This window comes from Natrinema salsiterrestre (genome assembly GCF_029502005.1).
GTDB lineage: Archaea > Halobacteriota > Halobacteria > Halobacteriales > Natrialbaceae > Natrinema > Natrinema salsiterrestre.
Genome location: NZ_JAMQOT010000001.1, coordinates 956,009 through 1,012,173, shown reverse-complemented (window position 1 = coordinate 1,012,173; position 56,165 = coordinate 956,009). Strand labels below are relative to the sequence as shown.

Genomic DNA, 56,165 nt, shown 5'->3' with positions numbered 1-56,165 from the left:
GGTTCGAACGGTACGAGGAACGGGCCGCGATCGTCGACCGGCCCCGTTCGGCGCTCGAGTCGGTCGCGTTCGGGAAGACCGCGCTCGTGGGGACCGGTCGACCCGACGGGCAGCCGGAGCAGGTCCCGTTCGGCGGCCGCGAGCGGGCCCTGTTTTACGACGTGACCGTCGACGACACGAACAAACTCGAGACGGCCCACGTCGACGAGCGGGTCGGCCCCTCGTTCCTCCTCGAGACCGGCGACGAGGCACGCGTCCGCGTCGACGCGTCCGAACTTCGGCTGGACCTCTCGGCGGATCGCCAGTGGTCGACGGAGATCGCCAGTCACGAGCCCATCGCCGACGATCTCGCCGCGTTCGCCGAAATGAAGGGGGTGCCCTCGCAGGGGCTGGAACGCGATCGACGGTTCGCCTACGAGTACCTCGCGCCCGGCGACGAGGTGTTCGTCTACGGTCGCGCGGTGCCGGACGACGCCCGGGCCGCGAGCGACGAGAAGCGCGTGCTCGTGACGGCACAGGAAGACGGCGGCGGTGTGGTCTCCGATAAATCGCCGGAGACGCTGCTCGCCGAGCGGCGGCGGGTTCTGCTCGAGAGCGTCTCGCTTGGCGTGCTCGAGGGCGTCGTCGGCCTCGCGGCGTTCCTCTGGCTGACCGGGATCGCGCAGTACCTGCTTGGTGCCTGACCTACGACCACTCCTCGGCGGCGACGAATCGGAGACCGCCGACGATCCCTTTCACGAACCAGGCCGTGAACACCCCGAGCGCGACGCTCAGTAACAGGAGCCCGATAGCGACGCCGTCGGAGAGATCCGGGCCGAAAATCCGGTCGTGGACGGACACGGTGACGAACAACCAGCAGAACGCGGAGCCGAGATAGAGAACGGCGTTCGCCCAGAACGTGACGGCCCGATAGATCTCGTGTGCTGATTCCGGGAGATCTCGAGCGGACCCGGTACCGGGACGCGGGAGGCGATCGACGACGGGCCCCGACAGTGCGACGAACTCGATCACCGCGATGACGGCGAACCCGATCGGTGCCAGGAGATAGTCCACCCACGTCCGGCGATCGCCGTCCGCTTCGGGACCGCTCGCGTCGGACTCGGCACGCGTTCGGACGGTCCAGTCGCCGGGGGCCGGCGGCTTCGGATACGTCGCGTCGTCCGTGAGCGCGTTCCGGCAGTCCTCGCAGTAGGTCGTCGGTGCTGAATCCAGCTGACGGCGGGTCTCTCCGGGTGCGACGACACACGGCCGATCCTCGCGGCGCGTATGCAGGTACGTCCGCAGTCCGAGCATCGTGCCGACGACGGAGCGAGCCTCTTTGGCCAGCCGCTCGCGCTCGAGAGCGGTCGGTTCGCGGCCCTCGAGCAGTCGAGCCGTCGAGACGACACCGACCCTATCGAACTCGCCCGCGACGCCGAACAGCGCGGTCTGGTCGCGGCTCATTTTGATCCGCTCGTCGGTGACGCCGACGGCCAGGTCCGCGTCCGGCGTTTCGCCTCGGAGGTACTCGAGGAACCCCCGCCCGACGTGGGCGTTCGAATCGGTTCGGGGAGGCGCTCCGATCGAATCCCGAATCGGAACCGGAAATTCGAACGTCTCGCGGAGCGCTTTGGCGACTTCCTCACACGCCGCCGGCGACGGATCGCCGACCGGTATCACCACGGTACGAGGTGTGTTGCCGTGGGGAAAGACGGTCATTATATTCGCAACTGAGAGGTGACGAGAAATACATTTCGGTGTCCGTCGGCTTCAGTCAGGAACGGACGGACTCGCTGCGTTCGCGTGGTCTCCGTCCGGACTCCCCCTCGATCGGTCTGAAAACCGAGGTGTAGGGCCCCCTCTTCTCGAGACCGTGGCGACGTCCGCTCACGACAGCCGCCGCGACATTCGTTGAAACGTTTATGATGGTTCCCACGAACGATATGGTATATCATGACAGGGGCTGGGCGGTGGTACGACTACGTCATCGTCGGCGCGGGGCCGGCGGGCTGTGTGCTCGCGAACCGACTCTCTGCCGACGCCGACACCGAGGTGCTGTTGCTCGAGGCCGGAGAGCCCGACGAGCAGCGCGAAATCGGGATTCCGGCGGCGTTCTCGGAGCTGTTCCAATCGGCAGTCGACTGGAACTATCACACCGAACCGCAGTCGGAACTCCGCGACCGGGAGCTCTATTGGCCCCGCGGGAAGACTCTCGGCGGCTCGAGTTCGATCAACGCGATGATCTACGTTCGGGGACAGGCCGAGGACTACGACCATTGGGCGGAGCTGGGCAACGAGGGATGGGGGTACGAGGACGTGCTGCCGTATTTCAAGCGAGCCGAGCACAACGAACGCGGCGCCTCGGAGTACCACGGAACGGGCGGGCCGCGGAACGTGGCCGATCCCCGGTCACCGAACGGGCTCAGCGAGGCGTTCGTCGAGGCCGGGCAGGCAACAGGGCTGCCACACAACGGTGATTTCAACGTCGGCGATCAGGCGGGCGTCGGACTCTATCAGGTGACACAGGAGGACGGCCGTCGACACAGTGCCGCCGACGCGTACCTGAAGCCGGTGCTGGACCGCCCGAATCTGACTGCGGTGACGGGGGCGCGGGTGACGCGGGTCCGGTTCGACGGACGGGAGGCCGTCGGCGTCGAGTACGCGCGCGACGATGCCGACGGCAGTCCCGCGACCGTCGACGCGGCCGAGGACGTCGTCCTCTCGGCCGGCGCGATCAACTCCCCGCAGTTGCTCCTCCTCTCCGGCGTCGGCCCGGCCGACCACCTCGCCGAACACGACATCGACGTCGTCGAGGACCTCCCCGGCGTCGGCCGAAACCTGCAGGACCACCTGCAGGCCGGCGTCGGCTACGAGTGCGAGAAATCGATCACCCTCGCCGACGCAGAATCGATCTGGAACCTCCTCAAATTCCTGCTGCTGAAGAAGGGGCCGCTGACGTCGAACGTCGGCGAGGCCGGCGGGTTCGCGACCGTCTCCGAGGACGCCGACACACCAGACATTCAGTTCCACTTCGCCCCGTCGCACTTCGTCGAACACGGACTCGAGAACCCCGACGGGCACGGGTTCTCGCTCAACGCGCTCCGACTGCGGCCCGAGAGCCGCGGTCGGATCACGCTCGCCTCCGCGGACCCCTTCGACGACCCGGCCATCGATCCCCAGTATCTGACCGAGGGCGAGGACCTCGAGGTGCTGCTCGAGGGCGTCAAACTGGTCCGCGAGATCCTGCGGTCCGAGCCGTTCGACGAGTACCGCGGCGAGGAGATACTGCCGGGGTCGGACGTCCGGAGCGACGACGAACTGATCGAGTACATCCGCGAGTACGCCGAGACGCTGTACCACCCCGTCGGCACCTGCAAGATGGGCGACGACGAGATGGCCGTCGTCGACGATCGGCTGCGAGTCCGGGGACTCGAGGGGCTTCGCGTGATCGACGCCTCGGTGATGCCGACGATCACGAGCGGCAACACGGACGCGCCGACGACGATGATCGCGGAGAAGGCGGCCGACTTCATCCGAGACGAGGCCTGATCGGTCGGACCGGGCTGTCCCGAAGCTGATACACGAGTACCTATTTGACCGATCGCGACAAACGAGGTCGGTGAGCCGAATTCCGGCTCGATACACCATGAACGTCGACGAATTCGTCAGCACGAACGAACCCGAGGCGGGCGGTGACACGTTTCAACTCGAGAACGGCAAACTGCTGGACGTCGCCCTCGACGGGTCCGTGATCGCGAAGGCCGGATCGATGATCGCCTACGACGGAGACATCTCGTTCGAGGGGAAGTCCTCCGCCGAGGGCGGGATCACGGGATTCCTCAAGGAGAAAGCGACGGGAGAAGGGACGCCCGTGATGGAGGCGACCGGGAGCGGCCACCTCTATCTCGCCGATCAGGAGAAGAAGATCCAGATCCTCGATCTCGACGCGGACCAGTCGATTTCGGTCAACGGCACCGACGTACTCGCCTTCGAGTCGTCAGTCGACTACGAGATTCGAACCGTCGAGAGCATCGCGGGCTTCTCGGCCGGCGGCATGACGAACGTCTTCCTCGAGGGCCCCGGCAGCGTCGCGATCACGACCCACGGCGAGCCGCTGGTCTTGCGGCCGCCGGTCAGGACCGATCCCGGTGCGACCGTCGCCTGGAGCGGGACGACGCCCGGAAGCCACGTGGATCGCGCCTTCTCGAACATGATCGGCCAGTCTTCCGAGGAAACCTACCAGCTCGAATTCACGGGCTCGGAGGGATTCGTGGTCGTTCAGCCCTACGAAGAGCGCGCTCCGCAGCAGTAGCAGGCAGCATCGTCTCACGTCCGGGAGGTCGATGGGTATGCGTTCCTGGACGATTCCATGAGACGACGAGCGCCCGGCTCGATATCGGCCACGGTCGCACTGACACTCCCCAGAGTCGCCGTCGTGGGGGCCACCGGCCTCCTCCCTTGGCTCGCGGCAGTCGGTGGGCTCGAGTCTCAGGCACCGGCCGTCGTCCGCACGCTGTCCACGTTCTGGACCGTAATTCTGACCGGACTCGCCGTTCTCGGGTCGGCGTTCCTGCTCGCGTGGGCGGCTGCTTGCGACGTTCTGGGCGTTCCTCGTCCCGCTCGGGGGCGGGATCGACATGCTCGGGATAGTGTTATTCGTCAGCCGCCGCGCGTTCGGTCGGCTGGTTCGGCGGACGGCGGGGACGATCGGCGACGCGATGTCGACCGGTGGCGAGCGACCCCACAGCGCCGACGACTGAACGGACCGGTCACGAACCTACATTTCCGTCGCCGGTATACGTCATAGAGCGATGGTCTCTCTCGGCTCGGTCGCTCTCGAAGCCGCACTCACTCCCGCGCTCGCGGTCGCCCTCGCGCTCGTTCACCTCTTCGCCGACCGCCTCGGAGTCGGCGGCCGGATTCCCCGTAGCGGGTGGCTGTCCGCCGCCGGCGGCGTCTCGGTCGCGTACGTGTTCGTCCACCTCCTCCCCGAGATCGGGGCGGCCGCCGCGACGCTCGAGGGCTACGGGACGGCGACGATCGCCGCCGAACACCACGGCTATCTGATCGCGCTCTTCGGATTCGTCGTCTACTACGGCCTCGAACAACTCGTTCGCCGGACCAACGGCCGGTCGAGGCGAAACGACGACGCAGCCGGCAGCGGCGTCTTCTGGATCCACGTCGGATCGTTCGCGGCCTACAACGCGATAATCGGCTACCTCCTGTGGGACCGCGAACTCGGTAGCGTGCTCCCCTTTTTCGTCACGATGGCGTTGCACCTTCTCGTCACGGACGACAGTCTTCGGGCACACCACGGCTCGGCGTATCACCGCCGCGCTCGCTGGCTGCTGTCCGCGGCGGTGATCGCCGGATTCGCCGGCGGATACGTCCTCGAGGACGCCGAACTCCTCCTCGCCGTGTTCGTGCCCTTCCTGGCCGGCGGGATCGTTCTGAACGTGATCAAGGAGGAACTGCCCGCGGATCGGGAGAGCCGGTTCTGGGCGTTCGCCGCCGGAACGGCCGGCTACGCTCTCCTCTTGCTGTTCGTCTAACGGAATTCGTCGAACGGGAGCGTTTTACCGTTTCACCGCAATCCTCCGGTATGAAACTCCGACGCCCGCGCCGTCCGCGCGACTTTCGGCTCGCGGACTCGGCCCAGCAGACCGTCGGCGGGTTCCTGCTCGCGGGTCCGTTCGTGGTTACGGAGGAGGTCTGGGTGCTCGCAGGGAACATGCACATCTCGCAGGCGCTCGTGATCGTCGCGATCGTCTTCTCGATCGGCTACGCGGCGCTGTACAAGGCGGACACGACCCGCGACCTCGACGACGAACAGGAGGTGGCTGGCGTTCCGCTCCGTTTCATTTCGCTGATGGTCGTCACGTTCGGCTCGGTGTCCGTGCTCGCCCTCCTCTTCGGTGCCCCCGGAACGTTCCTCCCGGACGCCGTGGCCGATTGTGGCCCCGAAGCTCTGTTCGGGTCCTCCGGCCCCTTCTTCGAGCGCGTCGCGACTTCCTGTGAGCGCGCCGTGACCTCGTTCAAAGCCGTGACCGTGGGGTCGGTCTTCAGCGTCGTCGGTGCGGCGACGGCCGACAGCATCTTCGCGAAATAACGCGGGGTCGGCTTCGGTCTCGAGGGACCGACTCGAGGCTACCGGGACGATTCGGCGGCTTTCGCGGCGACTACAGGTGCGAGTCGTCGTACGACTCCTCGGATCGCTCCGCGTGTGCGTTGCCGCAGTCACTGCACTCGAGACGGTCCATCTCCGCCATCGAGACGTCGAGGGAGCCGCAGTTCGCGCAGTAGAAGCCGTACTGCTCCGCGCGGTCCTCGTCCTCGTAGGTGACGAAAAACGACGCTGCGGTGCCGGATTCTTCTTCCTCGCGGGCGACGTACACCGTCTTCCCGTCGTCGCTCGTCGCCGTCAGCTGGCCGTCCGTCGTCTCGGTTTCGGGGAACTCCGCCGAGTCCGCGTCCTCGTCGTCCGCCGAGTCCGCGTTGGACTCCGCGGGGAGATCCACGTCGACGTCAGAATCCGTGTAAACGTATTTCACGAGCGACTCGCCGGCGACCTCGATGCGACGGTCGCCGTCGTGCTCGAGGCCGAACCGTTCGACGAACTGGTGGCCCTCGGTGTTGGCCTCGAGGACGGTGACGCAGACGTGTTCGGCACCGCGATCGCGGAGCGTCTCCGTCGCGGTCTCGTACAGCTCCGTCCCGATCCCTTGCCCTCGGTGTTCCGGGTCGACGAACAGCCAGTTCACCTCGCCCCGTCCGTCCTCGAGTCGCCCTTCGACGAATCCCGTGATGGTCGCGCCCTCGATGTCCTCGCCGCTCTCGGCGACGTGAAGCAGGGTGTCCTCGTCGTCTCTCTTCTCGTCGACGGAGTCGTCCCCGAACTGGTCGTCGGTGATCCCGTCGATCTGTCCCGGACTGAGCCTGAACGAGGTCGTCATCGAGCTGTCGACGACCTCCCGAATCCGCGCCGCCTCGTCCGCTTTCGGCTCCCGAATCTCCATACCGGACACTCGGTAGCGATCCGGATAAGATGGCTGCCGGCGGGAACATGGACGGCTCCAGCAGACGTCCCTGCGGTCCCCGAGTCGGGGGTCGGAAAACTGACCGCTCGTCCGCCGGCAGTCGACCTACTCCTCGCCGCTTCCGGTGACGACCACCGGTCGGTCGGAGCTGAGAATGATCCCCTGGGCGACGCTTCCGAAGATCGCTTTCCCCACGGGCGAGCGCTTCCGGCCGCCGAGAACGATCGAGTCGACGTCGTAGGCGTCCGCTTCCGAGAGAATGTCGTCTTCGGTGTCGCCGCTGTCCTCGAGGATCGTCACCTCGACGCCGGCTTCCTCGAGGGCCTCCTGTGCGCGGCGGACGGAGCCGATCCGCGAGGCCGATTTGAATTTCTCGAACTCCTGGGGCAGGTCGTCGCTGTTCTCGGTGAAGACGAACAGGATGTAGGCCTCGACCGCTTCCTCGGCGTTCGGAAGCGATGTCACGTAGTCGACCTGTGCCAGCGCACGATCTTCGTTGGTATCGACGGGTATCAACACGCGGTGCATAGCGGGGCGTTCGGATGGGGAGACAATAAAACCGCGTCCGCGTATCGTCGTTCTGACGGTCTGTTGACGTTCTCGACGGCGGTGCGAGACGGATCGAGCCGGGCGCGCTCACTCCTCGGCGATTCCCTCGCGCTCTCGCAGGGAGCGACGGCGAATCTTGCCCGTCGTCGTCGTCGGCACCGTCTCGACGAACTCGAGTTGGTGCGGGTACTCGTACTCCGCCAGTCGGTCCCGAACCAGGTCGCGAATCTCCGTGCGAAGCGTGTCGGGGTCGTAGTCGTCGACGGCGGGTTTGACGAACGCCTTGATCGCCTCGCCGCGGGTGTCATCCGGAACCCCGACGACGCCGACCTGCTCGACGGCCTCGTGGACGAGGATCACGTCCTCGACCTCCATCGGGCCGACGCGGTAGCCGCTGGTGAGGATGACGTCGTCGGCTCGAGAGACGAACCAGACGTAACCGTCGTCGTCGCGCTCGACGAGGTCGTCGGTCAGGAACCATCCGTCTTCGGTCCGCTTGCTCGCCGTCTTCTCCGGCAGGCCGTGGTACTCGTCGAAGAAGACGCGGCGATCGCCCGGCCGAACAGCGAGTTCGCCGACCTCGCCGCGCTCGAGTCGCTCGTGCGTGTCGGGGTCGAGGACGGCGATCTCGTAGCCGGGGAGGGGCTTGCCCATGCTGCCCGGCTGCGTGTCGAACCACCTCGACGAGTTTCCGACGACGAGGTTGAGCTCCGTCTGGCCGTAGAACTCGTTGATCGCGACGTCGTCGAACGTCGACTCGACCCAGTCGACGACCTCCGAGGTGAGCGGTTCGCCGGCCGAGGCGAACGTCTCGAGCGAGAGGTCGAACCGGCCCTCGGGATCGTCGAGACCCATCAGCATCCGGAGGGCGGTCGGGGGCATGAAGGCCCCGGTCACGTCGTGACGCTCGAGCAGCTCGTAGATCGCTTCGGGGTCGAACCCGTCGCGAGGCCAGCCGACGACGGTACAGCCGTGGTGCCACGCGGCGAAGAGGGTCCCGCCGAGCGCCGCGCCCCACGCCCAGTCCGCCGGCGTCCACACGGTGGCTTCGCCCGCCGCGAGCCCCTGATCGAAGTAGTTGTACGCCGCGGCCGCCCGCCCGAGCCAGAGCGCGTGGCTGTGTCGGACCCCCTTCGGCGGTCCCGTCGACCCGCTCGTGTACATGATCGCCGTCGGCGTCGCCGGCGTGGCGTCGTAGACTTCGATCCCCGGCTCGTGGGTCGCGAGGAGATCGTCGAAGGCGTGTGCATCGCCCGCGACTGAATCGCCGTCGCCGAGTTCGATCACGTGCTCGAGCGCCGGACAGTCGTCGCGGATCTCGTCGACGGTCTCGCGAACGCTCGGGTCGACGACGACCGCCTTCGCCTCGCTGTCCGCGAGGCGGTACCGGAGGGCGTCGCGACCGAAGAGGACGGTAAGCGGCACGGAGACCGCGCCCAGCTTCCAGTTCGCGAGGTGTGTAAGCGGGTTCTGTGGTTTCTGCGGGACCACGACGCCGACGCGGTCTCCCGCCTCGATTCCGAGGTCCGCGAGCGCGGCGGCGAGGCGATCGGACCGTTCGTCGAGATCGTCGAAGGAGTAGGTCTCGAGACCGGACTCGGGATCCTCGTATCGAAGCGCCGTTCGACTCGCGTCGTCGTGTTTCCGGAGGAAGTCGACGGCGGGATTGTACTCGTCGGGGAGATCCCACGCGAACTCCGCGCGGGCCGTCTCGTAGTCGTCGTACGTCGGCATTACCGTCCAGGTCATACGGGCACCTACCGGAGCCAGTGCATAGCGTTTTTCGACATCCGCGAAAACCGTGAGCGCGTTCGATTCGTGCGCCGGGAGTCGCGCCCGATCAGTCCTCCTCGGTCTCTTCGGCTTCTTCGCCCTCCTCGCCGCCGCCCCCGTCTGTACTATTCTCGCTCTCGCTCTCACCCTCGACCTCGACCTCCGCTTCGACTTCGATGGTCAGGCCGCCGGCCTCGAGTTCGCCCTCGAACTCGCGTTCGTCTCCGACCTCGATCTCGAGTTCGTTCGAGTCCACTTCGACTTCGACCTCCACGTCGACGGTGACGTCGTGATCGTCCATACTCGTCCTTCGATCGGCTCCCCTAAAGGGATACCGCGCGCTCTCGAAACCCGAGCGTCGACCCTCCGATCCCGTTCGAACGAACTCGGTCCGGAACGTATTTTTAGGTTGGCCGAAAAGAAGCGGGTATGACTGATCCCGTCCGAGTAACGCTCGAAGGAGCGGACGAATCGGCGGCCGTTCGCATCTACGACGACGAGGGGGACGTCTCGACCGACGACGCGACGTTCCGATTCAGCATCGGTGGCGGACGGGAGGGGGACTCGAGCGGCGACGAGACCGACGGAAGCGCCGACGATGGAGACGCACCCTCGGACGGGGACCCCCGCTACATCGCGCCGCTAGCTGACGTTCCGACGAACGGCACGCTCCGGTGTGAGGCCCGCCGCGATCGCCGCGGGACGGAACTGATCCTCCGACGAGAGGGAACGGACGTGTTCGCGTGGCGGAACTCGTGCCCCCACAAGCCGGAGGTCCGACTCGACCCCGGCTCCGGTGCGATCGTCCGCGACGACCGACTGGTGTGTCACGAGCACGGCGCGCGCTTCGAGTGCGGTGACGGCGTCTGTACGGCAGGGCCGTGCCGCGGGGACGCACTCGAGTCGATCGCCGTGACAGTTCGCGACGGAACCGTCTACCTCACCGACGAGCGGTTCGACTCGTGCCGCCGGTTGGACGACCCGACCGACCGATGAGCACCGCGGACCGGTTCAGCCGTTCCGGGAGTCGCCGACCCGTCGGAGCACGCCACCGTCACTCCCGAACGACAGTGTTCAAACGAACACTCTCTTCTCCGATAACCGCACGTCTCTTTTAGGAACCGATCCAACGAGTAGTATGTCGCCACCGATCGAGGACGCCATCACGATCTTGCTGATCGAACCCAATCCCGGTGACGTGCGTCTGTTCTCCGAATCGTTCGACGACGCGAACATCGCCTGTGAAATCCACACCGTCAGCGACGGCGCGGACGCGCTCGATTTCGCCCACCAGCGCGGCGACTATGCGGACAGTCCGCGTCCGGACTTGATCCTGCTCGACTTCCGACTGCCCGATATCGACGGGGCCGACGTCCTCTCCGAACTCAAGTCGGCAGCGGCGCTGCGGTCGATCCCGGTGATCGTGATGACGAGTTCGGCGTCGGAAGAAGACATCGCTCGATCGTACGACCTCCACGCGAACGCGTACGTTCAGAAGCCGGTCGAACCGGACGAATTCATCGAACTCGGCCGGTCGTTCGAGGACTTCTGGCTGACGTTCGTCCGCTTTCCGGGCGAGCAGCCCTGACGAACGATCGCTGGGGCCCGTTTCCACGATTCGCTACGACTCGAGGAACTCCGGTACCTCGTTGATCGACTCGAGGACCGCCCGCGCCCCCTCGCGCTCGTATTTCCGACGCCCCGCTTCGCCCGTCAATCCGCCGGTCAGCACGCCGATTCCGTGGTACTCCCGACCGGGATCGGCCTCGTTCGCGTTGACTGCCGTCCGAACGTCGTCCAACGTGTCGCCGACGAAGATGATCGACGCGGCGTCGAAGCGCTCCGCGAGCGTCGTCAGCGCGCGGGGATGGGGCTTCCCTTCCTCCCAATCGTCCATCGTGAAGCGGCGCTCGACCGGAACCGCGTCGTCGAGTCCCACCCGCTCGAGGGCGATCTCGGCCTCGGCTTCCGGTCGCCCGGTCAGGACGCCAACGTCGTACTCCGCGAGCAACCGTTCTCGCGTCTCGGACTCGAGCAACACCGGCTCGTCGTGGATGAACCCCCTCGTCTCGCGCTCGAGGTCGGGATCGCCCCCCTCGAGCCCGCGATAGAGTTCGTCGCCGAGGTACAGTTGCTGGAAGACGTCGCGGAGCCGCTCGCGATCCCAGCGGCCGGTCACGCGCTGGGTCGCCCGCGCGCCGATCGCCTCGCGAACGACGGTTTCGGCCGCCTCGAGACCGCCGCCCGCGGCGGCGATTCCGTCGGTGTAGGCCTCGAGGGACTCGCCGTACCCCTCCTCGGTCGCCAGCACGTAGAGCGCGGCGGCGTCCGTCAGCTCCCAGTCGTTGTTGAACCCGCCGGCGTCCTTGAACTCCTGAATGTCGTCTTTACGGATCGTCCGGTCGTAGACCGCCTCGACGGACTCGACGATCGCCCGCCGGTAGGAGTCGGCGACGTCGACGAGGACGCCGTCGATGTCCAGAACGACTGCATCTGCGTTCATACCCTGATAAACGGACGGGCAGGCATAAAGTGGACCGAATTCGATGGACGAGCGGATCGCGTTCAGATACCCACTGTGCCGACGACGGCGAACGCGACGATCCCGATTCCCACGGCATAGAGCAGGTCGGCCCACAGCCACGAGAGAATATTGACGACGTAAATGGCGACGACGACGGGGATTCCGACCAGGACGATCGGGGACCGCCGCCACTCCGACCGCGAACGAGTCCACAGCGTGTTCGCGTCGCCGAAACTCGGGAAGGCTCTCACGCCGACGGCGAGGCCGACCCAGCCGAGCCCGATTACCAGCGCGAGCGTCGTGGTCGAGGCGCTCCGGAGGACCTCGAGCAGCTCGAGCGGCGACGATCGACCATCGGCGGCCATCGTCGTGACCGCGGCGAGACCGAGAAAGGCGACGAACGAAATGACGGTGTTGACGAGAAACGGAGCGACGCTGATCACGAACGTCTCCCGATACCGTTCGGGTTGGCCGTGGCGGACGTACCCCGCCGGATTCCCGAGCCCGAAGTATTTGACCTCGACGACGGGAACGCCGACGAGATCGCAGGCCTGCTCGTGGGCGAATTCGTGAACGACGGTCCCGGGCGCGGCGGCGAGTTGAAACGGGATCGACAGCAGGTGGCCGACGCCGGCGAGCCACGCGAGTACGACGACCACGAATGCAACCACGAAGACGTAGTCGATTCCGACAGCCATCGCTTCTCGAAACGACTCACGATCTGATAACTCATTCGAACCGATCGGTCAGCGTCGTCGTGTCGACCGCGGTCCGGCCGTTACGGCGACTCGACCGCTCGAGCGACGTACAGCGTCCCCTCCTCGATCGTCGTCCGCTCGACCGGAACCGCCGGCTGGTCGCCGCCGAGGGTCGTAAACAGGAAGTCGGCGTCGGCGTCGCGAGCGACCGCGAGCGCCGGTCGGTGGAGTTCCGGCGGCAGGTTCCGCGCATAGATCGCGTCAGCGTCCGCGTAGATCGACGGCTCGGGGTCGACGACGTCGTCGCGGACGAACCCTATCGTGTCCGGAACGTCGCGGTCGTGAATATCGGTCGCGGTGACGCCGACTCCTCGCTCCGCGAGCGCTCGAGCGAGCTTGGTTCGGCGGCCGATCCCGATTTCGACCACTCGCTCGTACTCGAGAAGGTGATCGAGCAGCGACTCGAGATTCCGGCGAGAGTGGGCCACGGCGGGACGTTTATGCCACCCGCGGCCATAGCCCTTGCTATGCTCGTCGATATCGTGCCGGTCGGCAACGTCTCCGCCGAGGTCAAGCGGGCGGCCTCCGCCGCGTTGCGATCGGTCTACGACTGCGACGTGTCGGTCAACGACTCGCAGTCGGTCCCCAACGGCGCCTACGACTCCGACCGGAACCAGTACTCCGCGGAATCCTTCATCCAGCTCGCCGAGCGAGTTGGCCGCGGCGAGAAGAACATCGCGATCACCCCTCAGGACCTCTTCTACCGTCGCCGAAACTACGTCTTCGGCCTCGCCTACCTCGACGGCAGCGGCAGCGTCGTCTCGACTTACCGCCTCCAGACCTCGAGCGACGGCGGCTTCTCGAATCAGAGCGCCGCCGACATCTTCGAGGACCGCGTCCGCAAGGAGATCGTCCACGAGATCGGCCACACCTACGGGCTCGAGCACTGTGACAACAACCGCTGTGTCATGAACTTCTCGCCGACGGTCCGCGAGGTCGACATCAAGGAAGAGAACCTCTGTGGGAGCTGTCAGCGGCTGATCGGCTGACCGCTACGTACGGAGAGCAAATACCGGCGTCGAGTCGACCGACTTACGGTGCGTAGTAGTACTCGCCTTCGTCTTTCTGCTGGCGATCCAGCTGTGACTCGGGCTTGTTGATCCGCGGGCGCGAGGTGCGCTCGTCCCGGCGGAACGTGACCTCGAGGTTCGCGAGGAACTCGTTCATGCCGTCGCGCATCTCCTGTGGCTGGCCGGCGCGGCCGTGGACGGCGGGTTCGCCGTCGAAGACCATCAGCCGGTCTGCGAGCAGATCCATCATGTAGATGTCGTGGTCGATGACCATCACGGTGGCGTCCTGCTGTTCGGCGAAGCGCCGGATGGCCTTCGCGGCCTGGACCCGCTGTTCGACGTCGAGGTGGGCCGACGGCTCGTCGAGCAGGTAGAGATCCGCCGAATCGGAGAGGCAGGCCGCGATGGCGACCCGCTGGCGCTCCCCGCCGGAGAGATCGGAGAGGTTCTGCTCCATGATCCGCTCCAGCTGGAGGGGCTGAGCGATCTCGGTGTTCCAGTAGGACGACCCGAACTGGTCGGTGATCGACGAGAGGAAGGCGTCGACCCGCATGTGCTGGTCGATGGTGACGTACTGTGGTTTGTACGCGATGTCGAGGTCGAGATCCGTGTCTCCCTCGTCGGTCTCGAGGTTCCCGGTCAGCAGCTTGGCGAACGTCGACTTCCCGATCCCGTTGGGACCGACGACGCCCAGAACTTCGTTCTCCCGGATCGTGCCGCCCTCGACCTCGAGGCTGAACTCGCCGTCGCCGTAGCTCTTGGTGAGGTCCGGGTACTCGACGAGCGTATCGGCGCGGGTCACGCTCCGGGGCGCGTGCTCCTCGAACTCGATGGGGTTCGGCCGGATCCGCATGTTCTCGTTGTCGAGATAGCCCGAGAGGTACTCGTTGATCCCGTTGCGGACGGACTTGGGCGAGGTGATGACACCGTAGGCACCCGGCTCACCGTAGGCGACGTGGAGCGTGTCCGCGAGCAGGTCCAGGATCGCGAGGTCGTGTTCGACGACGAGGACCGACTTGTCCTCCTCCTCGGCGAGTTCGCGGATCAACCGCGCCGCGGTCACGCGCTGGCCGATGTCCAGATACGGCGTCACCTCGTCGAGGAAGTAGAAGTCCGTATCCCGGGCGAGCGTGGCCGCGATGGCGACCCGCTGGAGCTCCCCGCCGGAGAGGTCGTCGATCGACTGCTCCATGACGGGCCCGATCGAGAGCCGCTCGACCAGCTCGTCGAGGGCACCGCGCTCGTCGGTCCGCTCGAGCAGCTGCCGGGTGTTCCCGTCGAAGCTGTTCGGGATCTGGTCGACGTACTGGGGCTTGCGGGCGATCGTGATGTCCCCGTCGCGGACGTCCGCGATGTAGTCTTGTAGTTCGGTCCCGCGGTAGGCCTCGAGGACCTCGTCCCACCCCGGCTCCTCCTCGTGTCGGCCGAGGTTGGGCTCGAGTTCGCCGGCGAGGATGCGGACGGCGGTCGTCTTCCCGATCCCGTTGGGGCCGAGGATGCCGGTGACCTGTCCCTCCTGGGGCGCGGGGAGGCCGTACAGCGAGAAGGCGTTCTCACCGTAGCGGTGGACCGGCTCGTCCTGCAGTTCCTGCGGGAGGTTGATGATCTCGATGGCGTCGAAGGGACACTTCTCGACGCAGATACCGCAGGTCTCGCCCAGACAGATCTCCTCGGAGATGTGGATCTGTTCGGGCTGGCCCTCCGCTGCGTCCTCGCCGCGGAGCGTGATGCACTCCTTCCCCGTGCGGTTCGGCGGGCAGTAGTTCTTGCACTCGTAGCTACACCGGTCGGGTTGACACCGGTCTAAGTCTACGACCGCGATACTGTCGTCCGCCATGGTTAGCCCGTGTACTCCGACATGAGCAGGATGCCCCACGTCACGAACCACAGGGCGAAGGTCATGAACGCGATGAACAGGTAGTGTTTCGTCCCGAACTCGTCCTCGCCGTAGATCCCCGAGACGTTGATGAGGAGATACTGGACGAAGATCGCGCCGAAGACGAACGCGAGCGTCTGCGTGTTCTGGGCCGCTGCCTCGGATACCCCGACCCAGGCCGCGGAGGCCAGCGCCGCACCGACGCCCAGCAGCGCGGACAGCGCCGTCACGCTGACTGAGCGGATGTGCTCGCGCCGGTCACTGATCGATTCGGTCGACATGGGAAGGAATCCGGTGTCGGTGATAAAAAGGCGTTCGGGTTAGGCGCGTGCTCGCCCGGGGTCGAACCTGTGGTGACCGAGCGATTCGATGATGGTTTCGTCCGAGAAACTGACTGGTAATCCGTTTCCGTACTGCGACTGACGTCACGAGAGGCCCCTCGAGCGGGACGAGATCGGTACCGGAGAAGACCGCACGGTCGTGCGACCCCGCTCACTCGGTCACCCGCAGTTTTCGCTGATCTCGCCTTTGACCTGCGCGCCGGCTTCGAGCGTGACGCAGCCGTCGGCGGTGACGTCGCCCTTGACGACCGCGTCCTCTCGGAGCACGACGTCACCGCCGGCGATGACGTCGCCGTCGACCTCTCCTTTCGCTCCGACGGTCGCGTTTTCGCCGGCGTCGACGGTTCCCTTGATCGTGCTTTTCTCCCCCGTCGTGACACTTCCGTCGCGAGACGTGACGTCGTTCTTGACGCTGCTTTCGAGACCGGTCGTTACGTCGCCGCCCGCGTCGATCGTGTCGACGCTCTCGACGCTTCCGCCGAGGTCGACTTCGCCGTCCACGTCGACCGCGCCGTCGATCTTGCTGCTGTCCTCTGCGATCAGGTCGCCGCCCGCATCGATGCCGCCGGACGTCTCCTCCGCCTCGAGGATCACGTCACCGTCGGTCGTGACGTCTTCGCCGCCGGACGGGAACACCGGGACCGAGACGGTTACCTTGTCGAGCCGCCCCTTCGACCCGTACAGCGAGATCGTCACGTCCTCCCCTTCGACGGAGACCGGGTCGCCCGCACCGGTCTGGAAGCCGTAGATCCCGACCGCCACCGTCTCGCCGGCACCGACTTTCTCGTTCCCCTGCAGGTCGTACTCCCCGTCGCCGATCCGGACGACACCGGCTTTGGTCTCCGCGCCGCCGAACTCGACGGGTGGCGGGTTTCCGTTGCCGTCGTTTTCGACTTCAATCGCCTCCGCCGTCGTTTCGTCCACGCTGATCCCGTGAATCTTGGCCCGATCGCTACCGACGTTCTCGAGGCCGAACTCGAGTTCGTCGGTATCGGCCCCGAGCCCCGGATTCCGCACCTCGAAGTTCGCGTTGCTTCCCTTTCCCGTACAGCTGTAGTCGACCGCGGTGGTGTAGCTGTCCTCTCGCACTTCCAGCGTCGATCCGACGGCGTTCGCGTTTACGGTCACCGTCGCCGTGCCGTCACCGCCGCCGTCACAGGTCACCTCCAGTCCAGTAGTGTCTCCCGACGAGAGCGCCGTCGCGAACCCGCTGCTGACCGCCAGTGCACCGTTCGGGTCGTCGATCGTCACGTCCGTCTCGAGCGGATCGTACGCCTGATTCGCGTTGTTCGTGATTTCGACGATGACGGCATCGTTCTTTTTATCGGGCGTCTCGCCCGTCGTCTCGATTCCCACGAGGGCGTTCGCATCGCTCGCGGTTTCGGCGGATACGCCCCTGTCCGCCGCGATCGTGGTGAACCCGAAGACGGGCCCGGCCATCGCGACGGCGCCGAGCGCGACGAACACGAATCCGAGCTTGACGACCGTGTTCATGATTACGGTGGCCGCTCCATCTCGCCGAGTCGCATCCGTCGATTCTGTACCACGTGGACGACCGCCGAGACGGCGAACAGCGCGAACACCAGCGTCGCCCAGCCGAGCTCCGGGACCGCCTCGGTCGGGACGATCTCGAGCCACAGCCCGGCCATCACGACCGATCCGACTGCGGCCAGCCCCAGATAGTAGGTCCCCCACGGAATCGAGTCCGCCGGCACGACGTCGAGGTAGACGTCCAGTTCCGCGGCCTCGTCGGTGAGCTCGATCGTTCGATCGTCGAACTCGATCATGTCCGCGCGCTCGAGCGTCGGAAGATGCGTCTGCTGGAGCGACGTGTACACTCGCTTTCGCTCGGCCGACGTGATCGCCGCCACCTCCTTGTCGAGTTCCCAGGCGGCGACGTGTTCGGCGAGCTCGCCCAGCGTCACGGGGTCGTCCTCGCGCTTGCAGTAGTGGATCGCGTAACGGCGACGCTGATTGCTCAAGAGGTCGAAAATTTCGCCTTCCCGTGACTGGTCGTCGCTACCCGGCGTCTCGACGGTAGTCGGCTCGCTCTCGCTGGTTGTCGCCATCCCCCTGTCAGTACGAATGACTGGTCTACTGATGCATAACGCTTGTTGCCGAACACTGGTAGGAGCGGACTGCCGGAGCGGTCGCAGGTACTCGCTGATATTCCGTTCGATCGCGGTACCGATGAAGTAACGGTTCGATGGGTTTCAGCGGCCGGAGTTCGATCCGGCCGAGCCGCCGTCGGATACTCGTAACGCCGCGCGCCGGAGGCGGATCAGTTAACCTCGACGACGTCTACGTCGATGTCGATATCCGAATCGCTTCCCGCTGGGCCGCCCCCCGAACGACTCGCCTCGCCGGGACCGACGTCGGGTTCGCCGTCGTCGTCGATGCTCCCGTCTCCGGGGGCCGGACCGACGCCGGGACCGTGCGAGGCTCCGGGCCCGTGTTCGGCCGGCTCGATGGTGATCGGTGCGGAATCTTCCGTATCCTCGCTCCGAACGCTGACCTCGGCGGTCCCGTTGTCTTCCGAGTCCGTCTGCCAGACGAGATCGATGGTTTCCTCGTCGGTCTCCCCGAGTTCGCTCGAGAGGGTCACCGTTTCCGTGTCCACCGTCCGCCCGTCGGGGTCCTCGAGGGCGATCGTCTGTTCGACGTCCGTTTCCTCCCTGTTCTCGTACAGGCTCGTGACCGTGACCTCGACCGTGGCGGCTTCGCCGGCGGTCACGTTCTCGACGTCGTCGATGGTGACTTGGAAGGCGCCCTCGGCGGCGAGCTCCCAGGCGAATCGGGGGTACTCATCGGGAATCGCAACCCAGGGACCGCCATCCTCCTCGTAGTCCAGTTCGCCGAGGTTGCCGCTCTCCGTGACCTCGAGCCCTTGCATTTCGTCGGTGGTCCGTTCGTTGACGTGGATTTCGTCCCCGATGACGTGTTCGCCGAACGGGGACGAGTGATGGTACCTGTTGTAGTAGACGCTATCGGCGAATTCGTCGTTGGTGTCGTCACCGCGACCGAAGATCGCACCACCCGTGTTCCGATCGGTGTGAGAGGTTCTGTCCATCCGACCCAGGTAGTATTCGATCTCCGGCTGGGTCATCGTCAACTCGATATCTCCTTCGGCCCAGTACATCTGCTTGTTTTCGCTGGCATAGTCGGAGGTCCAGCCGACGATGCCGCCGACGGCGAACGGCCCCTCAACGTCGGCCTGCGAGTACACAGTCGATACTTTGGTATTATACCCGGTCGATCCGACGATGCCGCCGATGCCCATGTTCTTGGCACCCCAGGGATGGCTCACCCCGTGGGTTGCTCTGGCCGGGATTCCGCCGCTGACCGTCGCTTCCGAGACCAGCCGGTTGTCCAGATCGGCGTTGTGTGAGGAACCGACGATTCCACCGACTTCCTGATGTTCGGCCGTGACGTCGCCGCTCACACGGACGTTCTCGATCGTGCCGCCGGCTGCACCGACCAGCCCGCCGGTGACCTGTCGTCCGTGGACCGAAACGTTCTCGAGTCGCAGGTTGTGAATTTTCGATCCTTCGCCGATACCTCTCCACGTTTCGTGGAAATACGAGTTGATGGCAAACAGCCCGACGAAGTCCTCGTCCGGGCGGTCGATGTGAAGCCCTTCGATCGCGTTCCCGTTGCCGTCGAAGTTACCCGAGAATTCCCGTTCCCCTCTCTCCTGATCGCCAATCGGTTCGAAGCCGGCACCGTCGTTCCAGTATTCGGTCCCCTGGGCGTCGATGTCATCGACGAGCTCGTAATTCGCATCGAGGTCGTCATCGATGCACTGGAGCTGGTCGACGGTGCTGACCTCGTACGGATCGTCGCTGGTTCCGCTCCCCGCGTAGCGAACCGCACTACAGTCGGGCCCATCCCGTTCGACCACGACGACTTCCTCCGTCTCGTCGTCGTCGGTCCGGACGGTGACGCGGTCCGTGATCGCGTTCCCGTCCGTCTCGTACTCGAGTTCGACGGTCTCGGTCTCACCGTCCGATACGGTGACCTCCTGTGAAGCGACCCGGTCGCCGTTCGGGTCCTCCAGAACGACGTTCTGAGTGGGATCGCCCGCGACGCCCTCGACGTCGGCGTCGATCGCTACCGACTCGCCTTGCGCGACCGGATCGTCGACCGTGACGTCGTTCACCATGAGGAGCGGTTCGACATCGATCTCCGCCGTGTCCTCGTCGCTGTTCGTCTGGACTGTGACGGTGGTGTTATCGACCGAATCGGGGACCGCGACGCTACCCCACTCGAGCGTGGCCGTCGTCGACGTCCCGCCGTCGAGTGCTACCTCTCGGACAGTGACGACGTCCCCGTCGAAGCCCTCGATCCAGACGAACTGCTCGCCGTCTTCACCCCGATTTCGAATATCGACCTCGACCGCCAGCGACTCACCCGGCTTGACCGACTCGTCGACGACGGTGGTCTCGTCGATGAACAACTGAGCGGGCTCGTCGATGACGAGGAACGACCCCAGTTCGTCGAGGGAATCGCCCTCAGTACGCAGCTCGTACTCGTAGATCTCCCCGGCATCGACCGATGGGGCCGTCAGTTCGACTCGTTCCGTGTCGCCGGCACCGATCGTGACCTCCGTTTCGACGCTGTCGATCGCGTTTCCGTCCTCGTCCAGCACCTCGAGCGTGACGTTCTGGGTCTGTTCGGCGGCGTACGTGCTGGTTACGTTCGCACTGATCGTGACGTCGTCCTCTTCCGTGATGACCTGTCCGTCGGACCCGTTGAGCTGTTTTTCCTCGGGAATTCCCAGGTCCTCGGTGATCTCGAAGACGCCGCCGTTTTCGACCTCGAACGTCCCGCTCGCGTCGTCGTCGTCCGTCTCGACGGTGAACTCGTAGTCGCCTTTGGGCCACTTCGATTCGTCGAGCGACCACGAAACGTTCGCGGCTTCGGTGCTGTTGAGTTCGACCTCCGCGGTCGACGTGGCGGTCTCGTTTCCGTCCTCCGGCGCGATCTCGAGGGTGACGTTCTGTGCGCTTCCGTCCGTGTCCCCGAGATTTCGTACGACCGTGGAGATGTCGATCAATCCGCCCGACACGTTGGTCGTGCTGTTGACGACGCTGTAGTGTGAATCGTCGTGCAAGTAGTAGAACGATCCCGGCTCATCGAGCGTGTCCCCGCCCGGATCGGTTTCGATATCGTATTTGTATTTTTGTCCCGGTGTGAGACCGATATCGTCCGGTTCGAACTTGTGGTTTCCTGAACCATCTACCCACTCCCAGTTGCTCTGCTCATCTGTCTCTATCGACTCGTTTTCAGCAAGTTCCCTCTTCGGTCCATCCGATTCGATAGTTCGTTCCTCAACGACTGCCCCTGATTCATCGCGAATGGTTAGGTTGGCGGTGACGGAACTCTCTTTCCCTCCGCGATTTTTCAGTGTGGCATCGATATGAAAATCCTCGTCGTTTCCGACGAGATTGTCGTCGATGGAAGTCCCGCCGTTGTCAACGAGGCCGCGGTCTTCGACGATCTGGAAATGACTCGTCTCCGGTACGTCTCCCATTCCCTCAACCGTCACGACCACGACGTCCTCGGCCGTCCGATTCACACTGACGTTCCACTCAGTAATGTTCTCGGACTCGCGTTCGAAGTGTCGTTCCCACCCGTCGGCGTACTCGCTTTCGATCCTGACGGCGAAATCGTCGCTACTGGCGTTTTCAGTTATCCCACGTAGGCTTTCGGTCGTATTTGTGGCAGCCTCGTGATCGCGTTCGGCCTTCGAGCCCGATCCGATACCACCCTCGGAATCGAGGCGCATGAAATTCAACTGAAGTGTGTCGTTGGACCCGAAGCCGATCTCCGGAGATTTATCGACTCTGACCCCGGAACCGGTTCGCTCCCAGACGCCGCCCCCCTGATGGGCGAGCGTTCCGTCCTCGAGTTCGAACTCGTAGGTTCCGAGGTCCTCGGAGACGACCCGGTCGTCGTCGGACCAATCCGGGTCGCCGTCCGAACTGTTATACCAGGTGACCGAGAGCGTTCCGTGCCCGTCGATCTGCGGTTGACAGACTTGATCGTCGAACCCCATCGGCTGTTCCTGGCCCGTCATCGCGACGGTGTCGAGTCTGTGATCCGACTCGTCCATACACATGTGTACCTGTTCGCGGTTGGCCTCCGACTGGACCCCGTCAAGTACTGACGACCCCACCGTCAACACTAGCGTGACACCTATCAGGACGATCGCCACCAGTAACACGACACCGACGACCGGGCTCACTCCGCGACTGGTCTTGCCGCCCCCTCTGAATTGGTCCGTCCACATCCTTCGCTATGAGACTGTCCTGATAGCATAAAAATGTATGTGGTAATAAACTGAGTATAAGTCTAAATACGAATTCAAATATCATGTCTATATTGTAGAAGAAGCACTGAACGGTAATTCGATGGGGTGACGGCGGTATCCGACGACGGACGCCGGTCAGATGGCGGTAGCTCGTTCGTTCGGACCTGTTCTCGGCAAGTAATAATTCCTTGACAACACGTCCGACGGGTCGGAGCACCGACCGACCCCAGATTCGATACCTACGCGCACTGAATCGCGATTCGTCGATCGAGACTGATCGTGATTTCGCCGTCGCCGGTTTCGATGTCGAACGTGAGTTCCGTATTGGCTGGCTGTTGGGCTCCGAACGGTGCATCACAGCGGATCTGACCCGCTACGACGTGCCCGCCGTCCACTGTCGTCACGTTCCAATCCTCGAGGGAGGGATTGTCACCGGATTCCGCCTCCAGCGACACGTCCCCCTCACCAACGACCAGCGGGGGAGGTGCCGTTCGATCCGTGATCGTGACGATCTCGACGTCGTACTGGCGGTAGCCTCGATAACAAAAGAACCCCTCACAAACGAGGGTCCCGTCCGATAATTCGATCCGCTCCGGAACGTCGAGTGAGAGGAGTGCCCGTTCGTCGTCGGCCGTTTCGATCCCCACCTCTCGATCGGCATCCAGCGAGTCGAACGCACCGCTCGAGGCGGCGAACAGGAGTCCGCCGACGACGAGGAGGGCGACGCCGAGGGTAGTGATCGATCGCATGAAATCGGTGGTCCGTGATGGGGTATTTGAGCTCCGCGCTCTCGAGCACTGCCGTCGACGAGTACCCGGTCGCGAATCCCGTTCGACTCGAGGGCGGTGGTCCCGTCAGCCGATCACGACGTGATCGGTGTCGATCTCGATACCGGTGTTGCTGCTGGCTCCGCTCGTGCCGTCAGTGGGGGCCGAATCACCGGTCCCGACGTCGGGAGCGCTGCCTTCGTCAGTGTCTCCCTCGAAGCGGGCGTCGATTTCGCCGGCTCCGCCCGCGTCACGACCCTCGCCGGCGTCGACGTCGGTCGAGTCGCCGTCGCCGGGCGTGATGGTAATACTCGGCGTCCCGGGATCGACGTTCGCTCGCTCGACGTTGACGTAGACGATCAGGTCGTTGAAGTTCGGATCGCCCGAGCCGGTATTGTCGCGTGCGCTTTCCCACAGCGCGTCGATGTCGTCGTTGCTCTCTGCACAGCCGGAGTCGTACATTCCACACTGAGTCGTGGCCTCAAACAGGAAAATGAACTCGTTCTCGTCGAGAGTGAGTTCGCCGTCGTTCCAGAGACTATCGCGGTCGATGACCGGGTCCGACACGTCGGCGAGAATTTCGTCGACGCTCTCCTGCTCTTCGTTCCCCGCCTGGAGACCCGGTACACTGTTGTCTTTCGCCGTTCGAACGCGGAGGTTCTGCTCCCGTGAGTCGGCCGTCGCGTTGATCTGATCGACGAGATAATCGTCCGAGGAAGTGTCGACGTCTTCACACCACCTGTGCTGGTCGACGGGACTGAAGTAGTTCGATTCCGCTTCCTCCTGCACGTTACACCCTGAAGTACCGCTCGGGAGCCCGTACGAACTCGATGCGAGGGTCAGCGTGGCTTCCTCCTCGATCTCGAGGGTGGTATTGTAGACCGGATCGCTCTTGTCCTGCCAGCTGGGGTACGTGTTGATGTTTTCCCCGCCGGAGGGGTTCTCGAATACGTGTTCGGTCGTCGTCGTCCCCTCCTGTTTGGTCAGCACCTCGAGAGTCATGGTTCCCAGTTCGTGATCGTTCGGGTAGCCGTTGATTCCGGAAACCTGCGAGCTCAGCACCGAAATATCTACGGTGGCGTTATCGAGATCGTCGAGCCCCGCTCGCCCGGGATCGACACCAGCGGTAACGGTAAACGACGTGGTCGTCGACTCGTCTTCCGTCTGAATCGTCGCTCGGTACTCACCGTCGAGGAGCCTGCTCCTGTTCAGGTCCAGTTCGATCGTGTCCGATTCACCGTACGACCGATTAATTTCTCCATCGAAGAGCGTCCCGTACGGATCCTCGTCCTCGAGCTCGGCCGGCATCTCGTCGAGGTACTCGAGCTCGACGGTCACGGTCTGTGAACCGGAATCGACGCCGGTGTTTTTCAGATCGGCCGTGATGGTGACGTTGTCGTCGGTCGTCGCGTTTCCGTCCGACAGTTCGAAATTGGTTCCGGGCTCCCCGATGTAGAACGATCCGGGAGTGCTCAGGCCGGTACCGTCGGCGTCGATGTCGTAGTCGTAGACTGTTCCCGGCTCGAGGTCGTACTTGTCGGGATCGATCCAGAACGAGATCGTGTTCTCTTCGCCGCCCTCGAGGGTAATCAGCTCGGATCGGTGGACGTCGGTACCCGGAATGGACAGATTGACATTTCGGGTCTCCTTGCCGCTGTAGGTGCTCACGACGCTTGCTTCGACGCTGAACGGCTTGTCGTCCGCGACGACTTGATCGTCGCCGACCCCCTCGTCCTCGACGACCACGAAGGCGTCCTCGCCGCCGGTCGCTTTCCCGGTGACGGTTCCGTTCGCGGTATCGTCACCCGTGTCGATCGTGAACGCGTTCGAGCCGATCGGGAGGTCACTCTCGTTGACCGTCCAGCTGACGGTCCCGTTCGCACCGTAGTCGAGGGTGAGTTCCTCACTGGCGGTGACGTTGTACTCTTCGAGCTCGAGGGTCACGTCTCGGGTCCCCTCCTCGACGCCGCGGTTGGTCACCTCGGCGCTGATCGTGACGTTTCCGTCGCCGGTCGACGTCGTCGTGACGTCGCTGTCGGTCACGTTGAACTGCGACCCGGATTTGCCGAGATAGAACTCACCGGGGCTGTCGAGCGAGTCTTCGACGTTGCCCGAATCGTCGAGCGACTCGATCGTATATTCGTACGTCTGTCCCGGTGTGAGAGTGTCTTCGTACGAACTCTGTTTTACAGTGGCTTTCCTATTTGACTTGGTTTGCCCATTGGGCAGTGCGTTATCGCCATCTTTTACGATCGCTCCACCATCGATCGAGACTCTCATCGGTGTGGTGATCGTATTGTCTCCGGTGTTGTTCAGCGTCGCCCGGAACTTCAGCGGATCGCTATATTCGACCCGCTGGTCGTCCGTTCCGACTGTATTTTTCAGTCCGTCGTCCGACTCGATGAGAACGGTGGGGTTGCTGGTAGGAGACCGGACGTTTTGGATCTTCATCTCGACAGTCTGGTTGCCGGAGTAGGATTCGACGTTGCTGTCTCCGACGGCGTCCTCGAGATACCGATTCCACCCCTCGTAGTACGAGCTTTCGATCTCGACTTCGATGTCGGTGGCGTCGGGACAGTTGCTGGCAGCGTCGTTGATGTCCTTCGTGAGACTCGTCGACTTGCTGTGGTTCGCCCTCGCGACCGTCTCGGGGCCCTCGAAGTCTCCCTCCTCGAGCTGGAGGATCTGCAGCCGTAGCGAGTCCCCGTCGTACTCGATCTGCGGTTCCGAGTCGACGGTGACGCCGTTCTCAGTCTTCACCCAGACGCCACCGCCCTGATGGGCGATCGTCCGATCGTTCAGTTCGAACTCGAGAGCGCGTAAGTCTCCCCTAACGGGTCCTGTAGGACATCTCGTCCCGGTCGAGGCGTTGTACCACGTGACCTCGATCGAGCCGTCGTTCGTGATCGACCCCTCCATCTCGGGGAGTTCCTGTTGCGTCCCCGTCGCTGCGACCGTCGCGATCCTGTGGTCGGTTTCGCTCATGACCTGCTGGGCCCGTTCCGCGTTGGCATCCGATTCGAACGCATCGAGCATCGACGCGCCGGTGACGAACACCATCATCGCACCGATCGCGACGATGGCGAACAACAGGATGACCCCCACCAGCGGACTCACTGCCCGTTGATCGCCCGTCGAATTGCATTTCTGACCCCGATTGTTTTTCCCCATTTCTGTGTTAATACCTGAATCCTATAGTAAAAATATGTATGTTTGTATCAGTGGGAGTATTCTCGCAATAGTGTTCAAGTAACGCTTGATATGCTCCCAGACAACGTATCGGCGGGACGACCGAACTTCGCTGTCATCGCAGCAATCCGTACTGCGAATTATGTGCGTTGTTTTATATTTTGACACTATCTACCGAAATTAACTCGTCCCCGATCGAGTCGACGCATCCGGTCGCGGGTCGGATCGACTCGAGCGGCGCTTTCGGGGGCCGCTGCACGGATAGGTGTCCGATACCATCGCTTCAGCGACGCCTTGAACCGACGTATGGACGGTCTTTCGGCAGTTCTGCCTGCTCAATACAAAGTGGGTGACAGTCATGGAGTGGTGTAAGAACCGCGTACCGGCACCCCTCGCGGATCGGTGCTGGCGCGTGGTACGGAGACCATAATCAATGAAAATGAATCGACGCAACGTGGTTGTTGGACTGGGAACGATCGTCGCGGGTGGCGGAGCAGCGCTCGGCTCGGGTGCGTTCAGTACCGCGAGCGCGGACCGAACGCTCGACGTCAACGTCGTTACGAACACCGATATCGCGGCCGATTTCGTCGATATCATCCTGCACGTGGGCGACCACAGTAGCATCGCACTCGGTACCGATGACGACGATCCAGCCAATCTCTTCCCGGATAGCGGTGATACCTACGAGTCTGACTTTTCTCCGAGTGACACCGACGTCAGCCTCATGCAAAACGACGTGACAATCGTCGTCGGCCCCGACGGAAGCGAGCTTCCGCCGAACGCGACCGTGTCGTATACCGACCTCTTTACGGTCGTCAACGACGACGGATCCACCAGCCAGGCCTTCGATGTCAAATTCGAGGCGACGGGCGGCCCGAGCGTCGAATTCAACGGGACTTCGAACGCACAGTCCACGTCGTACACAGCGAACCTCGGAACGGGAGGCGACACCGAAGCGATCAGTACCGATATCAATACCGGTGGCAGTAACGACAGCGGCACGCTCGAAATCACGATCACGGAAGCCTGAGTTCGTCAGGCTACTCATCGAACGAGATCGGTATCGAGTATCGAATCAGCGGACGTAATATACTGAACCGTACAATGATAGTATGAAGCGCCGAGCATTCATCGGTCTCGGAATCATCTCGATCGGCGTGGGAGCGGTGTACGACACCGGCGCGTTTAGCGCGACTACTGCCGCTCGAGGGGTCACCGTGAGCGCTGCCGACGATCCGAACGCCCAGCTCGGCCTCGTCGGCATCGAGGACGCCAGTACGACGCCGGAGTTCGTCAACCGTTCGTCCCAGACGCTCGCCGTCGAACTCGATTCCTCGGACGCGAGCGTCGAGGTCGACGTCGGGAACACTGATTCCTTCGAGCCGGTTCCGGTGTCATTCGATATCGCGATCGACGACGGTGTCGAAGCGCCGATCACCGCCGATAGCGAGGAAGCACCGCTCGACATCGCCGCGGAACTGATCGCCACCGACGGCTCCGTCGCTGGAGCGATCACTGCCCAGCGGACCGCGGCGATTCCGCAGGCCGAACAGATTCAGGTGACGGCCAGCGTGAAGTCCGCGGGGAACAGCGGGAAATACGAGTTCGAACTCGAGAACACCGGTTCGATCGACGTCACGATCGTCGGACTCGGTATCAACGAAACCACGAACGCCGACGCGGTTCGGGTCGACGGCGGTCCCGACGAGATTCTGGTCGATCTCGACCGTGGCGTGAGCCTCGTTTCCGAAGGTATCCCGATCGATAGTAGCGACCCCGGGAACGCGACGGTCATCGGGTTCGATGACGGCGACGAGGTGACGCTGACCGTAAACGAGACGAACGGCTTCAGGTTCGATCGGTTCCTGGACGGTCAAGGAAAGAACGCCAAAATGAAAGGCGACGACGTCAGGGTGACGCTGGCGTTCAGCGACGGCAGCACGAGCGTCGAGACGCTCTGTCTGAGCGGGTGTGACTTCTAACGGTCCTGAGTTTTCGCTCTCAGCGAGAACGTTTTTCGCGACGCTCGCTGGATCGGGCCATCGCAACGGATTCGATCTACCGAACTCGAGTGGTGATCGAGTCGAAATCGGTCCGGCGGACTCGGACGCGAGTGCTGTGTGTCATGTTCCATGCTGCTTTACTGCATTCTATCGTGACACTGAGACGGCCGATTTCGATCGCTCAAGCTCGGCTTGAAGACCATCCGTTCCGTCCGTCGCGAGTATTGGTGTTCGTGTAATCGTTCTCGGTGATCAATACAAAGTAGGGAGACGGTTTAGGAAGGACCAGAATCGTACGGCACCCGTAACCGGTGCCGGGCGAACCGTACGGTGAGCATACCATGAGAATGAACAGACGAAACGTGTTAGTCGGGCTCGGAACGATCGTCGCCGGCGGCGGCGCAGCACTCGGAACGGGCGCGTTCAGTAGCGTGGAAGCGGATCGAGAGATGACCATTCAGACGACCGGCGATGGGAGTGCGCTGTTGGCACTATCCGCCACTACTAGTGAATTTAGCGGAGTGAGTAACAACGGCACTGGTGATGTACTTGCGCTACAATTCTCGGATCTCAATGCTGATGCCGTGACTACATTCAACGGTCTGCTGACGATTTCCAACAACGGGAGTAACGAAGTCGATCTCGACGTCTCGACCAATGAGGACGTCACGTTTCTCTACGATCCGGATGGATCCGGTGGGAGAGATACTGCACTGAGTGGAAATACGGCGACCATCGGTGTTGATGGGGATATGACGTTCGATGTCGAAATCGACCTGCAGGGCCAGAACAGCGTGGACGCGACCCAGACGATTACGTTTACGGCAACGGACACGTCAGCGTAGTCACGATTAGCGACAGTCCCTTCGGAATCGGTCTCGGGTACCGTTCGGACGAGTCCTATATATGTCATCAGTAAAGACCCCACTCGTCGCCGCGCTGCTCTGCTTTCTCCTCGCGCTCGTAGTTCCGACTGCGGCGATCACTGTGGGGGAGGATCGGACGGACGACGATGTCGTTCTCGAGTCCGTCGACGATCGGTACGCGACGATCGACGACGGCGAGCTCAGGCTCGATCTCGGCGTGGTCGCCAACACGGAGACGCGGTTTGCCGACGTGTTCACGATCGCGATCGGTGACGACGCCGACGACGTCGAAGCAGTGTGGATCGATCACGACGTCGAGGGTGTGACCTTCCACGCGGACGGGTCGGCGGTCACGAACGACTCGCGACTCGAGCCGGACCCCGGCGACAGTATCAGGGTGGGAGTGGCGGTCGACTCGTCCGTCGCGACGGCCGGAACGGAGACGTTCACGGTCGCGGTGGGGTACGCGGACGAAGACGACACGAGCGAGGACGGGACAGGTGGGGACGGGACGAACGGAGGTACCGGCGACAGCGCGGACGACGGGTCGAGCTCGTCGGCGACTATCCTGGGGTCGGAGCTGACGCTCTCGCCGACGACGCTCGAGACCGGCGAGACGCTGACGGCGAGCGCGACGTATCGAAACGCCGGTGATGCGAGGGGGACGGCCGTGGCGACGCTGACCGTCGACGGAACCGTCGTCGACCGACAGCGGATCGAACTCCGGCCCGGGGAAGAGACGACCGTGACGTTCGAGCGCCGCATGGACTGGCCGGGAACGTACGCCGTCGGTATCGACGGCGTCGGGAGCGAATCGGTTACCGTCGAGGGGCCGCCGGTCGCCATCGTCGATGCGGGCGTCGTGGACGACGTGGCTATCGACGATAGCGATACGACCGCCGATATCACCGTCGGCGAGTCGACGGCGGTTCGGGCGACGGTACGGAACCCGACTAACGCGACGGTCGAGCGCACGCTCGAGCTTTCCGTCGACGGGATCGTCGTCGAGAGCCGGCTCGTTTCGATCCCGGCGAACGGCGAGCGGACGGTCTCGTTCGACCGCGGGTTCGACCGCGCGGGGACGTACGAGATCAGCGTGAGCGGCGTCACTGCTGGAACGGTGACCGTCTCCGACCGGCCGGCTCCGGTTCCGATGCCGAACCGCGAGCTTTCGGCGGCGACGACCGCAGCGCTCGCGCCGCCGACGACGGCGGGGCTGTTGTTCCTGGCGGTCGCTGCGAATCGGAAATGGGCGTTCGCCCGGTAGCCGCGAGGGTATCCCACGGCCGTACGCTCCGCTCGACCAGTCGGTCGGTTCTCTCGCGAGCTTTATACTCCTGGAAACGAAGTATAGTTCAGTTGTACCGTCAGCCACCCATGACTGCTCGTTCAATCGGCTAATGACTCCGGCTACGCTCGTCAAGCGAGGTGTCGGCCTCGTCGTCGTCCTGGCTATAATCCTCCTGATAGTCGGACAACTCCTCGGGCAGCCGATCCTGCTCGGGTACGTCGCGACCGGAAGCATGGAACCCGCGATGGACGCGGGCGACGGCTTCGTCGCGATTCCGAGCGTCGTCGCCGGTCCCGTCGAGGAGGGCGATGTCGTCGTCTACCAGGCCAGAGAGCTCCACGACGGCGGACTGACGACTCACCGCGTGGTCGGCGAGACGGAGGAGGGGTACGTCACGAAAGGCGACGCGAACCCCTTTACCGATCAGGACGGCGGTGAGCCCCACGTTACCGACGGCCAGATCGTCGCCAAAACCCTGCAGGTCGGCGGTGAGGTCGTCACGATCCCGTATCTCGGCACCGCGATCATGGGGGCTCAGGGACTCGTCGAGCGAGCGTACGGTGCGGTCGCCCCGGTTTTCGGGCTCACGACGACAGCGTCATCGAACGGGCTGGGCTCCGTGCTCGTCGCACTCGGCGTCGCCATGCTCGGGTTCGGGGTATTGCTCGAGCAGGTGGGGCCGACGCGACGCGAGGCGACGAGGTCGCGCTCGCGCGAGAACGTGATCGCGTTCTGGACCGCGCTCGGGCTCGTTCTGGTCGTGTTCGTGACGTTCGCGACCGCGGCGATGGTCGTCCCGTCGGGGACCACCGAGTACGGGCTGGTCAGTTCGGAGTCGCCCACCGAGGACCCACAGATCGTCGCTCCCGGCGAGACGACCGACTTCACTCGTACCGTCGACAACGCCGGATACCTCCCCGTGGTGGTCGTCCACGAGGCGGAAAGCGGCGGGATCAGTGCCGATCCGACGTGGCAGACGGTCGGCATTCGGGGGAGCGGGGAGACGACGGTGACGCTGTCCGCTCCCAGCGAAACGGGCGAGTACGTTCGTCACCTCGGCGAGTATCGATATCTCGCCGTGCTGCCGCCGTCCGTGCTCGTCTGGCTCCACGGAGTCCATCCGCTCGCCGCTATCGGAGCAGTAAACGGCGTTATCGTCGGGATCGCCGTCGTACTCGTGCTCGTTCTGTTCGGTAGTTCCGACATTCGGTTTCGATCCGCGGGGAGTCACGTCCCGCTGTCCACCCGACTCGAGCGACGGCTTCGGAAGTGGTTCGAGGATCGAGAGTAACGACCCGGGGCCACTACCCTTATAGTGGTTGATTTCTTTCACTAGCGCATGTATTGTCCCGATGACCGAACAGTTCGGAACCGAACCGTTCGGCCAGCGGGCGCGTCCGGGCAGGCGAGTGCTGGAGCCAACGAATGATCGACAATCCGCGCCTCGAGTTGTTGCTCGCCAAACAGGGACGGTCGATCGCGATCGCGTTGGTCGTTATCGGTGCCCTCGCGATCGGTGCGACCGGGTGGGCGGTCGCGAACCCGGAGACGACGACGTCGCCGACGTTCGAGGAGGAACGCGTTACGGCCGACGCGCAGACGAGCGCCGTCGTCACCGAAAGCGGCACGCTCTGGACCGAAGGCGAGCGGCTCACGAACAGTTCGGTCTACTTTCTGAACACGTCACCGGAGCTGACCGTCGAACCGGAAACGAGGTTGCGAAACGACGGCGGCGTCCCGGTCGAGGACGGAAGCGTCACTCACGAGCTCACGCTCCGGTTCGAGGCGACTCGCGACGGGGCGTCGTTCTGGAACGAAACCCACCAGGTGCTCCGGGAGTCGCCGTCGGTCGAGAACGGCGTCGCGACGTCGGACGCGACGATCGACGTCGAATCGTACCGCCAGCGACAGCGCGAACTCCAGCGGGAGGTCAGCGGAATCGGAACGGTCCAGCTCACGCTGGAACTCCGCGTCGAGTACGATACGGGTCGTCAGCAGGGAACGCTCACGACGACGACGCCGGTGCGGATCACGGACGACGCCTACTGGCTCGAGGAATCGCTGTCCGACGCCGCGACGCACAGCTACCAGAGCGGGACGAACCGGACGACCGAATCCCGCAGTCCGGCACTCATCGGTGGCCTGTCGGTGCTCGGAACGCTCTCGCTGGCCGGCGCGGCGTTCGTCTCCCGCCGGTCTCCGACCGACATCGAAGCCGCCCGTCGGGCCGTCCACGAACAGCGATACGCCGAGTGGATCTCGCGGGGTTCGATTCCGATGTGGATCGGCGACTATCACGTCTCCCTGGACACGCTCGAGGACGTCGTCGACGTCGCGATCGACACGAACGAGCGCGTCGTCCACGACGAGCAACGAGGGTTGTTCGCGGTGGTCAACGACGGCGTCGTCTACTACTACAGCGACCGCGGCCTCTGGGAGGAGACCGCCTGGCCGGAGATGGATCTGGAGGAGCAGCCGGCCGTCATCGACGGCGATGGAGACGTATCGGCCGAGGATCTCTCGGAACTCGATCCGAGCGACGAGTTCGCGTCGCCGGAGGATCCGGACGGCTTCGAGGACGACGAGGAGGTCTGGGAACAGCTCTAGTCTCAGATCTCTGACTCTATACTCGTGTGGAGCGTCTTGACGTCCCTCGAATCACCAGATCAGTCGATATAATGATAACTAATCGATCTGGGACGTATTCGGTGACGGAGAGCTATCGCTCGACTTTCTTCCGGACGAATCGAGCCCGAAAGTCGTACGCGTATCGGGTATAAAACAAAATATGTATACGGCGGATTCGCGACGTTTGTACCGTATGGAAACGCCACTCATTGTCACGGATTTCCTCGAGCAGGCGCGGGAGTACTACGGGGATCAGGAGGCCGTCGTGGGTGCAGCGGGTGATCGATTCACGTACGCCGAGCTCGGTGAGCGGACCGATCGCTTCGCGGCGGCGCTCCAGGAGCGAGGGATCGAGAAGGGCGATCGGGTCGCCGTCCTCGACCCGAACACGCACTATCACCTCGAGGCGGCGTTCGGCGCGATGCAACTCGGTGCCGTTCACACGCCGCTGAACTACCGCCTCGAGCCGGACGACTACGAGTACATCCTGTCGGACGCGGGGGTCGACGCGATCTACGCCGATTACGAGTACGCCGAGAAGATCGAAGGGATCCGCGACGAGGTGCCGACGGAGACGTTCGTGACGAACGACGCGGATGCCGTCGACGGCGAGTGGGAGGACTTCGACGACGTGATCTCGGACACTGGGACCGAATTCGACCAGCCCGAGATGGCCGAGGACGAGATCATCACGATCAACTACACCTCGGGGACGACGGGCGACCCGAAGGGTGTCTGTCGCACCCACCGGACCGAGACGATCCACGCCTACCTGATGTCGATCTACCACGAGATCACCGACGACGACACTTACCTGTGGACGCTGCCCATGTTCCACGTCAACGGCTGGGGGCACATCTACGCGGTGACCGGAATGGGCGCGACCCACGTCTGTACGCGCGGGGTCAACCCCGATCAGATCGTCTCCTCGATCCGCGAGGAGGACGTGTCACTTCTCTGTGCGGCGCCGGCGGTGCTCAACCAGCTGATCGATTACTACGAGAGCGAGGGCGAGCCGGAGATGACGGGCGAGGAGCAGGTTCGCGTGACGACCGCGGGCAGCGCGCCGCCCGAAGCGACCATCCGGGCCGTCGAGGACCGCTTTGGCTGGTACCTGAAACACCTCTACGGCGCGACCGAGACGGGACCGCTGATCACCATCTCCGACGCGAAGCGACTCATGACCGACGACAACCGCTTCGAGATCAAGAAACGCCAGGGGATGGGCGTCCTCGGCACCGACGTTCGCGTCGTCGACGAGGACGGCGAGGACGTCCCCCGCGACGACGGGACGCTCGGCGAGATCGTCGTCCGGGGCAACCAGATCATGGACCGCTACTGGAACAAACCCGAGGCGACCGAGGAGGCCTTCAACGACCGCGTCGCGGGCTACTACCACACCGGCGACCTCGCGACGGTCGACGAGAACGGACTGATCGCGATCCGTGATCGGAAGAAGGACATCATCATCTCCGGGGGCGAGAATATCTCGAGCATCGAACTCGAGGACACCTTGTTCGACCACGACGCAGTGGCGGACGCGGCGGTGATTCCGGCACCGAGCGACGAGTGGGGCGAGACGCCGAAGGCGTTCGTGGTGCCGTCGAACGACGACCCGGATAACCCGCCGGTCTCGGCGGACGAACTGACCGAGTTCACCCGGAACCAGTTGGCGGGGTACAAGGTCGTCCGCCGGGTCGAGTACGTCGAGGAGCTGCCGAAGACTGCCACCGGGAAGACCCAGAAGTACGAACTCCGCCAGCGGGAGTGGGCGGACGAAGACCGGATGATCGGCGAGGGATAATCGCTGCCGGTTCCTATTCGATCGGGGATCGAATCGTTTCAGGGCCGCTGGTGAGGATCCGTCCGAATCGATGACTGTCCCGGGTCACGACGGGTTTCACCTCTCGGGCCACGCGCTAAAAATATGGCTCCTCAATACCTCAGAAAGCAGTTTACTGGAAAAAACATATTGTAATATATCAGCGTCCCCTCTCGGTAAGGCTCAACTTTTATACTGCTGGCGCGTTTCGAATCGTAGTATGGCAGAGACCGACGGGGAAGAAATCGAAGACTTGCCACCGAGTGCGAAACTCGTTTTCAAGGTTCTCGAGTACGACGGGCCGCTGACGCAGAAACAGATCGTCGAAGAATCGATGCTCTCGGCCCGAACGGTGCGATACGCCCTCGAGCGCCTCGAAGAGATCGGGATCGTCGACGAGGACATCTACTTTGCGGACGCTCGACAGAGCCTCTATCGACTCGAGGAGCCGGTCGCGGCCGACGGAAACGGCGTCGAGGAATCCCCGAAAAAAGACGCCTGCTGCGCGGAATAACGGCGAGAGCGCCAGGATTATTTCCCAGCGGTGAGCGGATCCGGTATGGAGAAAGAACGACTCCCGCGATGGGGTTGGTTGCTGCTCGGTCTGTTTCTGGCATCGCTCGTTTCGTCGGTTCTCAATCTGTTGCTGGTGCCCGCCGTCTTCGCCGAGACGTATCAATCGATCACGGTCATCACGACCATGGCACCGGTGTTGATCTACGTCGGCGTCTGGTACGACGAGGAGCGACAGCACTACTGGCAGCACTCCCGAACCCGAATCGCCGGGGACGTTCTCTTCGTCGTGACGGGGGCGGCTCTCGGGTCTGCCATCGTGCTCGTCGGGATCGCCGGGCTGGGGCTTCCGAACTTCGTTCAGGACGTGATCGCGATGGGGGGTGGATTCCTTTTGGCCTGGGGACTGTTCTGGTGGCGCAATCCGGAGGTCTACTCTATCGAAACGGACGGCTGAGACCGACACTGAACGAGCCGCTCGCCCGACCACTGGCGGTCCGTCGGGCACTCCGTCCCGGTCGGCGAGAGGTGCGGCGCGATTCGATCGGGAGGTCCCGTTCCTACTCGAGCGAGCCCGACTCCTCTCCGCTGCGCTCGTCGGTTCGCCACGCGATCCCCGGCGTCGGCGGCGTCGACCGCTTGTGAGCGGTCTCCTCGTGTCTCAGTGCGATTTCTTCGGCCGTCTCGCGGTCGATTCGGAGATCCGTGACGGCTTCTTCCAGCGGGAGCCCCTCGTCGACGAGCCGATACAACAGCGGGTCGATCACGTCGTATTGCGCGCCGAGTTCGTCGGCGTCGGTCTGCGTCGCCCAGAACCCCGCCGTCGGTTCCTTGCCGATGATTCGGCGGGGAATCCCGACGTGTTTCGCGAGCGCTCGGACCTCCGTCTTGTAGCACTCGCCGATCGGATAGGCGTCGGCCGCACCGTCCCCGTACTTGGTGAAGTAGCCGAGTAACTGCTCGGACCGGTTCGCGGTGCCGAGCACGAGCCGCGACCCCCTGTTCGCCGCGTAGTACGCGGTGACCATCCGCAACCGCGCGACGACGTTGCCTGTTTCGAGGGCTCGTTCGTCGGCCCCCTCACTCGAGGCCCCTTCCGGCTCGAGTTCGCTCGCGACCGTCCCCTCGAAGGCCTCGAGGAGCGGGCGCAACTGGATCTCCTCGAAGTCGATTCCCATTCCCTCGGCGATCGTCCGGGCGTCGCTGACGTGGGCGCCCTCGGCCTTGTGGCAGGGCAGTCCCAGCCCGAGGACGCGGTCGGTACCGAGGGCTTCGACCGCCAGCGCCGTCGTCAGGGTCGAGTCGATGCCGCCGCTCATCGCGACGACGACACCTGCCGCTCCCGCGTTCGCGACTCTCGTCCGGATATCGGCGACGATTCGCTCGCGTATCGTCTCGAGCGAGCGGTAATCAGTGTGAAACGGTCCGTTCGTGCGTTCGACGTCGGAATAGACGAACGTCTCGCTATATGCGCTCATCCGTTGGAATCACTCTGGTTCACTCTAACTCAGTAGACGATCGTCCCATATATGAAGCTAATCCTTAAACAGCTAGTAGTTATATTCGTGTTTCGGGGTCGCATGATCGCGTCTGGTCCTTTTCACTGACCGTTCGTCGAAATATCTTCCTCGAAAATCGCAATTCCTGAACGGACGGGATCCCGCTCGTCTCGGCGACGCTACGACGGGACGATCGTCACCGGGTCTTTCCGATCGATCGCCCGCTCGAGTTCTTCCGCGATCGCACTCCCGCGCGATACCTGAATTTCGCCGCCGCGGCTCACCGTCGCGGTGAAGAGGTACTCGCCGCCGGCCTGGACTTCGACGGTTTCGCCGTGGTTGCCGTCGACGGGGATGACGATGTGTCGCGAGGTGATCTCGGGCTGGACCATCTGGCCGGGCTGTGAATCCCCGCCGCTACTTCCGCCGCTATTCGCGCTGGCACCGCCGGAGCCGCTTCCCGCGCCGTAGTTGGGGTTCTCGTCGTGGGTGCGGACGTCGATGTCGATCCCCAGCCGGTTCTCGATATCGGTGATTCGACCGCCGCCTTTGCCGATGACGCTCGAGATATCGTCCTCTTCCACGTAGACGACGGCCTTGTCCTGGCTCCTGAGTTCGACGTCGACGTAGCCGTGTGCGATCGAGCGGATCTCCCGTTCGATCTCCTGTTTGGCGATGCGGTCGACGCCGGACTCGTCGGCCGGGCCGCCGTCCTCGTCTTTCAGCGGGACGGTGACGACCTGGCGGTTGAAGGTGTAGATCTCGTACTCGGGCTCGCCGGTCTGGAAGTCCGTGACCTGAATGACGGGGCGGGCGAGGTCCTCCTCGGTGAGTCCGGCGGGGACCTTGACCTCCGTCTTCACGTCGTACACCGTCGAGACCTCGCCGGCCTCGATGTAGACGACGGTGTCGACGACCTGCGGGATCATTCCGAGCTCGACCCGGCCGACCAGCCGCTGCAGCGCGTCGATCGGTCGCGTCGCGTGGACGACGCCGATCATCCCGACGCCGGCCAGGCGCATGTCGGCGAAGACCTCGAAGTCGTCGGTCTTGCGGACCTCGTCGTAGATCGTGTAGTCCGGTCGGACCATCAACAGCGCGTCTGCGGTCTTCGCCATCTCGCCGCCCAGTTCCGTGTACTGGGTGATGTCGGGGCCGACCTGCAGGTCCCGCGGTTTCTCCATCGTCTTGACGGAGTAGTCGTGATCCGCGATGTAGCGGGCGACCGCCTGCGCGAACGTCGACTTCCCGGCCCCGGGCGCACCCGAGATGAGGACGCCGCGCTGGCGCTCGAGCAGCCGTTCTTTCAGTTCGTCGGCGTGCTCGTAGTCCTCGATGTCGGTCTGGGCGATCGGGCGGACGGCCGTGATCTCGATGCCGTCGGAGAACGGCGGGCGGCCGATCGCGATCCGGTAGTCCCGGAACTGGACGATCTTCATGCCCGGTTCGGAGAGTTCGATGAAGCCGTCGGGGGCCTCCTTCGCGCCGTCGACGACCTCGCGGGCGTACTCGTCCATCGTCGCCTCGTCGAGCGGTTCGTCGGCGATCGGCTCGTAGGCCATTGCCCCGAGTTCACCGCGTTTGGCCTTCGGGACGGCGTCGGTCTTGAGGTGGACGCTCATCGTCTGATCGTCGAAGAACTCCTCGACGGTCAGCGTTCCGACCTCGCGAACTTCCGGCGAGACGTGCTGTACGTCGAGGCCCTTCGCCCGGGCGACCTCGGACTGGACGATGTCGCTCGTGACGAAGGTCGCGTCCAGCTCCTCCGCGAGATCGCGGATCAGCGCGTCGATCTCGCCCTCGGAGGCGTGGCCCCGCTCGATGGCGCTGGGCCGCTCGCCGACGTACCGGAGTTCGATGACCCCGTCGTCGGCGAGGTCGGCCAGCCGCTGGAGCTCCTCGAGGCCGTCCCAGCCGCTGTCGATCCCGTCGTTGGCCTGCGCCTCGAGTTCCGCGACGACCGCCTCGGGGACGCAGATCGTCGCTCCCTCGAACTGCCCGTCTTCGATAGTCGCCGAGACGCGGCCGTCGATGACCACGCTCGTATCCGGCACGACGTTCATACGTAAACTGGTCGACGTACGCCTATAAGGGTGTCCACACCGAATCCGCGCCGAACGTCGTCGTTCATCAGCGTATCGCCCGTGTGACTCGGACGCACGTTCCTATTCGCCGGGAACACTCACGGGCCCTTAATCGAACGGCCGAACACGCTTCTCGCATGCAACCGGAGCAGGCGTTCGGTACCGGCGGACTCAACGGCTTTCTCGACGTCGACGATCTCGTGGACCGGATCGGGCTCGACGACGACGAAATCGCGTGGCGAAAGGATTTTATCGGGTTCGACGAGGCCGACGAACGGCGGCTGGCGGAGCTGGAGCCGCTCCTACAGGCCAATTCCGAGGAGATCGCCGACGACTTCTACGAGAACGTATTGCACTACGAACAGACACGGGCGATCGTCGACCGCTCTCCGAAAGACGTCGACGCGCTCAAGCGGACGCAGCGCGCGTATCTCGTCTCGCTGGCGACCGGAGAGTACGACCGAGAGTTCTTCGAGAACCGTGCGCGGATCGGGAAGCTTCACGAGCTACTCGATATGCCGCTGAAACAGTACGTGGGACAGTACGGCGTCTACTACGATCTGATCCTCTCGCGGTTGAACGAGCGAGTCCAACGACAGGTCATTGACGCCATCGAGGGGTGGGCCGAAGAGCGTGATGCCGAAGGCGACGGCGGGCTCGAGCGGTTCGTCGGTGCGCTGGGTCTCGGCGGCGAGGGCCGCCACGACGAAGACGGGCTCGACGAGTCGTTCGAAGCGACCGTGAGGGACGCCATCGACGACGGCATGATGGACGTTCTCTCGCTCCTGCGTATCATCAACCTCGACATGCAGGTCGCGGTCGATACCTACGTCGATTCCTACGCACAGGAACTCGAGGAGTCGATCGAGCGCCGCGAGCGACTCGCGAGCGAGGTCGAAACCGACGTGCAGGGGCCGATCGCCGAACTCCACGACTCGAGCGAGGTGGTCGCACGGCGCGCCGAGGCGATCAGCGAACAGACCGAGTCCCAGGCCGCCGGCGTCACGCGAGCGGCGGGCGACCTCAACGAAGTGAGCGCCGCCGTCGAGGAGGTCGCGAGCGTCGCCGACGAGGTCAGGGCGGAGAGCGACCGGACGGAGCGACTCGCCGCTCAGGGCGTCGAAGCGGCCGACGACGCCCTCGAAGAACTCGAGGCGATCGAGGACGCGACCGACGAGGTCGCCGATGCCGTCGACGGCCTCGCAGCGCGGACCGACGAGATCGACGAGGTCGTCGACAGGCTCGACGACCTCGCGGAACGGACGACGGTGTTGGCGGCGAACGCGAAGATCGAGTCGTCACGGTCGGACGGCAACGGCGGCGAGACGATGGGCGTCATCGCGAGCGAAGTGCGATCGTTCGCCGAGCAGACGAAAGCCGACCTCGCGGAGATCGAAACCGCCGTCGAAGCCGTCCGCGAGGACGCCGCGGCGACCGTGGAAACGACCGAGGAGACGGTCGCTCGCGTGGATATCGGAACGAACCGCGTTCGGGAAACGGTCGACTCGCTCGAAGAGATCCACGAGTCGGCGCGGGAGACGGCGTCGGGCATGGAAGAGGTCGCGGCTGCGACCGACCAGCAAGCACAGGGCGTCGAGGTGACGGCGGAGACGCTCGAGGACCTCTCGGAGTCGGCCGATACCGTCGCGAGCGCCGCGGAGTCGGTCGCGGCGGCCAGCCAACAGCAGACGGCCAGCCTCCGCGAGGTTCGCCGATCGGTCGCTCGGTTAACCGACGACGAGGACGGCGCGGAGCCGCCGGTCTACGAGCGACTCGGCTGAGCCCCGATTGCGGACAGCGACCGCGGACTCCGGTGGAGTGAACACCGCCGCGACCGATGCCCACCGTATGGCGCTCATCGATCTCACGCGCGACCTCGTCTCGATCCCCAGTCACGAGGACGAGACCGCCGCGGGTGACTTCGTAGAACAGTGGCTGCGGCGCGAGACCGACGCCGACGTGACTCAAGATTCGGTCGGAAACGTGATCGCTCGAAAGGGAACGGGCGACGAGACGCTCGCGCTGGTCGGCCACCACGACGTCGTCGAACCCGCGGCGTCGCAGGTGGCGACCGCGGACGAGGACGGAGCGACCGAGTACGCCGTCGACGAGCGAGACGGTCGGCTCTACGGCCGCGGGACGGCGGACATGAAGGGCGCGGTCGCAGCCGCCTTGCTCGCCTTCCGCGATGCTGACCCCGCGGGCGAACTCGTCGTCGCGAGTTTCGTCGGCGAGGAAGTCGGCGGCGTCGGCGCACGGCACGCGATCGACGAGGGGTTCGCACCCGACTACGCCGTCGTCGGCGAGGGATCGACGAACTACTCGGGACCGGACGTTACCGACGTCGCGGTCGCCCACAAGGGACGACGCGGGAGCACGATCACCGCCCGCGGCACCGCCGCGCACGCCAGCGAGGCCGACGCCGGCGAGAACGCCATCTACCGCGCCACCGCGGCCGTCGACCGCGTTCGGGACCTCGAGCCCCCGTCGGTCGACGTGGCCGGCGAGACGCTCGAGGGCCGACTCACCGTCACCGAGATCGAGGGCGGGTCGGCGATGAACGTCGTTCCCGCCCGCTGTGCGTTCACGGTCGACGAGCGGACGGTTCCGGGCGAGCGGGCCGCGATCGAGCGGGCCGCGGACCTCGAGGGAGTCGAGTGGACGGTCGATCAGGACTTGCCACCGATGCGGTGTGAGGACGAAGCGTTCGCCGAGACGGTTCTCGAGGCCGCGACCGGCGCACAGACGGCCGAGCCGGAACTCGTGACGAAACCCCACGCGACCGACGCGGGTTGGCTCTCGCAGGCTGGTACGGAGTGCGTAATCTGTGGCCCGTCAGAACCGGGGGAAGCTCACACCGACGACGAGAGCGTCTCGATCGACGTCCTCGAGCGGTGTCGCGAGACGTACCGGCGGATCGCAGAACAGTGGCCGCCGGCTCGCTGAGATCGCCCGGCGGTCGCGGCCGTTCGGTTACGACCTCAGACGCCCGGAACGCCGACCGCGTCGAAGGCGGTGATCCCGAGCGCGGCGAGGACGTAGAGGGCGATCAGGACGGTGACCCACGCGACGAGGCCGATCATCGCCGCGGCGGTCCAGTCGCCTGGATACCGCCAGTTGATGACCGCGACGTACGCGATCAGGGCGATTAACGGTCCGACGAGCGGGACCCAGCCGACGAGGAAGCCGACGATCGCCCAGACGATCGCACCGATCAACGCGGTGACGATGGCGTGATCGTAGTCGGCTCTGCCGACGATGACTCGCGCGCCCGCGTAGATGCCGAGCGCGCCGATCAGGAGGCTCACGACGAACACGATCGCCGACGCGATTGGTGATGCGAGGGCCATAGTAGTTCGACGGACATCAGATCGGCGGAATAGTTCGGTGCTTGCAAGTTCCGCACGCCTCTCATCGGTTCTCCAGAGCGCCGGGAAAGCGTCGCACAACGCCGTTACTACGACACACTGATTGTCTCACCAACCGACACATCTGGCCGCCCCCTCCAGTACGCATCGCTCTTACTCGATCGCGAACGAGGGACCCGGAACCACGACGTTGATAGCACTTCCGAGCGAACGGTACGGCTATGGCGACCGATCAGGCTCGAAGCGATGCGAGCGAAGCCGACACGTACGACCGGTTCGAAGAGCGAGTCCAGCGCATCTCGAACGTCGGAAACGCCGCCGGCATCCTGGGATGGGACCAGGAAGTCATGATGCCCGACGAGGGAACGCCCGCCCGAGCGCAGCAGCTCTCGACGCTGTCCTCGATCAGCCACGAGCTCTTGACCGCCGACGAGACCGGCGAGTTGCTCGCCGAGCTCGAGGGGGGCGAGACGACTGCGTCGTCTCGAGAAGCGAGCGGTGAAACCGCGAGCGGCGACCTCGAGAGCGACCAAGCTGCGGTCGTCCGCGAGATTCGCCGGCGGTACGACCGCGAAACGAGCGTCCCGCAGGAACTCGTCGAAGAGATATCGGCGACGTCGTCGAACGCCCACCCGAAGTGGAAGCAGGCCAAAGAGGAGGACGACTTCGAGCACTTCGCCCCGACGCTCGAGAAACTGGTCGACCTCAAGCGGGAGTACGCGAACCACATCGATCCGGACGCCGATCCCTACGCCGTCCTCTTCGCGGACTACGAGCCCTACATCGACCTCGAGACGGCCGAACGGGTCCTCGAGCGGCTGCGGGAGAACCTCGTCCCGCTGATCGATGCCGTCCAAGACAGCGATGCTGATCTCACCACGGATGCCTTCGCCGGAGCGTTCGACGACGACGATCAGGAGGCGCTCGCGCGCGACGTCCTCGATTCGCTGGGGTACGATTGGGGCCGCGGTCGACTGGACACGGCTCCCCATCCCTTCTCCTCTGGGACGCAGTTCGACGCCCGCGTGACGACCCGGTTCGAGGAGGACGATCTACTCGGATCGATCACCTCGACGATCCACGAGTTCGGCCACGCCAACTACACGCAGGGCCTCCCCGACGACGGCTACGGCACGCCGCTGGGCGAGGCGCGGGACCTCTCGGTCCACGAGTCCCAGTCCCGCCTCTGGGAGAACCACGTCGGCCGCTCCCGTCCCTTCTGGGAGCACTTCCTTCCCATCGCCCGCGAGCGCTTCCCCGAACTCGAGGACGTCACGCCCGAAGAGGCCTACGAGGCGGCGAACCAGGTTCACGACGACAACCTCATCCGCGTCGAGGCGGACGAGCTCACCTACCACCTCCACATCGTGATCCGGTTCGAGATCGAGCGCGACCTCATCCGGGGCGACCTCGAGGTCTCGGAGGTCCCCGAAGTCTGGAACGACAAGTACGAGGAGTACCTCGGCGTGCGCCCCGAGACGGACGCGGAAGGGTGCCTGCAGGACATCCACTGGTCCCACGGCGACTTCGGCTACTTCTCGACGTACTCGCTGGGATCGGTGCTCGCGGCGCAGTTGTACGCCGCGGCGGAAGACGACTGCGGCGACTTCGACGACGGAATCCGCCGGGGCGAGTTCGACGAGCTCAACGGCTGGCTGCGCGAGAACATCCACCGGCACGGCAAGCGCTACGTCACGCCCGACCTGATCGAGCGAGCCACCGGCGAGGGCCTGACCGCGGACCACTTCCTCGCGTACGTCGAGTCGAAATACGGCGAGCTGTACGATCTCGAGGACTACTGACCGCGCGAAGGCCCCGACGAGTCGGCCGCAGTATTCTCACCCCGGTCGTTCCGGGATCCGTCTCGGTCTCGAACGAGTCACTGCGCGAGTCGTGCGAGGAGCGCGAGGTAGACCCCTCGCCGAGTCGCGAGGGAACCGCCGACTGCGACGGCGATTCCGAGGATCGCCGCGCTGGCGATCGGCAACTCCGTCCCTCCGGGGACGGCCGTCACAGCGCCGGTTGCGACTCCGAACGCTCCAGTCGTTCCGAACGGGCCCAGCGACCGCGCGAACAGGCCGACGACCCCGATCAGAACGGCCGGGAGTGCGACGAGTGTGCGCGTCGATACGGCGCTGCCGTCTCCGTCGGTTCGCGGCGTCCGTTCGACGAAACGGACCGTCCCGGTTCCCCGCCCGGAGCGCCTGTGTTTGAACTCGCGCCACTCGTTCGGCGAGTCGGTGTGACACGCCGTGGAGTAGACTACGACCTCGCCGAACCGTTCGGTGAGGGACCCGATGTCCCGCCTGAGCGCCCGATTCAATCCGTGTGCGAGCACGACCGCGACGCCGTCGACCAGTGCGTCCGCCGCCCCCGAATCGCGTCGCACGTCCCCGTTCGGGAACGCCCTCGAGAGTCCGTCGACGAGCGCGTCTCCGTTCGAGGGCTTCGCGCTGTAGGTCCAGTCCTCGAGCACCGCCGCGATCGCTGCCGCGCTGATAGTCCCACCGCTGGCTTCCCCCTGAATTACCCCCATCGTAGCCATATATTAGAAGTAAATACCATATATTTATCGAATATGGGGGGTATATATTACTGGGGGAATCGGTCGACGAGACCGGCTGACCGCCCGCCACGACTACCGGAGAACGGATGTCTCCGCCGCAGATGTCGGCTCCCGCCTCGAGCCCGGATGATGAACGATCGACACGTGGCCCCCGTTTTTAGGGTCGACGCCTGCTTACCCGTCGCACGATGTCAGAGTCACTCGAGCAGGGAACGGCGATCGTTACGGGTGCGAGTGCCGGAATCGGCGCGGCGACCTGTCACGAACTCGCGGCCGCGGGGGCGAACGTCGTCCTCGCGGCCCGCAGCGAAGACCGGTTGACGAGTCTCGCGGCCGACCTCGAGACGGAGTACGGCGTCGAGACGCTGGTCGTGCCGACGAACGTCCGCGAGGAGGGCGACGTGGACGCGCTGATCGAGGAGACCGTCGAGACGTTCGGCGGCATCGACGTGCTGGTGAACAACGCCGGACTGGCCCGCGGGAGCGAGGTCGAGTCCCTGTCGACCGAGGGATACGAGACGATGCAGGAGACCAACGTCGACGGCGTCTTCTACGCGTCGCGGGCGGCGATCCCGCACATTCGCGAGCGCGGGGGGCACCTCATCTTCGTCGCCAGTTTCGCCGGCCAGCACCCGCGGCCGGCCAATCCGGTCTACGCCGCGTCGAAGTGGTGGGTGCGGGGCTTCGCGAAGAGCCTCGCGGCCCAGATCGGCGACGACGGGGTCGGGATCACGCTCGTCAACCCGGCCGAGGTCCGCTCGGAGTTCGAGACGCCCGACGGCGAGACCTTCGCCGAGCGATTCGACGAGGACGAGGCCAGCGACCCGCGGGAGGTCGCCGAAGCGATCCGCTTCGCCGCGAGCCGCGAGGGCTCGAGCATCAGCGAGCTCGATATCACTCGTCGGGACAAGTTCACCGACACGTTCCACTGACGAGGCGGTGATCGACCGCCGGGTCCGGGCGTCATATAAAAGGAGGGTGGGCCTGCAGGGTCCGGACTCACCCCGCCCCGGCCCCCTCTCACGAGTATGCGAGTATCCATTCCGCGCGTTCCGGGCGTCTACTTCGACACCGATGCGGAGTCCACCGCAATCAACGTCGCGCTGACCGCCGCCGGTCGGCGCGCACCGAAACCGCAGGGCTACGCCATCCAGTTCCTGCCGTACCTCTGGTCGTTCGACGTCGACCTTCAAGAGGTCCCGACCGACCACCCGATCCAGTACCTCCACCCTGAGGGAGCGCAGAGTCTCGGCGACCTCTCGCCACACCGCGGCGTCCGCGAGGCGGGTACCGAATTCGAGTCCGTGCTCCGGTTCGTCTGGTCGGTCAACGAGGAACTCGAGACGGCGACCACCCAGCTGCTCGGCGCGAGGGGCGACGCCGAGGACGAGGTCACCATCGAGATTCAGGACGGTCGGATCGGCGTCGACGGCTCGGAACTCGAGACCGACGAGTTCGATATCGACGAGGGTGCGGCCGAGGAATCGGGAGCAGGCGAGGTCGGGTTCGACGACTCGGACACGGAGGAGTTCGATACCGGCGACGAACTGTGAGGGAGTCTCAGGACCTACGTTCTCGCTCGAGCCGAGGCGATACATTCGACTTACTAAGCAGTAGTTATAAGTGATAACGAGACGACGATTAAGTCGGAGGCCACGTCTCCGATAGGGGGCGTTCGCAAACGCCCCGGGTGTTGGCGCACCCGAGACTGGCTTCCATCCCCCTCAAGGGATTCGAAGCCATGATTCCGTACATTCTACCGGGATATAAACGTCCCGCACGGCAGCCGAATCGCCCGATACGACCAGTCTCGACTGCGAACAGCCGCTCGAGGTGTGATCGACATGCCTGACGGCAGCGACCCGCTCGCGGACCGCCCGTCGTCGCGCCCCGACTGTCCCAACTGCGGCGAGCCCGTCAGCGTCCTGACCTCGAGCAGGCTGTACAGGGGCACCGCTTACCCCTGTAGCTGCTCGGTGGATCCGGTTCTCCTCACGACCGATCCAGCCGACCGCGGACTGGGGACGGGGGAGTGATGACCGGGCCTCGAGCCGATGACCCGAAGCGCTGCCCCGACTGTGAGGCGGTGCTCCCGCTCCGCGATCCGCTGATCGGCTGGTGGCTCTGTGACGACTGCGAGGTGGCGGTCGACGCCGACGGGGAACGGATCGCGTAACTCGATCGTCGAGTCGGCCCGTCTCCCACGCTGTCACTCACTTAATCAGAACACAGACTCGAGTGAATATGTTCCATTCTTAACCCATTTCGGATCTAACTACCAACGTGTCCAATGTAGATCGTTTTTCAAAGCAGTCGGGAGCGTTCAACGACGTCGATTGTTAGTACACATGTTGTCTCACAACCCGGAGGACGACTCGAAGCTCTACGTTGGGGACACGGAGACGACTGACGAGGAATTGGCGGCGCTGCTCACCGAGATGAAACACGTCCATCTCCCGCTGCTGGAAGACTACGGATTCATCGATTGGGACGAAGGGAATCACGAGGTAACGAAGGGCCCGAAGTTCGACGACATCAGACCGCTCCTGGAGATGATGGCACGGCACCGGGACGAACTCCCCGAGGATTGGATATGACTCGATTGCAACGCGGTCCGCTCCGGCCCCGGTCCGGTCGACGGCTGGTGGCTCCGTGACGGCCGCGAGTGGCGACCGATACCGACGGCGAGCGGACCACGTTATCCGGTCGAGCGGACGATCCGCCGCCGGGGCTCGAGTGTGGTCGTTCCGCACTCCCTTTGGAGTGTGCTGTTCGGAAGTGGTCATCACAGCAGTCGGTCGATTTCTTCAGTGAGAGCTATTCGCGTAACTGAATACCCGGTTCGGTATGTTCATCTGCGAATTTACCGAAACCGCCGATCAGCAACGGCCGTTTTCGCCGGGGTTCCACTCACATGCGTCGCCCGTGGTGAGGCCGTTCTCGTCGATGTACGCCGAGAGACAGGCGTAGTTACAGAAGTACAGGGGAGATCCACAGTCGTCGTCGCAATCGCGGACGCAGACGGGATCGTGATCGAAAATGCGGGACCCACAGTATACACAGGTCTCCTCCGCGTCGGGTGTCGTAACAGTCGTGGCCATACCCGTCTCAAGGGCGTTGTCACGGAAAACGCTTCGCGAGGGACGGTGAGTCGCTTCCCGTACTGACCGCTGACTCGAGTTCGACTGTCAGACGTGACTCTGATTCTCGGACGTAGCACTCGCAGTAATTGCGGATGCGAACTGAACATCTATCTGTCGAGAGAATGACATCAGATGTACTGAGGCGCTCTGCCCGCTTTCTCAGTCGCGTAGGAGTCCCGAATTCTGTACCGTCGGGAGGTGCCAGCCGTACGTGACCGCGGCCAACCGAGTCACGACGGTCACGACCGCACACGCGACGGCGGCCGTACTCTCGGCCGCCCCCACCGTTCCCGCCAGCCAGTACGCACTCCCCCCGAGGACGGCACAGCTCGCGTAGAAGTCCTCGAAGAGGATGAACGGGGCTCGATCGAGGAGGATATCCGCGACCGCGCCCCCTCCGACGGCGTTGATCGTCGCGATCGCGACGACACCGAACGCTGACAGGCCCGCCTCGGTCGCGACGATAGCGCCGGTCGTCGCGAACGCAGCGAGGCCGATCGCGTCCGCGACGAGCGTGACCGGATGCGTATCTGGAGACGATAGAACGACGCTCAGAGCGATCGCTAAGGCGACGCCGAGTAGGCCCAGGCCGATCTCGAGCGGGGACTGGAGCGCTAACGGCACTCGCGTGACGAGGAGATCGCGCGTCGCGCCGCCGGCAAACGCCATCGCCAGGCCGACGATGAGGATCCCGAAGACGTCGAACTCCTCGCGGATCGCCTTCGACGACCCGACGAGTGCGAACGCGACCAGGCCGATCGCGTTCATGACGGCGAACGGGTCGCCGAACAGTATTCCGATGACCTCCTGACTCACTACGCTCGCCTACGAGAGCGAGTCTCTTGAGTGCCACGTATCGGAACGCTCTTCTATTGAATGCACCGTCGAACGGAGCCGAGCGGCGAAATAAACCTTACTAGTTAGGAAAGGAGTTGAATCGTATCAAACCGATTGACTGTGGTGTATATGTCACCAATCGACCCACAGCGACGAGACGTCCTGAAGGCGGTCGGCAGCGCCGGTGCACTGTTCGGTGTCGGCGGTGTCGGCACGGTCAGCGCACGAAACGGCAAACGCAAGGGAGCCAGCGCCGAGAGCACGATCGCCGAGATCGCGGCCGGCAGCGACGACTTCGAGACGCTCGTCGCCGCACTCGAGGCGACGGGCCTCGATTCCGTCCTGAACAGCGACGACGGTCAGTACACGGTGTTCGCCCCGACCGACGACGCCTTCGACGGTGTGGACACCTCCCAGCTCAGCACGGCCGCGCTCGAGAACGTCCTCCGCTACCACGTGACGGAGGGTCGGCGGTACGCACCCTCAGTCGTCAATGCACCGGCGGTGGAGACGCTAAACGGAGACTCCGTCACCGTCGACGGGACCACCCTGAACGAGGGGCAGGCGACGATCGTCGGCACCGATATCGAAGCGTCGAACGGCGTCGTCCACGTCATCGACGGCGTGCTGCTGCCCTGACTCTGGCGACGTGGGAGACCGAACCCGTAGCACCGTTTTTTCGCGACCCACCCGCCGCCGGAACAGCGAACGGTATAACACGCTGGCCCCGCTGGATCGACTCGAGACCCGATGCCCCTTCGCGCGTTCCGGATCGCCTACGACGGCACGGACTATCACGGCTTCCAGCGCCAGCCCGACGTCTCCACCGTCGAGGACGCGATCTTCGACGCCCTCCGCGCGCTCGACGTCTTGGACTCTGATGCGCACAAACCCGACGGCTACGCCGCCGCCGGTCGCACGGACGCGGGCGTCTCCGCGCTGGCGCAGACGATCGCGCTCGAGTCGCCCGACTGGCTCGCGCCGCGGGCGCTGAACGCCGAGCTCCCGGCCGATATCCGCGCGTGGGCGGCCGCCGACGCGCCGGCGGAGTTCCACGCGACTCATCGCGCGAGCCGCCGGGAGTACACGTACCATCTGTACGCGCCATCGGCGGAAGACGAGGGAGTCGCGCCCGCCGTCGACGACGACCGGTTCCACGCGGCCTGCGAGGCGCTCTCCGGCAGCCACGACGTTCACAATCTCACGCCCGACGACCGCAACACCGAGCGCTCGCTCGCGCTCGAGGCGACCCGTGACGGGGACTACCTCGTCGTCACGGTCAGCGCGGGCGGCTTCGCCCGGGAACTGGTCCGTCGGCTCGTCTCGCTCGCTCGCGCCGTCGGAACCGGCGAGTCGCCGCCCGCGAAGATCGGCCGCGTGCTCGAGCCCGAGCCGCTTCCCGGCCACGAGGGAATCGCACCCGCACCGGCCGAACCGCTGGTCCTGACCGACGTTCGCTATCCGGATCTCGCGTTCGAGATCGACGAGGCGGCGGCCGAGAGCGCTCGAGCGGTGTTCGATCGCCGCCGCATCGACCGGCGGACGGGGGCTCGCGTCGCCGGGCAAGTAGCCGACGGGATTCGCTGAGGGCCACCGGCGCGCTGCGCTGCCGTCCCATCGAAGCGCGTGCGAGCGTTTTTCACGGCCGAGGACACACCTCGGCACATGGAACTGTCGCCCGAAGAGTACGGTGCGTACTGGCGCGCGTCGATTCGCGTCGCTGCAGGCGTCCTCGTCTTCTTTTTCGGACTCCGGCTCACGTCGCCGCTGCGGACCCATCCGGAAGTGGGCGCGTCCGCGCTCGGTGTCGTCCTGTTCGGCTTGCTCGTCCTCGTCGGGACGTTCGTCGCGACGCTGGGCGTCGCTCGCATCGTCCGGACCGCGGTCGACGCCGAAACCAGTAGGCGCTGAAACGATCATACCGAATCGATACTGCGGTGCGATTCGGTGTGCATTGAATCGGAGCGGCTACGATAACCTACGTCCAGTCGTCGGGCCACATCTCCGCGGCGCGCATTCCGGACTCGTACTCCTGGTCGCGCAGTCGGTCGCGAAGCTCGTCCACGTCGACCCGGGGCACGTCTCGAGCCGTCAGCTCGCGAACGAGCAGCGCCGTCAGCACCGCGTGTTCACGGAGGTTCCGAGGATCGACCTTGTCGCGGGTGTCCGCCGTCGTGTGTCCCCAGCCCCGCCCTCGTTCCTCGCCGGCCGGCGGCTCGCTGTGAAGTTGCAGCGATGGGACCCCCGCCCGCAGGAACGGCCAGTGATCGCTGAACGGATGCGGATCCGGCTCGTGAACGACCGGCTGTCCGACGGCCTCGGTCACGTCGTCGGCGAGGTCCGCGAGCGCCTCGGTGCCGTGGGAGAGCGCTCGCAGGTTTCGAAACCGCCCCGCGCCGTCGACGTTGACGACCGCTCGGATCGACTCGAGGTCCAGCTCGTCGACCAGCGCCTCCGCACCAAGCAGGCCGATCTCCTCGCAGCCGACGCCGGCGATCCGGACGGAGCATTCGAGGTCGTCTTCGATCGCCGCGAGGACCGCGGCCGCGCCGGCGACGGTCGCGATTCCACAGCCGTTGTCCAGCGCGCCCTCGCTGATATCGTGAGCGTCGTAGTGGGCGAGGACCAGCACTTCCGCGCCCGTTTCCGGACCGAGGGTTCCGTGGACGTTCTGGCTCGAGCCGTCCCGGGTCGTCGCGTCGACGCGGAGCCGTGCCCGTGCGCCGCGCTCGGCGTAATCGACGAGCCAGTCGTGGGTTTCGGCGCTGACGCCGATGCCGGGAACGGCGGCCTCGGCGTCGAACTTCAGTGCGCCCGTCGGGGGCAACTGGCCGGGGACGTGATTGCCGAAGACGAACGCCTTCGCCCCCGCCGCCACGGCGTGGCCGAATTTCTCCATCCGGTGGACGAACCGCTGACCGGACGGCGTCATCGTGCTCGCGACGGCGATCCCGCCTCGGAGATCCGCGTCCTCGATCTCGTCGGGCGTCCCGTAGCCGATATCGACCAGCGATCCCTCGACGTCGCCCGCCGGCGCGTACGGCAGCGCGATGGCCTCGAACGAGCGGTCGATTCGATCGGCGCCGTCCGCCGCCGCGCCCTCGAGTACCGCGAATTCGGTTTCGCCGCGTTCCCAGTACTGCATCGGGAAGTCATCGATTCGAACGCTCTCGAGTCCTGCGTCGGTGAACGCATCGCGGACGATTTCGGCGGCCCGACGCTCGCCGCCGGAGCCGCCCATCCGATGGGGCAGTTCGGTCAGTCGGGTGAGCAACTCCCAGGACCGATCGTCGGTCCACGCACGGCCGATTGCACGCTCGAGGGCCGGATCGCTGTCGTTCATACCCGTTCTTTTGCGGCGATCGAAAAAAGCGGTCGGGCGCGGGGACCGGCTATGAGAACGGCGAGTCCCGTCCCTCAGTCGTCCGCCGGTGCCGGCACTTCCGACTCGTCGATGGCGGCGTCGGGCTGGAGGACGCGTCCGAAGTCGAACGCCTCGAGCGGGCGGCCCTCCGCGACGCGTGTCGGCCAGTCGGGGTTTGCGAGCGCGCCCGTCCCGAGCGTGATCAGGTCCGCGCCTTCCTCGACAGTTGCTCGCGCCGCGTCGGGATCCTCGAGCCCGCCGTTGGCGATCACGGGCGCGTCACCGTACCGATCCGCGAGCTCCGAGAGCGTCGGGCCCTCGTCGAACGCCGGTGCCGTGACGTCCTCCTCCGTGACGTGGATGTAGTCGGTACCGGCGTCGGAGACCGCCCCGAAGATCACTTCGGCGTCGTCCTCGCCGCCGGGCCAGCGGTAGTCCGGGTCGTTGACCTTGCTCTGGGAGAGCCGGACACCGACGACGAAATCGTCGGGTGTGGCGTCCCGAACCGCCTCGAGCACCTCCGCTGTCAGGCGGATCCGGTTCTCGACGTCGCCGCCGTACTCGTCGTCGCGCCGGTTCGTGTAGGTCGTGAGGAACTGGTCCAGCACGTAGCCGTTCGCGCCGTGGACCTCGACGCCGTCGAAGTTCGCCTCCACCGCGCGTTCGGCTGCGGCGACGAACCCCTCGATCACGTCGTCGATATCGTCGCTCGTCAGTTCCCGCGGTTCGGGGAACTCCCCGTCGCCGCCGTACATCTCGAGTTGTTCTCCCTCGGGGCGGACGGCAGAGGGGCCGACCGTCTCGTCGGTGTAGCGGTTCCCCTGGGAGAGCGCGCCGGCGTGCATGAGCTGGGCGAAGATCGGCGCACCCTCCTCGTGGACGGCGTCGGTCACTCGCCGCCACGCCGCGACGTGCTCGTCGGTGGCGAGGCCGGGCTGGTCGTCGTAGCCCTGACTGTGCGCGTCGTCCGGATGAGTGCCCTCGGTGATGAGGACGGAGAAGCCGCCGCGGGCGAACTTCGCGTAGTATCGGGCCATCTCCGCCGTCGCTCGCCCGTTCTCGGTTGCGCTGGTTCGCGTCATCGGCGCGAGACCGACCCGGTTTGCGAGCGTCTCGTCGCCGAGATCGACCGCGTCGAACAGGATATCGTCTGCGTCTGTCATCGGCTACGATACCGCTCTCGTCCGTATAAGCGACAGTCCGCCGTGTGCCGCCCGCGAAATCCCGATGATAGATCACGGGGTTCGGCGTCCGGAACCGCGTCACTGCCGTCCGGCGTGTTCGCTCGGTGACAAAGATAAACCTTACCTCCGGGGATCGACTCATACGGGGTATGAGTTCGGTATCCGAACGCTCGGAGATAGACGCCGAGTACAAGTGGGACCTCGAGAGCATCTACGCGACCGACGACGACTGGGAGGACGCCTACGAGGCCGTCGCCGAGCGCGTCGACGAACTCGAAGCCTACGAGGGCCGCGCGACCGAGAGCGCCGAGACCCTCCTCGAGACCCTCGAGCTGCGCGACGAGATCATGCGCGAGGTGTCGACGGTCGCGGCCTACGCTCGCATGCGTCGCGACGAGGACACGACGAATCAGCAGTATCAGGCGCTGACGGCCCGCTCACAGTCCCTGGCCGCCGACGCCCGATCGGCAGCGTCGTTCATCGACCCCGAAATCCAGACGCTGACCCGCGAGGAGTTCGACGCGATGGTCGAGGCGGTCCCCGCCCTCGAGACCTACGACCACTACGTCGACGACGTGCTCCGGATGAAGCCCCACACGCGATCGGCCGAAGTCGAAGAGCTGCTGGCGGATCTGAGCGAAGTGACGGGCGCGACGGGCGAGGTGTACCAGATGCTCTCGAACGCCGATATGACGTTCCCGACGGTCGAGGATCCGCAGGGAGACTCCGTCGAGATCACGCAGAGCAACTTCACGAACCTGCTCAAGCGACCCGACCGGGACTTCCGACGGCGCGTCTACGAGGGCTACTTCGACGAGTGGGAGTCGGTCCGAAACACGGTCGCGGCCAGCTACAAGAACAGCGTCAAAGCCGACGTCAAGACCGCGCGAGCGCGCAACTACGACACCGCTCGCGAAGCCGCCCTCGACGGCCCGAACGTCCCCGCAGCGGTCTACGACACCCTCGTCGACACCGTCCACGACAACATCGACGAGCTCCACCGCCACGCCGAACTCAAGCGACGGGCGCTGGACGTCGACGAACTGGAGATGTGGGATCTCTACATGCCCCTGACCGGTGACGAGGGCCCCGACCTCGAGTACGATCGGGCGACCGAGCACGTCGTCGAGGCACTCGCACCGCTGGGCGAGACGTACCAATCCCGCGTCGCCGAGGGGCTCGACTCGCAGTGGGTCGACGTCTACGAGAACGAGGGCAAACAGTCCGGCGCGTACTCCGGCGGAACCTACGACACGCAGCCGTTCATCCTCCTGAACTACCAGCACGACATCTCCTCGATGTACACGCTGGCCCACGAACTCGGCCACTCGATGCACTCCGAGCTCACCACGGACGAACAGCCCTACATCTACTCGAACTACGAGATCTTCGTCGCCGAGGTCGCCAGCACGGTCAACGAGGCCCTGCTGACCAACCACCTGCTCGAGACCGTCGACGACCCCGAGTTCCGGAAACACGTCCTCAACGAGTTCCTCGAGCGCGTGCGCTCGACGCTGTACCGACAGACCCTCTTCGCCGAATTCGAGCACGAGGCTCACCGCCTCGAGGAGGACGGCGAGCCCCTCACCGCGGACCGATTGGACGACCTCTACCGCGGGCTGAAAGAAGACTACTACGAGCCCGCGGCGATCGACGACCGCATCGCGCGCGAGTGGATGCGCATTCCCCACTTCTACCGCGCGTTCTACGTCTACCAGTACGCGACCGGCATCTCGGCCGCGCTCGCGATCGTCGACGACGTCCTCGAGAACGGCGAATCCGCCGCCGAGGACTACCTCGACTTCCTCCAGCGGGGATCGCGGGAGTACCCCCTCGAGCTCCTCCGGATCGCCGGCGTCGACATGAGTTCGTCCGAACCGATCGACCGCGCGCTCGAGACGTACGGCGACCGACTCTCGGAGTTCGAATCGCTGCTGGACTGATCGAGCCCCTCCGACCGCCGCTTTTCGCGTCGTTCTTTCGAATTCGCCGCTCCATACCGTCCGTCGTACGTGCTGGCGCGGCGCGTCTCGATCTCGTATTCGAGAAATCCCTCCGGGACCCAAAGGCACATTTACTATCCAAATCCTAACGGCCTATATCAGGATGTCTCGAAGCCCGTCTATTCCCGACCGACCTCACCGCGATATCGACTCAGACCTCCCCGACGACGAGCGGCTCGAGGCGCTCCGCGGGCACTACGAGGACCTGGTCGACGTCAACGACCAGCTGTCCGCCCAGCTCGACGACGCCGAGGACCGCCGCGAGCGCCTCCGGGAGAAAGTCGATCGCGTCGAACGCGAAAACGAGACGCTGAAGAGCTCCTCGCTGTACATCGCGACCGTCGAGGACGTGCTCGAGGACGATCAGGTCATCGTCAAACAGCACGGAAACAATCAGGAAGTGCTGACCGACGTCGCCTCGCGCATGGTCGACCGCGTCGAGCCGGGCGACCGGGTCGCGGTCAACGACTCCTTCGCGATCCAGACGGTGCTGGACACGGAGACCGACGCGCGCGCCCAGTCGATGGAGATCACCGAGAAGCCGGAGGTCACCTACGCGGACATCGGCGGCATCGACGAGCAGGTCCGCGAGGTCCGCGAAGCCGTCGAGCAGCCGCTCACCGAACCCGAAATATTCAACGAGGTCGGCATCGATCCGCCCAGCGGCGTTCTCCTCTACGGCCCGCCGGGGACCGGCAAGACGATGCTCGCCAAGGCCGTCGCCAACGAGACCGACGCCACCTTCATCAAGATGGCCGGCTCGGAGCTCGTCCGCAAGTTCATCGGCGAGGGCTCCCGACTCGTCCGCGACCTCTTCGAGATGGCCCGCGAGCGCCAGCCCGCCATCATCTTCATCGACGAGATCGACGCCATCGCGA

54 protein-coding genes (2 of these 54 running past the window's edge) are annotated in these 56,165 nt (G+C 64.7%); 31 read left to right on the top strand and 23 right to left on the bottom strand.

Annotation, left to right across the window (positions count from 1 at the left end; translation table 11 throughout):
- On the top strand, nucleotides 1–683 hold the 3' portion of the coding sequence (locus NDI89_RS05045) for a hypothetical protein (protein ID WP_277520411.1). Its footprint begins 82 nt before the window's first position; 683 of the gene's 765 nt are visible here — the last part of the coding sequence; the start codon falls outside the window, past its left edge; it ends in the stop codon at nucleotides 681–683.
- A 1-nt stretch (nucleotide 684) separates the two neighbouring features.
- Here NDI89_RS05045 and NDI89_RS05040 read toward each other — a convergent pair whose 3' ends face one another.
- Nucleotides 685–1,698 carry a zinc metalloprotease gene (locus NDI89_RS05040; RefSeq protein ID WP_277520410.1) on the bottom strand — a complete coding sequence of 338 codons (1,014 nt, stop codon included), beginning with the start codon at nucleotides 1,696–1,698 and terminating at the stop codon, nucleotides 685–687.
- A gap of 234 nt (nucleotides 1,699–1,932) precedes the next feature.
- Here NDI89_RS05040 and NDI89_RS05035 point away from each other — a divergent pair, with 234 nt between their 5' ends.
- The 5 genes from NDI89_RS05035 to NDI89_RS05015 all read left to right on the top strand — a co-directional run bounded on the left by NDI89_RS05035 (nucleotide 1,933) and on the right by NDI89_RS05015 (nucleotide 6,088).
- Nucleotides 1,933–3,528 (top strand): GMC family oxidoreductase, encoded by a 1,596-nt coding sequence (locus tag NDI89_RS05035; RefSeq protein WP_277520409.1) that lies wholly within the window; start codon nucleotides 1,933–1,935, stop codon nucleotides 3,526–3,528.
- 97 nt (nucleotides 3,529–3,625) lie between these two features.
- Nucleotides 3,626–4,291, top strand: coding sequence for an AIM24 family protein (locus NDI89_RS05030; RefSeq protein ID WP_277520507.1), 666 nt, complete (start codon nucleotides 3,626–3,628; stop codon nucleotides 4,289–4,291).
- Nucleotides 4,292–4,616: 325 nt separating this feature from the next.
- A complete protein-coding gene (locus NDI89_RS05025; RefSeq protein WP_277520408.1) occupies nucleotides 4,617–4,739 on the top strand; it encodes a hypothetical protein in 123 nt (40 codons plus the stop codon).
- A gap of 51 nt (nucleotides 4,740–4,790) precedes the next feature.
- Entirely contained in the window at nucleotides 4,791–5,531 is a 741-nt protein-coding gene (locus tag NDI89_RS05020) for a hypothetical protein (RefSeq protein ID WP_277520407.1), read from the top strand.
- 50 nt (nucleotides 5,532–5,581) lie between these two features.
- On the top strand, nucleotides 5,582–6,088 hold the full coding sequence (locus tag NDI89_RS05015; RefSeq protein ID WP_277520406.1) for a DUF2391 family protein: 507 nt from the start codon (nucleotides 5,582–5,584) through the stop codon (nucleotides 6,086–6,088).
- A gap of 70 nt (nucleotides 6,089–6,158) precedes the next feature.
- Here the strand turns inward: NDI89_RS05015 and NDI89_RS05010 are convergent, their stop codons facing one another.
- The 4 genes from NDI89_RS05010 to NDI89_RS04995 all read right to left on the bottom strand — a co-directional run bounded on the left by NDI89_RS05010 (nucleotide 6,159) and on the right by NDI89_RS04995 (nucleotide 9,639).
- The gene (locus tag NDI89_RS05010) at nucleotides 6,159–6,995 is read right to left on the bottom strand and encodes a GNAT family N-acetyltransferase (RefSeq protein ID WP_277520405.1); all 837 of its coding nucleotides are present in this window, start codon (nucleotides 6,993–6,995) and stop codon (nucleotides 6,159–6,161) included.
- Nucleotides 6,996–7,121: 126 nt separating this feature from the next.
- Entirely contained in the window at nucleotides 7,122–7,544 is a 423-nt protein-coding gene (locus NDI89_RS05005) for a universal stress protein (RefSeq protein WP_277520404.1), read from the bottom strand.
- A 108-nt stretch (nucleotides 7,545–7,652) separates the two neighbouring features.
- Nucleotides 7,653–9,314, bottom strand: a complete 1,662-nt coding sequence (locus NDI89_RS05000; RefSeq protein ID WP_277520403.1) for an acetate--CoA ligase — start codon at nucleotides 9,312–9,314, stop codon at nucleotides 7,653–7,655.
- A gap of 91 nt (nucleotides 9,315–9,405) precedes the next feature.
- On the bottom strand, nucleotides 9,406–9,639 hold the full coding sequence (locus NDI89_RS04995) for a hypothetical protein (RefSeq protein ID WP_277520402.1): 234 nt from the start codon (nucleotides 9,637–9,639) through the stop codon (nucleotides 9,406–9,408).
- A 128-nt stretch (nucleotides 9,640–9,767) separates the two neighbouring features.
- Here NDI89_RS04995 and NDI89_RS04990 point away from each other — a divergent pair, with 128 nt between their 5' ends.
- Together NDI89_RS04990 and NDI89_RS04985 are read left to right on the top strand one after the other, a co-directional pair.
- Nucleotides 9,768–10,334 carry a Rieske (2Fe-2S) protein gene (locus NDI89_RS04990; RefSeq protein WP_277520401.1) on the top strand — a complete coding sequence of 189 codons (567 nt, stop codon included), beginning with the start codon at nucleotides 9,768–9,770 and terminating at the stop codon, nucleotides 10,332–10,334.
- A gap of 142 nt (nucleotides 10,335–10,476) precedes the next feature.
- Nucleotides 10,477–10,926 carry a response regulator gene (locus NDI89_RS04985; protein WP_277520400.1) on the top strand — a complete coding sequence of 150 codons (450 nt, stop codon included), beginning with the start codon at nucleotides 10,477–10,479 and terminating at the stop codon, nucleotides 10,924–10,926.
- A gap of 33 nt (nucleotides 10,927–10,959) precedes the next feature.
- Here the strand turns inward: NDI89_RS04985 and NDI89_RS04980 are convergent, their stop codons facing one another.
- From NDI89_RS04980 to NDI89_RS04970, 3 genes are all read right to left on the bottom strand, one after another.
- On the bottom strand, nucleotides 10,960–11,841 hold the full coding sequence (locus NDI89_RS04980) for a TIGR01548 family HAD-type hydrolase (RefSeq protein ID WP_277520399.1): 882 nt from the start codon (nucleotides 11,839–11,841) through the stop codon (nucleotides 10,960–10,962).
- Between the two features lie 62 nt (nucleotides 11,842–11,903).
- A complete protein-coding gene (locus tag NDI89_RS04975; protein WP_277520398.1) occupies nucleotides 11,904–12,560 on the bottom strand; it encodes a metalloprotease family protein in 657 nt (218 codons plus the stop codon).
- 80 nt (nucleotides 12,561–12,640) lie between these two features.
- On the bottom strand, nucleotides 12,641–13,048 hold the full coding sequence (locus NDI89_RS04970) for a UPF0146 family protein (RefSeq protein WP_277520397.1): 408 nt from the start codon (nucleotides 13,046–13,048) through the stop codon (nucleotides 12,641–12,643).
- A gap of 39 nt (nucleotides 13,049–13,087) precedes the next feature.
- On the opposite strand from NDI89_RS04970, the gene NDI89_RS04965 reads away from it, so the two are divergent.
- A complete protein-coding gene (locus NDI89_RS04965; RefSeq protein WP_277520396.1) occupies nucleotides 13,088–13,609 on the top strand; it encodes an archaemetzincin family Zn-dependent metalloprotease in 522 nt (173 codons plus the stop codon).
- A gap of 43 nt (nucleotides 13,610–13,652) precedes the next feature.
- Here NDI89_RS04965 and NDI89_RS04960 read toward each other — a convergent pair whose 3' ends face one another.
- The 7 genes from NDI89_RS04960 to NDI89_RS04930 form a co-directional block, all read right to left on the bottom strand.
- Complete coding sequence (locus NDI89_RS04960) at nucleotides 13,653–15,467, bottom strand: ribosome biogenesis/translation initiation ATPase RLI (RefSeq protein WP_277520395.1); 1,815 nt, start codon at nucleotides 15,465–15,467, stop codon at nucleotides 13,653–13,655.
- Nucleotides 15,468–15,469: 2 nt separating this feature from the next.
- Entirely contained in the window at nucleotides 15,470–15,787 is a 318-nt protein-coding gene (locus tag NDI89_RS04955; RefSeq protein WP_226004499.1) for an EMC6-like membrane protein, read from the bottom strand.
- 219 nt (nucleotides 15,788–16,006) lie between these two features.
- Entirely contained in the window at nucleotides 16,007–17,341 is a 1,335-nt protein-coding gene (locus NDI89_RS04950) for a bactofilin family protein (protein WP_277520394.1), read from the bottom strand.
- Between the two features lie 2 nt (nucleotides 17,342–17,343).
- On the bottom strand, nucleotides 17,344–17,916 hold the full coding sequence (locus tag NDI89_RS04945; RefSeq protein ID WP_277520393.1) for a DUF7344 domain-containing protein: 573 nt from the start codon (nucleotides 17,914–17,916) through the stop codon (nucleotides 17,344–17,346).
- Between the two features lie 212 nt (nucleotides 17,917–18,128).
- The gene (locus NDI89_RS04940) at nucleotides 18,129–22,139 is read right to left on the bottom strand and encodes a DUF7289 family protein (RefSeq protein WP_277520392.1); all 4,011 of its coding nucleotides are present in this window, start codon (nucleotides 22,137–22,139) and stop codon (nucleotides 18,129–18,131) included.
- 260 nt (nucleotides 22,140–22,399) lie between these two features.
- Nucleotides 22,400–22,909: a hypothetical protein gene (locus NDI89_RS04935; RefSeq protein WP_277520391.1), complete on the bottom strand. Its 510-nt coding sequence runs from the start codon at nucleotides 22,907–22,909 to the stop codon at nucleotides 22,400–22,402.
- Between the two features lie 105 nt (nucleotides 22,910–23,014).
- Nucleotides 23,015–26,098, bottom strand: coding sequence for a DUF7289 family protein (locus NDI89_RS04930; protein ID WP_277520390.1), 3,084 nt, complete (start codon nucleotides 26,096–26,098; stop codon nucleotides 23,015–23,017).
- A 451-nt stretch (nucleotides 26,099–26,549) separates the two neighbouring features.
- Here NDI89_RS04930 and tafA point away from each other — a divergent pair, with 451 nt between their 5' ends.
- From tafA to NDI89_RS04885, 9 genes are all read left to right on the top strand, one after another.
- A complete protein-coding gene (gene tafA / locus NDI89_RS04925; RefSeq protein ID WP_277520389.1) occupies nucleotides 26,550–27,146 on the top strand; it encodes a fimbrial protein TafA in 597 nt (198 codons plus the stop codon).
- Nucleotides 27,147–27,228: 82 nt separating this feature from the next.
- Nucleotides 27,229–28,098, top strand: coding sequence for a hypothetical protein (locus tag NDI89_RS04920; RefSeq protein ID WP_277520388.1), 870 nt, complete (start codon nucleotides 27,229–27,231; stop codon nucleotides 28,096–28,098).
- 470 nt (nucleotides 28,099–28,568) lie between these two features.
- Nucleotides 28,569–28,964, top strand: a complete 396-nt coding sequence (locus NDI89_RS04915) for a hypothetical protein (protein WP_277520387.1) — start codon at nucleotides 28,569–28,571, stop codon at nucleotides 28,962–28,964.
- A 61-nt stretch (nucleotides 28,965–29,025) separates the two neighbouring features.
- Entirely contained in the window at nucleotides 29,026–30,252 is a 1,227-nt protein-coding gene (locus tag NDI89_RS04910) for a CARDB domain-containing protein (RefSeq protein WP_277520386.1), read from the top strand.
- Nucleotides 30,253–30,385: 133 nt separating this feature from the next.
- A complete protein-coding gene (locus NDI89_RS04905; RefSeq protein ID WP_277520385.1) occupies nucleotides 30,386–31,567 on the top strand; it encodes a signal peptidase I in 1,182 nt (393 codons plus the stop codon).
- 134 nt (nucleotides 31,568–31,701) lie between these two features.
- Complete coding sequence (locus tag NDI89_RS04900) at nucleotides 31,702–32,883, top strand: DUF5305 domain-containing protein (RefSeq protein ID WP_277520384.1); 1,182 nt, start codon at nucleotides 31,702–31,704, stop codon at nucleotides 32,881–32,883.
- Nucleotides 32,884–33,097: 214 nt separating this feature from the next.
- Nucleotides 33,098–34,708 carry a long-chain-fatty-acid--CoA ligase gene (locus NDI89_RS04895; protein ID WP_277520383.1) on the top strand — a complete coding sequence of 537 codons (1,611 nt, stop codon included), beginning with the start codon at nucleotides 33,098–33,100 and terminating at the stop codon, nucleotides 34,706–34,708.
- A gap of 238 nt (nucleotides 34,709–34,946) precedes the next feature.
- Nucleotides 34,947–35,240 carry a MarR family transcriptional regulator gene (locus NDI89_RS04890; protein WP_006180348.1) on the top strand — a complete coding sequence of 98 codons (294 nt, stop codon included), beginning with the start codon at nucleotides 34,947–34,949 and terminating at the stop codon, nucleotides 35,238–35,240.
- A 45-nt stretch (nucleotides 35,241–35,285) separates the two neighbouring features.
- The gene (locus NDI89_RS04885; RefSeq protein ID WP_277520382.1) at nucleotides 35,286–35,696 is read left to right on the top strand and encodes a hypothetical protein; all 411 of its coding nucleotides are present in this window, start codon (nucleotides 35,286–35,288) and stop codon (nucleotides 35,694–35,696) included.
- 103 nt (nucleotides 35,697–35,799) lie between these two features.
- Here NDI89_RS04885 and NDI89_RS04880 read toward each other — a convergent pair whose 3' ends face one another.
- A complete protein-coding gene (locus tag NDI89_RS04880; protein ID WP_277520381.1) occupies nucleotides 35,800–36,717 on the bottom strand; it encodes an NAD+ synthase in 918 nt (305 codons plus the stop codon).
- Nucleotides 36,718–36,917: 200 nt separating this feature from the next.
- Nucleotides 36,918–38,801: a PINc/VapC family ATPase gene (locus NDI89_RS04875; RefSeq protein WP_277520380.1), complete on the bottom strand. Its 1,884-nt coding sequence runs from the start codon at nucleotides 38,799–38,801 to the stop codon at nucleotides 36,918–36,920.
- A 158-nt stretch (nucleotides 38,802–38,959) separates the two neighbouring features.
- Here NDI89_RS04875 and NDI89_RS04870 point away from each other — a divergent pair, with 158 nt between their 5' ends.
- Nucleotides 38,960–40,603, top strand: coding sequence for a globin-coupled sensor protein (locus tag NDI89_RS04870; protein WP_277520379.1), 1,644 nt, complete (start codon nucleotides 38,960–38,962; stop codon nucleotides 40,601–40,603).
- A 67-nt stretch (nucleotides 40,604–40,670) separates the two neighbouring features.
- Nucleotides 40,671–41,768, top strand: coding sequence for a M20 family metallopeptidase (locus NDI89_RS04865; protein WP_277520378.1), 1,098 nt, complete (start codon nucleotides 40,671–40,673; stop codon nucleotides 41,766–41,768).
- 35 nt (nucleotides 41,769–41,803) lie between these two features.
- On the opposite strand, the gene NDI89_RS04860 is transcribed toward NDI89_RS04865, so the two are convergent.
- Nucleotides 41,804–42,172, bottom strand: a complete 369-nt coding sequence (locus NDI89_RS04860) for a hypothetical protein (protein ID WP_277520377.1) — start codon at nucleotides 42,170–42,172, stop codon at nucleotides 41,804–41,806.
- A 239-nt stretch (nucleotides 42,173–42,411) separates the two neighbouring features.
- On the opposite strand from NDI89_RS04860, the gene NDI89_RS04855 reads away from it, so the two are divergent.
- Nucleotides 42,412–43,992, top strand: coding sequence for a carboxypeptidase M32 (locus tag NDI89_RS04855; RefSeq protein ID WP_277520376.1), 1,581 nt, complete (start codon nucleotides 42,412–42,414; stop codon nucleotides 43,990–43,992).
- Between the two features lie 77 nt (nucleotides 43,993–44,069).
- On the opposite strand, the gene NDI89_RS04850 is transcribed toward NDI89_RS04855, so the two are convergent.
- The gene (locus NDI89_RS04850; protein ID WP_277520375.1) at nucleotides 44,070–44,726 is read right to left on the bottom strand and encodes a hypothetical protein; all 657 of its coding nucleotides are present in this window, start codon (nucleotides 44,724–44,726) and stop codon (nucleotides 44,070–44,072) included.
- A 218-nt stretch (nucleotides 44,727–44,944) separates the two neighbouring features.
- Here NDI89_RS04850 and NDI89_RS04845 point away from each other — a divergent pair, with 218 nt between their 5' ends.
- From NDI89_RS04845 to NDI89_RS04825, 5 genes are all read left to right on the top strand, one after another.
- Entirely contained in the window at nucleotides 44,945–45,688 is a 744-nt protein-coding gene (locus NDI89_RS04845) for an SDR family oxidoreductase (RefSeq protein WP_277520374.1), read from the top strand.
- 96 nt (nucleotides 45,689–45,784) lie between these two features.
- Nucleotides 45,785–46,309: a hypothetical protein gene (locus tag NDI89_RS04840; protein ID WP_277520373.1), complete on the top strand. Its 525-nt coding sequence runs from the start codon at nucleotides 45,785–45,787 to the stop codon at nucleotides 46,307–46,309.
- 291 nt (nucleotides 46,310–46,600) lie between these two features.
- The gene (locus NDI89_RS04835; protein ID WP_277520372.1) at nucleotides 46,601–46,792 is read left to right on the top strand and encodes a hypothetical protein; all 192 of its coding nucleotides are present in this window, start codon (nucleotides 46,601–46,603) and stop codon (nucleotides 46,790–46,792) included.
- Entirely contained in the window at nucleotides 46,792–46,932 is a 141-nt protein-coding gene (locus tag NDI89_RS04830; protein ID WP_277520371.1) for a hypothetical protein, read from the top strand. The genes NDI89_RS04835 and NDI89_RS04830 overlap by 1 nt, the downstream gene beginning before the upstream one ends.
- A gap of 172 nt (nucleotides 46,933–47,104) precedes the next feature.
- On the top strand, nucleotides 47,105–47,353 hold the full coding sequence (locus NDI89_RS04825; RefSeq protein ID WP_277520370.1) for a transcriptional regulator: 249 nt from the start codon (nucleotides 47,105–47,107) through the stop codon (nucleotides 47,351–47,353).
- Between the two features lie 282 nt (nucleotides 47,354–47,635).
- Here the strand turns inward: NDI89_RS04825 and NDI89_RS04820 are convergent, their stop codons facing one another.
- Both NDI89_RS04820 and NDI89_RS04815 read right to left on the bottom strand, forming a co-directional pair.
- Complete coding sequence (locus tag NDI89_RS04820; RefSeq protein WP_277520369.1) at nucleotides 47,636–47,857, bottom strand: hypothetical protein; 222 nt, start codon at nucleotides 47,855–47,857, stop codon at nucleotides 47,636–47,638.
- 201 nt (nucleotides 47,858–48,058) lie between these two features.
- Nucleotides 48,059–48,715 (bottom strand): trimeric intracellular cation channel family protein, encoded by a 657-nt coding sequence (locus tag NDI89_RS04815; RefSeq protein WP_277520368.1) that lies wholly within the window; start codon nucleotides 48,713–48,715, stop codon nucleotides 48,059–48,061.
- A 150-nt stretch (nucleotides 48,716–48,865) separates the two neighbouring features.
- Here NDI89_RS04815 and NDI89_RS04810 point away from each other — a divergent pair, with 150 nt between their 5' ends.
- The 3 genes from NDI89_RS04810 (at nucleotide 48,866) to NDI89_RS04800 (ending at nucleotide 50,647) form a co-directional block, all read left to right on the top strand.
- Entirely contained in the window at nucleotides 48,866–49,375 is a 510-nt protein-coding gene (locus NDI89_RS04810) for a fasciclin domain-containing protein (RefSeq protein ID WP_277520367.1), read from the top strand.
- 111 nt (nucleotides 49,376–49,486) lie between these two features.
- Complete coding sequence (truA, locus tag NDI89_RS04805) at nucleotides 49,487–50,323, top strand: tRNA pseudouridine(38-40) synthase TruA (protein ID WP_277520366.1); 837 nt, start codon at nucleotides 49,487–49,489, stop codon at nucleotides 50,321–50,323.
- Between the two features lie 78 nt (nucleotides 50,324–50,401).
- The gene (locus NDI89_RS04800; RefSeq protein ID WP_277520365.1) at nucleotides 50,402–50,647 is read left to right on the top strand and encodes a hypothetical protein; all 246 of its coding nucleotides are present in this window, start codon (nucleotides 50,402–50,404) and stop codon (nucleotides 50,645–50,647) included.
- Nucleotides 50,648–50,714: 67 nt separating this feature from the next.
- Here NDI89_RS04800 and NDI89_RS04795 read toward each other — a convergent pair whose 3' ends face one another.
- Nucleotides 50,715–52,079 (bottom strand): M28 family metallopeptidase, encoded by a 1,365-nt coding sequence (locus NDI89_RS04795; RefSeq protein WP_277520364.1) that lies wholly within the window; start codon nucleotides 52,077–52,079, stop codon nucleotides 50,715–50,717.
- A gap of 74 nt (nucleotides 52,080–52,153) precedes the next feature.
- Nucleotides 52,154–53,263 carry an NADH:flavin oxidoreductase gene (locus NDI89_RS04790; RefSeq protein ID WP_277520363.1) on the bottom strand — a complete coding sequence of 370 codons (1,110 nt, stop codon included), beginning with the start codon at nucleotides 53,261–53,263 and terminating at the stop codon, nucleotides 52,154–52,156.
- 170 nt (nucleotides 53,264–53,433) lie between these two features.
- Between NDI89_RS04790 and pepF the strand changes: the two genes are divergently transcribed.
- Entirely contained in the window at nucleotides 53,434–55,227 is a 1,794-nt protein-coding gene (gene pepF / locus NDI89_RS04785) for an oligoendopeptidase F (RefSeq protein WP_277520362.1), read from the top strand.
- A 163-nt stretch (nucleotides 55,228–55,390) separates the two neighbouring features.
- Nucleotides 55,391–56,165 carry the 5' portion of a proteasome-activating nucleotidase Pan2 gene (gene pan2 / locus NDI89_RS04780; protein WP_277520361.1) on the top strand. It continues 458 nt past the right edge of the window, so 775 of the gene's 1,233 nt are visible here — the first part of the coding sequence; the start codon lies at nucleotides 55,391–55,393; the stop codon falls past the right edge of the window.

Excerpts from the sequence above, each read along its gene's own strand:
- NDI89_RS05040 (WP_277520410.1), bottom strand. The coding sequence starts at position 1,698 with ATGACCGTCTTTCCCCACGGCAACACACCTCGTACCGTGGTGATACCG.
- NDI89_RS05035 (WP_277520409.1), top strand. The coding sequence starts at position 1,933 with ATGACAGGGGCTGGGCGGTGGTACGACTACGTCATCGTCGGCGCGGGG.
- NDI89_RS05030 (WP_277520507.1), top strand. The coding sequence starts at position 3,626 with ATGAACGTCGACGAATTCGTCAGCACGAACGAACCCGAGGCGGGCGGT.
- NDI89_RS05025 (WP_277520408.1), top strand. The coding sequence starts at position 4,617 with ATGCTCGGGATAGTGTTATTCGTCAGCCGCCGCGCGTTCGGTCGGCTG.
- NDI89_RS05020 (WP_277520407.1), top strand. The coding sequence starts at position 4,791 with ATGGTCTCTCTCGGCTCGGTCGCTCTCGAAGCCGCACTCACTCCCGCG.
- NDI89_RS05015 (WP_277520406.1), top strand. The coding sequence starts at position 5,582 with ATGAAACTCCGACGCCCGCGCCGTCCGCGCGACTTTCGGCTCGCGGAC.
- NDI89_RS05010 (WP_277520405.1), bottom strand. The coding sequence starts at position 6,995 with ATGGAGATTCGGGAGCCGAAAGCGGACGAGGCGGCGCGGATTCGGGAG.
- NDI89_RS05005 (WP_277520404.1), bottom strand. The coding sequence starts at position 7,544 with ATGCACCGCGTGTTGATACCCGTCGATACCAACGAAGATCGTGCGCTG.
- NDI89_RS05000 (WP_277520403.1), bottom strand. The coding sequence starts at position 9,314 with ATGACCTGGACGGTAATGCCGACGTACGACGACTACGAGACGGCCCGC.
- NDI89_RS04995 (WP_277520402.1), bottom strand. The coding sequence starts at position 9,639 with ATGGACGATCACGACGTCACCGTCGACGTGGAGGTCGAAGTCGAAGTG.
- NDI89_RS04990 (WP_277520401.1), top strand. The coding sequence starts at position 9,768 with ATGACTGATCCCGTCCGAGTAACGCTCGAAGGAGCGGACGAATCGGCG.
- NDI89_RS04985 (WP_277520400.1), top strand. The coding sequence starts at position 10,477 with ATGTCGCCACCGATCGAGGACGCCATCACGATCTTGCTGATCGAACCC.
- NDI89_RS04980 (WP_277520399.1), bottom strand. The coding sequence starts at position 11,841 with ATGAACGCAGATGCAGTCGTTCTGGACATCGACGGCGTCCTCGTCGAC.
- NDI89_RS04975 (WP_277520398.1), bottom strand. The coding sequence starts at position 12,560 with ATGGCTGTCGGAATCGACTACGTCTTCGTGGTTGCATTCGTGGTCGTC.
- NDI89_RS04965 (WP_277520396.1), top strand. The coding sequence starts at position 13,088 with ATGCTCGTCGATATCGTGCCGGTCGGCAACGTCTCCGCCGAGGTCAAG.
- NDI89_RS04960 (WP_277520395.1), bottom strand. The coding sequence starts at position 15,467 with ATGGCGGACGACAGTATCGCGGTCGTAGACTTAGACCGGTGTCAACCC.
- NDI89_RS04955 (WP_226004499.1), bottom strand. The coding sequence starts at position 15,787 with ATGTCGACCGAATCGATCAGTGACCGGCGCGAGCACATCCGCTCAGTC.
- NDI89_RS04950 (WP_277520394.1), bottom strand. The coding sequence starts at position 17,341 with ATGAACACGGTCGTCAAGCTCGGATTCGTGTTCGTCGCGCTCGGCGCC.
- NDI89_RS04945 (WP_277520393.1), bottom strand. The coding sequence starts at position 17,916 with ATGGCGACAACCAGCGAGAGCGAGCCGACTACCGTCGAGACGCCGGGT.
- NDI89_RS04940 (WP_277520392.1), bottom strand. The coding sequence starts at position 22,139 with ATGTGGACGGACCAATTCAGAGGGGGCGGCAAGACCAGTCGCGGAGTG.
- NDI89_RS04935 (WP_277520391.1), bottom strand. The coding sequence starts at position 22,909 with ATGCGATCGATCACTACCCTCGGCGTCGCCCTCCTCGTCGTCGGCGGA.
- NDI89_RS04930 (WP_277520390.1), bottom strand. The coding sequence starts at position 26,098 with ATGGGGAAAAACAATCGGGGTCAGAAATGCAATTCGACGGGCGATCAA.
- tafA (WP_277520389.1), top strand. The coding sequence starts at position 26,550 with ATGAAAATGAATCGACGCAACGTGGTTGTTGGACTGGGAACGATCGTC.
- NDI89_RS04920 (WP_277520388.1), top strand. The coding sequence starts at position 27,229 with ATGAAGCGCCGAGCATTCATCGGTCTCGGAATCATCTCGATCGGCGTG.
- NDI89_RS04915 (WP_277520387.1), top strand. The coding sequence starts at position 28,569 with ATGACCATTCAGACGACCGGCGATGGGAGTGCGCTGTTGGCACTATCC.
- NDI89_RS04910 (WP_277520386.1), top strand. The coding sequence starts at position 29,026 with ATGTCATCAGTAAAGACCCCACTCGTCGCCGCGCTGCTCTGCTTTCTC.
- NDI89_RS04905 (WP_277520385.1), top strand. The coding sequence starts at position 30,386 with ATGACTCCGGCTACGCTCGTCAAGCGAGGTGTCGGCCTCGTCGTCGTC.
- NDI89_RS04900 (WP_277520384.1), top strand. The coding sequence starts at position 31,702 with ATGATCGACAATCCGCGCCTCGAGTTGTTGCTCGCCAAACAGGGACGG.
- NDI89_RS04895 (WP_277520383.1), top strand. The coding sequence starts at position 33,098 with ATGGAAACGCCACTCATTGTCACGGATTTCCTCGAGCAGGCGCGGGAG.
- NDI89_RS04890 (WP_006180348.1), top strand. The coding sequence starts at position 34,947 with ATGGCAGAGACCGACGGGGAAGAAATCGAAGACTTGCCACCGAGTGCG.
- NDI89_RS04885 (WP_277520382.1), top strand. The coding sequence starts at position 35,286 with ATGGAGAAAGAACGACTCCCGCGATGGGGTTGGTTGCTGCTCGGTCTG.
- NDI89_RS04880 (WP_277520381.1), bottom strand. The coding sequence starts at position 36,717 with ATGAGCGCATATAGCGAGACGTTCGTCTATTCCGACGTCGAACGCACG.
- NDI89_RS04875 (WP_277520380.1), bottom strand. The coding sequence starts at position 38,801 with ATGAACGTCGTGCCGGATACGAGCGTGGTCATCGACGGCCGCGTCTCG.
- NDI89_RS04870 (WP_277520379.1), top strand. The coding sequence starts at position 38,960 with ATGCAACCGGAGCAGGCGTTCGGTACCGGCGGACTCAACGGCTTTCTC.
- NDI89_RS04865 (WP_277520378.1), top strand. The coding sequence starts at position 40,671 with ATGGCGCTCATCGATCTCACGCGCGACCTCGTCTCGATCCCCAGTCAC.
- NDI89_RS04860 (WP_277520377.1), bottom strand. The coding sequence starts at position 42,172 with ATGGCCCTCGCATCACCAATCGCGTCGGCGATCGTGTTCGTCGTGAGC.
- NDI89_RS04855 (WP_277520376.1), top strand. The coding sequence starts at position 42,412 with ATGGCGACCGATCAGGCTCGAAGCGATGCGAGCGAAGCCGACACGTAC.
- NDI89_RS04850 (WP_277520375.1), bottom strand. The coding sequence starts at position 44,726 with ATGGGGGTAATTCAGGGGGAAGCCAGCGGTGGGACTATCAGCGCGGCA.
- NDI89_RS04845 (WP_277520374.1), top strand. The coding sequence starts at position 44,945 with ATGTCAGAGTCACTCGAGCAGGGAACGGCGATCGTTACGGGTGCGAGT.
- NDI89_RS04840 (WP_277520373.1), top strand. The coding sequence starts at position 45,785 with ATGCGAGTATCCATTCCGCGCGTTCCGGGCGTCTACTTCGACACCGAT.
- NDI89_RS04835 (WP_277520372.1), top strand. The coding sequence starts at position 46,601 with ATGCCTGACGGCAGCGACCCGCTCGCGGACCGCCCGTCGTCGCGCCCC.
- NDI89_RS04830 (WP_277520371.1), top strand. The coding sequence starts at position 46,792 with ATGACCGGGCCTCGAGCCGATGACCCGAAGCGCTGCCCCGACTGTGAG.
- NDI89_RS04825 (WP_277520370.1), top strand. The coding sequence starts at position 47,105 with ATGTTGTCTCACAACCCGGAGGACGACTCGAAGCTCTACGTTGGGGAC.
- NDI89_RS04820 (WP_277520369.1), bottom strand. The coding sequence starts at position 47,857 with ATGGCCACGACTGTTACGACACCCGACGCGGAGGAGACCTGTGTATAC.
- NDI89_RS04810 (WP_277520367.1), top strand. The coding sequence starts at position 48,866 with ATGTCACCAATCGACCCACAGCGACGAGACGTCCTGAAGGCGGTCGGC.
- truA (WP_277520366.1), top strand. The coding sequence starts at position 49,487 with ATGCCCCTTCGCGCGTTCCGGATCGCCTACGACGGCACGGACTATCAC.
- NDI89_RS04800 (WP_277520365.1), top strand. The coding sequence starts at position 50,402 with ATGGAACTGTCGCCCGAAGAGTACGGTGCGTACTGGCGCGCGTCGATT.
- NDI89_RS04795 (WP_277520364.1), bottom strand. The coding sequence starts at position 52,079 with ATGAACGACAGCGATCCGGCCCTCGAGCGTGCAATCGGCCGTGCGTGG.
- NDI89_RS04790 (WP_277520363.1), bottom strand. The coding sequence starts at position 53,263 with ATGACAGACGCAGACGATATCCTGTTCGACGCGGTCGATCTCGGCGAC.
- pepF (WP_277520362.1), top strand. The coding sequence starts at position 53,434 with ATGAGTTCGGTATCCGAACGCTCGGAGATAGACGCCGAGTACAAGTGG.